Raw genomic sequence first — 54,272 nt, forward strand, 5'->3', positions numbered from 1 at the left:
GCCGACCTCGCGCTCCTGCGCGGTGTGGAGGCGGTGGACGAGCCGGAGCCGGCCTCCGGCGTCCGGCTGCCCGAGCCGCTCGCCGCGCTCGGTCGGCGGTCGGCGGAGGTCGGCGTCGAGGTGCGCTGGCACGGCGGTGCCCAGCCGCGGATCCGTGCGGAGGTGCTCGACGCCCTGGTGCGCGCGACCGGGGAGTGCCTCGAGAACGTGCGCCGTCACTCCGGGGCAGCGCTGGCGCACGTGAGCGTCGCGGAGGAGGCGGGCTCGCTCCGCGTCGTCGTCACGGACGAGGGGCGCGGCTTCGATTCGGCCGCGGTGCCGCCGGGGCGCCTGGGCCTCGCGGAGTCCGTCGTCGGCCGCGTCGAGGCGGTGGGCGGCACGGTCCGGGTCTTCTCGGCGCCGGGATCCGGCGCGACCGTGCTGCTGAGCGTGCCGCTGCTGAGCGTGCCGCTGTGAGCGGGACGCGGCAGGAGGAGGGGCCGGAGGACGGGACGCTCCTCGAGCTGGTCCGCGCGGCGGATCGGAGCCCCGGAGCGCTGTGGAGCATCCGCGAGCGCCTGACGCGGCCGAACCGCCTGAGCGGGAGCTACCTCGGGCTGGGCTTCCTCACCATGGCGGTGATGCTCGACATCCGCGGACTGATCTCGTACCTCTGGTCCCTCGACGCCCGGTCCGCGACCTGGGTGAGCGGTCTCTCCTGGCTGCTCGTGATCGCCGCGAGCGCGGCGGGGGCCGCGATCGCCCTGCGCCGCCACGGCGAGCTGCCGCGCTGGGCCTTCGCGGGCGTCCTCGGCGTCGACGTGATCGCGCTGCTGCTCGAGTTCGCCGACCACGCGCTGCCCACTCCGGCACCGATGTACTACCCGTCGGTCTGCGTGGGAGTGGGCGCGGGCGTGATCGCGCTGATCACCTTCCAGCCGCTCTCGCGCTCGTTCCTCGCCCTCGTGGTCCTGGTCGCGCTCGCGGCGCTCGGACTCGTCGGCCAGGCGCTGCTCGGCGACGGAGGCGCCGCCCTCGCGGTGGGCAACGTCCTCCTCGCCACCGCGCCGGCGGCCGTGTGCGTCGTCGTGCTGACCGCGCTCGACCAGTACGTGCGGCGCACGCTCGACCGGAGCCTGGCCGACAGCACCGTCCACGCCGCGGACGACGAGTTCTCGCAGGTGGACGCCCGCATCGAGGAGCTCCTCGAACGGGTCCGGACGCCGGTGCCGCTGGACGAGGAGCTGGGCGAGCGGGCGCGGGTGCTCGGAGACGAGCTCCGCGAGGCGCTCGCCCGCAGCCACGACCGCACCTGGCTGAGGATCGCGGTGGAGGAGTCGGCGCTGCTGTCCTCCGCTGTCGCGATCGACGATCCGAGCGGGGCCGCGGCGCTGCTGGCCCCGCTCGACCGCTCGCGGCTGCTCTCGGTGCTCTGGCTGCTCACCGCCCCCGCGGGGAGGGCTCCGCTCGCCGTCCGTCTGGAGCCGGGCCAGGGCGGCGGGGTGGAGCTCGCCCTGGTCGCCGCGGGCATCCGCACCCGCGACCTCGACCGCTCGGTCTGGGGCATCCTCAGCGAGCTCGGCGAGTACCGCACGACGACCGACCACGGCGCGACGAGGATCCTCGTCGCCCACCGGCCCCGGAGGAGGACGACGACATGAGCGACGAGCCCGCGATCACGCTGGCCATCCTCGACGACCACCCGATCCTGCTGGCGGCGCTGGCGGAGTGGATCCGCCGCTCGGGCACGGACATCCGCGTGGCGGCGACGGCCGGCACCTGGACGGACCTGCTCGCGCACCCGGCCTTCCCGACCGACGTGGTGCTGCTCGACATCGACCTCGGCGACGAGCTCGACCTCGCCATGAAGATCCGGATCATCGCGGCCGCCGGCGCCGCCACGATCATCATCAGCACGCACTCCGAGCCGGGGACGATCAACCGGGCGCTCGAGGCCGGGGCGCACGGCTACGTGGTCAAGAGCGAGCGGACCGAGACGATCCTCGCGGCGATCCGAGCGGCGGCGCGCGACGAGCGCTTCCTGACGGCGCAGACGCGGGAGCTGCTCGGGGCCGACCGCCCGGGCACCCTGACGCACCGCGAGCGGGAGATCGTCCGCCTCTTCGTCGACGGGATGCCGCTGAAGCAGGTCGCCACGCTCCTCGGCATCACCCAGGACGCCGCACGGAGCTCGCTGCGCAGCGCCCGGGGCAAGTACCGGGCGGAGGGGCTGGCCGTCGGCACGAAGATCTCGCTCCGCCGGCAGGCGCTGCGCGACGGGATCGTCGAGCGCTAGGCGCGCGCTCGACGATCCCGGGGGCCTAGACCGTCTCGGCGCGCTTCTGCCGCGCGGGCTCGGCGGGGTCGGAGGGTCCGTTCCAGATCGAGACGATGCCCCAGACGACGGCCGCGATCGGCACGGCCAGCACGGCGCCGACGATGCCGGCGAGGACGGTGCCCACGGTCAGGGCGATCAGGACGATCAGCGGGTGCAGCTTCAGCGAGCGCGCCATCACGACCGGCTGGAGGAAGTTGCCCTCGAGCTGGTTGACCCCGATGACGACCAGGATCACGATCAGCGCGGCGACCGGGCCGTTGGCGACCAGGGCGACGAGAGCGGCGAGGATGCCGGCGGCCGTGGCTCCGACGATCGGGATGAACGCGGTGAGGAAGACGATGACGGCCAGCGGGATCGCCAGCGGCACCTGGATGATCGCCAGTGCGACTCCGATGCCGATCGCGTCGACCGCGGCGACGGTCGCCGTTCCGCGGACGTAGCCGCCCAGCACGTCGACCGTCTTGTGCCCGACGCGCTTGGCGCGCTCGTAGCCCGAGCCGGTGAAGGGGCGCAGGAGGAACTCCCAGATCTTCGGGCCGTCCTTCATGAAGAAGAAGAGCACCACGATCATCAGCACGAGGCCGGTGATGAAGTTCGCCGCTGCGGAGACGCCCGCGAGCGCGCCGTTGCCGAACGAGCTGGAGGTGAGGAAGTCGACGACCGACTGGCGGGCGGACTCGATCTGCTCGTCGGTGATCTGGAAAGGCAGGTGCTGCACGTAGTCCTGCAGCGAGGTGATGCCGTCGGAGGCGCTGCTGACCAGCTCGTCCCACTGGTTGCGGACCGCGACCGTGATCAGCCAGCCGACCGCGCCGAGGATCGCGAGCAGCCCGATCAGCGCCAGCCAGGTCGCGAGGATCGACGGCACGCCCTTGCGCCGCATCCACGCCAGGACCGGGTGGATCGCCGCGGCGAGGATGAGCGCGATCATCACGGGGATGAGCACCAGCGTGAGCTGCGTCATCGCGAAGACGAGCACCGAGGCCAGCAGGAGGACGATGACCACCTGGAGGCAGCGGGTGGCGAACCGGCCGAGGCCGTCGCTCCAGACCCGCCGCTGCGGATCGGGTGCGCTCGGCTGCGGCGCGGCGGCGCTGGTCGAGGAGTCGTTGCGGTCGAAGAAGCCCATGGAGGGACGGTATCGGCTCGGGCCGACCTGCCGTCCCTCCTTGACACCCCGCCCGCGCCGCGGCGATCCGGGGTTCAGAGACCGGCGGGCTTCTCCGGCGTGCGCAGCCAGGTGTCGAAGAAGTCCGCCAGGTCGGAGCCGGAGACGTTCTCGGCCAGGGCCTGGAAGTCGGCGGTCGTCGCGTTCGAGTAGCGGTTCTCGGAGGCCCAGCGCTTCAGCAGCACGCCGAACGCGTCCGCGCCGATCCGGTCGCGGAGGGCGACGAGGGTCAGGCCGCCGCGGGCGTAGACGGGCGCGTCGAAGAGGCCCCCAGCTCCGGGGTCGGCGACGGCGGTCGACCAGAACGGGTCGTCGGCGGGAGCGGCGGCGACCCGGGCGGCGGACTCGGTGACGCTCGCGCCGCCGGTGTGCTCCTCCCAGAGCCACTCGGCGTAGGTCGCGAAGCCCTCGTTCAGCCAGATGTCGGACCAGGTCTCCGGCGTGACGCTGTCGCCGTACCACTGGTGCGCGGTCTCGTGCGCGACGGTCGACTCGTCCGCGCCGCCGGAGTAGAACGAGCGGCCCTGGGTCTCGAGGGCGTAGCCGATCCGCTCGTCGTCGACCACGGCTCCGGCCGAGCGGAACGGGTACGGGCCGAAGACGGAGGAGAAGTAGTCGATGATCGCGCCCTGCTTCGCGAGGGCCGCCTCGGTGCGGGCGCGGGTGTCGCCGGTGATGTCCCGGTCGATCGCGTCGATGGTCGTCACGCCGCCCTGGGTGGAGCGGACCAGGTCGTAGTCGCCGATGTTCACCATGGCGAGGTAGCTCGCCATCGGGCTGGTCTCGACCCAGCGGGAGGTCGTCCACCCCTTCGACGTGGTGGGGGAGCCGACCGGCAGGCCGTTCGCGACCACCGTCCGGCCCTCCGGGACCGTGATGCTGAAGGTGTAGCGCGCCTTGTCGGCGGGCGAGTCGTTGACGGGGTACCAGGTCGAGGCGCCGTCCGGCTCGCTGGCGACCAGGGCGCCGTCGTCCGTCGACCACCAGCCGAAGGGGGCCCCGGTGCCGTCGACGGGGTTCCCGGTGGTCCCGGCGTAGTCGATGCTCACCAGCGCGGGCAGGCCCTTCCGGAGGGTCCGGGCGGGCGTGACGGTCAGCTCGTCCCCCGACTGCGAGAACCGGGCGCCCCCGGCGTTGACGGTGACCTTCGAGACGGTGAGGCCGGTCAGGTCGAAGGAGAGCGAGCGCAGGTCCTTCTGGGGCGCGAGGGTGACCACGGCCCTGCCGCCGAGGGCCCGGGTCGCCGGATCGTACTTCAGGACGAGGCTGTAGGTGAGGGCGTCGAAGCCGCTGCTGCCGAGGCCGGGGAAGTACGGATCGCCGGCGCTGGTGCCCCCGTCGACGGCGCCCGCGCGGGCGGCGGGGGAGGCGATGGCGGCGGGTGCGAGGAGGAGGGAGGAGGCCACGAGCGCGCTGAGCGCGGCTGACGCACGGAATGTCATGTCCGCACGCTAGCGGGCGGGCGTTTCGTGCGCGTGTCGGCACCGTGCCGAGGAGAAGCCTCGTCGATCGACGGACGGGCGATGACGCTCCTGCCGGGGCGAGTCAGCTGCGGAATCCGTCGCTGCCACGGAGCATCGCACGGTGGAATTACCCATTCGAGCCGCCGGAGCCCCGCGGATCGTTGCGGCGGCGACGGATTCCGCACTACAGTCGCCGTGTTCATGCAGGTGCATGGGGTGCGGTACCCGAAGCCGCACTGCGCCGCCCTGCTCGGAGCAGTCGCCTCCGCCGGGAGGGATGACGATCCTCTCTCCCGGCGGGAGGCGGACCGGGCGGATCCGCCCGGCCGCCGCCGGCGCTACGCCGGGACGCGCACCGTCAGCCCGCCGGGCTCGATCCAGGTGCGGAACGCCGAGGTCGAGCCGAACGGATCGCCGTCGAGCTCGATCTCCTGCGCGTGCTCGAGGCGGACCGTGAGGTCGCGGCCCTTCACGTACCGCAGGGCCGACACCTCCTTGGTCAGGCCCATCAGCTTCTTGCCGACGACGCCGCTGCGGCGGAGCACGCCGTTCTCCCACACCACCTTGAAGATGATCTGCACCCAGCCGAAGAAGCCCTCGGGGCGCAGCAGGACGATGTCGAACTCGCCGTCGTCGACGGCCGCGTCCGGCAGCAGGAGGATGTTCGCCGGCAGGGCGCCGCAGTTGCCCACGATGATCGTGTGCGCGCGCACCTTGCGGGTCTTGGAGCCGTCGAGGCGGTAGCGGAACTCGAGCTGGTTCTTGTCGAGCAGGGCCTTCCGCAGCGCGTCCACGTAGGCGAGCCAGCCGGCGCGCTTCTTGAGGTCGTCGTCGGTGTTGGCGAGCATCTTCGCGTCGATCCCGAGGCCCGCCATCACGACGTAGGCGTGGCGGTCGCGGCCCGTGGAGGTCTCGATGTCGATCATCCCGACGTCGATCGCGCGATCCTGTCCGGAGAACGCGACGGTCAGGGAGTTGTCGATGTCGTCGAGCGTGAGGTTCAGGTTGCGGGCGAGCAGGTTGCCGGTGCCGGAGGGCAGCAGCGCGAGCGAGGCGTCGGAGCCGCGGAGGGCCTCCGCCACGACGCGGACCGTCCCGTCGCCGCCGGCCGCGATCACGACGTCGGCGCCCGCGGCGAGGGCCTCCTTCGTCTGACCGGCTCCGGGGTCCTCGACGGAGGTCTCGTACCAGAGCGTCTCCTCCCAGCCGGCGGCCTCCTCGGCGCGCTTCACAGCGGCCTTCACGGACTCCAGGTCGACCTTGACGGGGTTGTAGACGAGGGCGGCACGGCGGCGCTCAGGCATCGTCGCGGCTCTCGTCGAGCTCGTCGCCGTTCTCGTCGACACGGCCCGGACGCACGGCGGCGTCCTCGCGGATGTCGATGCGGGTGTCGCCGGCCTCGGTGGTGGAGACCTCGATGCGCGGGGCCGCGTCGGCCTCCGTCGCCTTCGGGGCGCTGGTCAGCTGGTCGTGGCGGTCGTCCGCGCTCTGGTCGGTCATGCCTGGACGGTAGCAGCGGGCGATCCGCGCACGCGCGGGCTTGCGTCAGCGGCTGCGTGCCGCCTGAAGACCCCAGAGCACGAGCGGGATCTGGAGCGGGAGGCGCAGCAGCGTGATCACCCGGGTCCGAGGCCGACGGGCGTCCCGCGCCATCTGCACGTTGCCGGGGAGGACGGCGGCCATCAGGGCGGCGGAGGCGAGACCGCCGGCCGCGCGGGTCCGCGGGTGCAGCGTCGCGGCCGCGCAGACCAGCTCCGCCGCTCCCGAGACGAGGACCCATCCGCGCGCCGAGCCGGGCATCCCTCGCGGGACGACCGCGTCGAAGGTCCGCGGGTGCACCAGGTGCACGACTCCCGAGACCGCCATCGCCGACACGAGCACGAGCGGGCCCGCGCCCAGCCGGCTCATCGGCCCTCCGCCCCGCGCTCGAGCGGAGCGACGTGGTCGAGGATCCGGCGCCACTCGCGCACCAGCGCCAGCCGGCCGGCCCCGTCGACCGTCACGGTGCGGGCACGGGCGAGGCGGCCGCGGTACCAGCGGCCGTCCTCGGCGCTCGCCACCGGGTCCGCATCGCCGTGGACCAGGAGCGTCTCGGCGGTCACCCGGTCGAGGTCGTCGGCCCAGGAGCCGTCGCGGAGCGCCGCGAGATCGGTCGCGGCGCCGCTCGGGCCCTGCCGCCAGCCCTCGGCGAGCATCCGCTCCAGCCGGTTGCGCAGTCCGCCGTGGGTGGCGAGCACCGGGTCGTCGGAGTCGATCCCGAGCGCGTCCAGGCCCGGCTGCGTCTGCGGGAGGGCGGCGGCGATCGCGTCGGCGTCCTCCCCGCGGAGGGTCTCGCGCCGCTCCCACGCGCTGGTGGGGTGCACGATCACGCCGGCCTGCGGGGGCGCGGGGGTGCCGACCAGCGCGAGGCGGTCCACGAGGTCGGGGTGCCGGGCCGCGAGCGAGAGCGCGAACGCGCCGCCGGAGCCCCAGCCGACCACGCCGACGCTGCCGAAGCGGGCGCCCTCGACCATGCGGGCTGTGCGCTCGGAGCGGCGCAGGTACTCGGCGAGGTCGTCCGCGCGGTCCTCGACGCGGCCGTGAGCGGCGTCGACCGGGTCCGAGGCGCCGTAGCCGGGGCGGTCGAGGATCAGCAGGTGCAGACCCCACGGACCGGTGACGGTCGGGTCGGGGTCGAAGCCGCCCGCTCCGGGAGTGGGGTGGCAGAACACCACCAGCCGGTCGGCGACGGGATCGCCCGCCGCCGAGACGCCCATCCCGCGGCCGGACCGCAGCTCGAAACGGTGGTTCGCCATGTCGCCTCCCGGGTGCGCCGAGGGTCGGCGCGTCGCCCCCAGTCAAGCGGAGACGGCGGCCCGCGCGCTGGGCCTTGTGCCGGAGCGGGAGCAGTCGGACGCGTCCGGAGCGGGCGTGCTCGATGCGGGTGGTGCGACCGTCGTCAACCCCGGTGACGCGCCCTCCGCCGTCCGGTGGACTGGACGGTCCCTCGAGGAAGGACCACCCGTGATCCGCACAGCACTGCCCGCGACCGTCGACGACGTGGAGCTCGACCCGGTCGGCGACGACGGCTGGCGGGTCCGCGCCCGCACCGAGGACCCGCGGGAGCCGGAGGCCGTGCTCGGCTTCATCACGCCGGTCGACGGCGGCTTCGAGGCGCACCGCCTCGGGCTGCCGCAGGAGGACGTGACCTGCCCGTCGCTCGAGGACGCGCTCTCGAGGTACGTCGCCGAGGAGCCGCTGCCCGCGTGGATCCGCACCGCCCGGAGGGAACCGCGCACCGGCTTCCTCGGCGAGCGGGAGGTCGTGGTAGGCACCCCCGAGGCCGAGGGGGCGGGCCTCCTGGTCGTGCACGTCGACGGCGAGCTCGCCGGGCACGTCGTCGCGACCACCCCGATCGCCTTCGTCGCCGAGCGCGGCGACCTCCCGCCCCTCGTCGTCGAGTCGATGGACGGGCTCCTCGCGCTCGTCTCGGGACTGCGCCGGTAACCCCTGACCCCCGCGGAGGTCGACCCCCGTGGCAGGCGGCCGGCGGCCGCCCAGCGTGCTGGGAGCGGGTCGGCACCGGCTCCGTTCCGTGCTGCCGCGGATGATCGAGCAGGGGCGGGGCAGCGTGATCACCACTTCCTCCGTCGCCGGGCTCGACGGCGCCCCGGGCCTCAGCCCCTCCGTCGCCTCGAAGCGCGGGGTCGCCGGGCTCACCAGGAGCGCGGCCCTCGAGGTCGCGGGCACCGGCGTCCGGGTCGACTCGGTCCACCCGTCGCCCGTGAACACCCGGATGATGCGCTCGATCGAGGCGGGAGCCGGCGTCGCCGACGCACCGTCCGTTCACCCGATGTCCACGTGACGCCGCGGAGGAGGGGAGCGAGGATGGGGGCGTGTCCCGTCGCCTCCTCCTCCCCGTCGCCGGCGTCCTCGCCGCGGCCCTCGCCGCCGGCGGGCTGACGCTCCTCGTCTGGACGATCGACGAGACGCCGTTCGCACGGCCCGACGCCGGCTTCGACCGTCTGACGAGCGAGGTCGCCGCGGTGCCCGGAGTCTCCCTCGATGGCGCCGAGCGCTGGGTCGAGGCGCCGGCGTTCGGCCCGCCGACCTCCTGGGTCGGGGTCGCGGTCGAGGAGCCGGCGCTCGCCGACGCCCTCGCGACGGCCTGCGCGACCGAGTACGCGGATCCGGTGCTGTGGTCGTTCCGGGCGACGTCCGCAGGCGGGAACACCCTCTCCTTCGCGGGCGCGGAGGAGCCGACCGCCGCGTGCCCCGCTCCCGCTGTCGACGCGTCGGCCCTGCTCGAGCGGATCGACGGCCTCGGCCGCGGCCTGGAGCTGCACGCGTCGCTCCGCGAGGGGGCCTTCGCCCTCGACTCCTTCGAGGACGTCTCCGGCGGGCTGCCCGCGCTGCTCCCGATCGTCCGGGCGGCGGAGGACCTGCGGGACGCTGCGGGCGCGGAGCGGGGCGCCCCGGTCGAGATCTCCGGTCCCTGGGCCGCGATCACCGTCGGTCCCGGCGAGCAGGAGCGGACCGCCGCGCTGCTCACGACCCTCGTCGAGGAGCACGGCGTCACCGCCTACTGGGCGACCGAGGACGGCCTGCGGATCGTCGCGCCCGACGGCGGGCACGCCGCGATCGAGGCCGCCGTGCGCGACTCCGGGCTGCCGGTGGCCGACCGGTCCCTGCGCTTCGAGGCCGACGAGTCCTGACGCCGGGCGGCCGTGAACGGGTGCGGCCTGGCTCAGACCTCGGTGGCGGGTGCTCGACGGGCTCCCCGGCTCACGACGGGAGGCACCTCCAAGACGGGGACTGCACGCTTCATGAACCGGTCGAAGTCCGGAACAGTGAACGCGGCGTACCCGTGCTCGGGAGTGAACAGGAGCCATATCCCGATCAGCTCCGCGCGGACCGATCCGAGCTGAGTGGACGCGCGCTCCAGAAGCGCCGCGACGTCGCCCGCTTTCTGGGGCTCTGGTCCGAGCTCCGCCATGGCTCGCATGTACGCGGTCTGAAGTGGACTCGCCCGATCGAGTCGCACGCGGAAGAAGGAGCTGTCCAGCTTCGCCTCGTAGGCCTCCCTCGCCAGTTCGACGTCCTCCCGGTGGATGCGATCGTTCTCAGCCACCGTCCAGACGTGGTAGCCCAGTTCCTGGATGAAAGAGGGGTATCCGGTCGTGATCTCGACTGCGAGTTCAACAGCGTCGTCGTCGTAGACCGCGCCCTCGGCCGCTGCCGGCTCTCGGAGAGCCGCTACCGCTTCGTCGTGATCGAGCGAGTCGATCCGCGGAAAGGTGAAGAGCCGCTCGGCGTACGATCTCGCATCGCCCACCAGCTCGGCGATCTGCGGAAGACCGGCACCGACGAACGTGACGGGGAGGCTCCGCTGCACGGTCTTGTGGATGGCTTGGATGAGCGCTTCGAGCTGCGGTGAGTCGAGGAACTGGACCTCGTCGATGAGCAGGACGATCCCCTCGCCCTGCTCGGCCGCCGCTTCACCCACGGCGACGAGGACGTCCGTCAGGTCCAGTCCGAGATCCCGATGATCGGCCACTCCTTCTGCCGGCGGTACATCCCATTCGATGGACCACACGCCGTCCGCTCCGACAGACACCGCGAAGGCGCTCAAGACCGCGGCGGCGTGCCTCCCGCGGTCGGTCCATCTCGCGCGGGGAGACAGGCGGAGGAGTGCCGCCTTGAGCTGGGATGCCAGCACCTGGCGGAACCGGCCCTCGTCGTGCTTGACCGCCTCGAACTCGATCACTTCCCCGTTCTCCTCCTGGGCGATCGTCCGGAAGCTGTTGAGAAGGAATGTCTTTCCGACGCCCCGCAGCCCCGTGATGATCATCGACTGGTTCGTGCGGCCCCGTCACAGGCGCGTCAGCAGGGTGCGGAACGCCTGGGTCTGCTCGTCTCTGCCGATGAGGATCTCCGGTCGCGCTCCCGCGTTCGGCGTGTAGGGATTGTCGACGGCATCCATACGGGCCGGTTCAGGAGTCTTACTGTGCTTTATCCAGATCGAGTGAAGCGCAGTAAAGCCATCGAACGGCGCCCGTCACGCGCGCCAGGCCGCCAGCTCCTCCGCAGCCGCCAGGACGCGGTGGGTCGGCGAGAGGTCGAGGACGCACGCGCCTGAGCGCCTGCGAGGCCCGGATCCCGCCTCCTGGACCCGCGACCCAGGGAACGCTGGCAGGATGTACGGGACGGTCGGTGCGCGAGAGCGCGCCGCACGGACGGCACCGCCCGCTGAGAGCGGCCCCGCCCGGACCCGTCCCGCACACCTCCACCCGCTCCCGACAGCGCTCACAGCGCCGGAGCGACACATCACCGCGGCCCGACCGGGCGCGCGGTCGGACCCTGCGCCGCGCGCCCGCGTCCAGCCACTCCCTCCCGGAAGAACCGCATGAGAAACGCCAGAACCGCCAAGCCCGCCCGCCACCACCTCGAGCTCCCCAAGCCCAAGCCCCTCGAGAAGGGCGCCATGCGGATCACTCCGCTCGGCGGCCTCGGCGAGATCGGCCGCAACATGACCGTCTTCGAGCACAAGGGCAAGCTGCTCATCGTCGACTGCGGCGTCCTCTTCCCCGAGGAGAACCAGCCCGGCATCGACGTGATCCTCCCCGACTTCGCCGCGATCCGCTCGCGCCTGAAGGACATCGAGGCCATCGTCCTCACCCACGGCCACGAGGACCACATCGGCGGCGTGCCCTACCTCCTCAAGGAGCGCGGCGACATCCCGATCATCGCCTCGACCTTCACCCTCGCGCTGATCAGCGCGAAGCTGCAGGAGCACCGCATCACGCCGCGCACGCGCCCGGTGAAGGAGGGCGACCGGATCGACGCCGGCGTCTTCGACCTCGAGTTCCTCGCCGTGAACCACTCCATCCCGGACGGGCTCGCCGTCGCGATCCGCACCGAGGCCGGCCTCGTGCTGCACACGGGCGACTTCAAGATGGACCAGTTCCCGCTCGACGGGCGCACCACCGACCTCCCCGGCTTCGCGCGCCTCGGCGACGAGGGAGTCGACCTGTTCCTGGTCGACTCCACGAACGCCGACGTCCCCGGCTTCGCGATCTCGGAGGGCGACCTCGCCCCCGCGATCGACCAGGTGTTCCGCACCGCGCCGCGCCGCATCGTCGTGTCCAGCTTCGCGAGCCACGTGCACCGCATCCAGCAGGTCCTCGACGCCGCGCAGCGCCACGGCCGCAAGGTCGCCTTCGTCGGCCGCTCGATGGTCCGCAACATGGGCATCGCCGCCGACCTGGGCTACCTCAAGATCCCGGCCGGCCTCGTCGTCGACATGAAGGTGCTCGAGAAGCTCCCCGCGACCGAGATCGTGATGATCTGCACCGGTTCGCAGGGCGAGCCGATGGCGGCGCTCTCGCGCATGGCCAACAAGGACCACATCATCGACATCGGCCCCGGCGACACCGTGCTGCTGGCCAGCTCGCTGATCCCCGGCAACGAGAACGCGATCTACCGGATCATCAACGCCTTCACCCGCTGGGGCGCCACGGTCGTGCACAAGGGCAACGCCAAGGTGCACGTCTCGGGTCACGCCAGCGCGGGCGAGCTCGCCTACTGCTACAACATCCTGCGCCCCACCGCGGTGCTCCCCGTGCACGGCGAGTGGCGCCACCTCACCGCGAACGCGGCGATCGCGACGCGCACCGGGATCGACGAGAAGGACGTCTTCGTCATCGAGGACGGCGTCTCGATCGACCTGGTGAAGGGCCGCTCGCGCATCAGCGGGCGCATCCCGGCCGACCAGATCCTGGTCGACGGCACCACGATGGGCGTCGCCACCGAGGACGCGATGAACGACCGCATCGTCCTCGCCGAGGAGGGGGCCATCACGGTCCTCGCCATCGCCGACCTCGACCGCGGCACGCTCGGCGAGCCGGTCGAGTTCTTCACCCGCGGCTTCGTCGAGGAGCCGGGCTGGAAGGCCAACGCGAGCAAGGCGATCGACGACGCCGTCCTGCAGGCCGCGGGCAAGCCGGTCGAGCTCGAGGCCATGGAGGCGCTGATCACGCGCACCCTCGGCCGCTGGCTGACCCGCCGCCACCGCCGGAACCCGGTCATCACCACGATCGTCGTCGAGGAGTAGGCGCCTTCCACGCCGGCCTCCGCCTCCGCTACCCCCTGCCCCGCGAGGCGCGGGCGGAGCAGAGTGGGAGGGTCGGCAGGTCGCCGACGCGAAGGGAGAGCGCCATGAGCACCGACCGCACCACGGGTGAGGACACCGAGAAGACCGAGGACCTCCCCGACGGCACCGGGACGGACACCTCCTCCGGTGGCGGCGACACCGACACCGTCTCCGGCGGCGAGCCGGACGAGCCCGCCGAGTAGGGCCGTGAACGACGAAGGGCGGGACCGCGAGGTCCCGCCCTTCGTCGTTCCGCCGATCAGATCAGCGGGCCGTCGCTCTCGCTCGAGCGGCGGGTGACCTGCTCGCCGCTGGCCGGGTCGACGGCCGAGCGCGTGGTCGAGACGGCCTGGCGGCGGCGCGTCAGCAGGACCAGCCCGAGGATCAGGCCGACCGCTCCGGCCGCCATGAGGATGTAGCCGACCAGCTTCAGGTCGATTCCGGACACCTGCACGTCCACCGCGAAGGCGAGGACCGCGCCGACGACGAGGAGGAAGATCCCTGCTCCGATGCTCATTGCGTGCTCCTTCTGACTGCCGCCGGAGCGCACGCGGGAAGCGCGCAGGGGCACCGGCGATCGCCCCACGGTAGACCCCGGGTCCGGCGGCCCCCAGGCCTTCCGGCGGGAGCCTCCGGGGGTGTAGGGCGGTGCGGGTCAGCGGTCGGAGACGCGGAGCATCACGCGGGTGCGGTCGGCGCGGGTGACCAGGCCCTCGATCAGGAGGAACACGCGGTACTCGAGCCGGTACTTCGCCAGGAACACGCGGCCCAGGCGCTCGACCTCGCCGGGGTCGGCGTCGATCTCCGCGGCGGCCTCGACCGGCACCGCGTAGTCGGAGACGCGGCCGCGGCGGTCGCACGGGACGAGGGTCACCCGCGCGTCGTTGCGGAGGCGCTTCACCTTGCCGCTGCGGCGGGGAGTGGTGACGATCAGCTCGTGGCCGTCGCGGGCGATCCAGACCGGGGTCGAGACGGCGTCCCCGGACTTCCGGAACGTGGTGAGCGAGACGAAGCGCTCGTCGGCGAGGGCGGTGAGGTCCTGGGAGAGGGGCATGTCCGAAGTAGAGCGGCCGGGAGCGGTCACCGCAAGCCTCCGTGGCACCTCGATCCGCCCCCGTAGGGTGGAGTGATGACCGACGCGACGCCTCTGATCGGCCCGACCGAGGCGCCCGATCTGCACGTGATGACCTACAACATCCGCCGGCGGATGCCGCGCCTCACCTCCCGCGCCGTCGACCAGTGGGACCGGCGCCGCCCGCTCGTCCAGCGGGTGCTGGAGCAGGAGCGCCCCTCGATCCTCGCCGTGCAGGAGGCGCTGCCGGACCAGTCGGCCGCCGTGCACGAGGCGCTGGGCTCCTCCTTCGAGGCGATGGGCTTCGGCCGGGACGCGGACCGCGGCGGCGAGCGCGTGATGCTCTTCGTCGACCGCAGCCGCTACGCCGTCCGGCACTGGACCCAGATCGCCCTCTCGGACACCCCGGACGTCGCCGGCTCGCGCAGCTGGGGCAACCGCATCCCGCGCACCGCCGTGATCGCGGAGCTGACCGATCACGCGACCAGCCGCGAGCTCACCGTGGTCTCGACCCACTTCGACCACATCTCGCGGCGCTCGCGCCAGCGCTCCGCCGAGCTGATCGCCCGCCGCGTCCTCGAGCTCGGACGCCCCGCGATCGTGATGGGCGACACCAACACCGACGTCGACACCGTCCCCTACCGGACGATCCTCGAGGAGGGCCGCCTCGCGGACGCATGGGAGACGGCGGAGAAGCACCTCACCCACTCGTGGAGCACCTTCTCGAACTACCGCGCGCCGGCGCCGGGCAAGCGGATCGACTGGCTGCTCGTCAGCGAGGGCGCCTTCGAGGTCGTCTCCGCGGGGATCAACGCCGTCCGCTACGGGGGAGCGGCGCCCTCCGACCACGAGCCGGTCCAGGCCGTGCTGCGCTTCACGAAGCCGTGAGCGGCTCCGCCCTCGTCGAGACCTTCCTCGAGCCCCCGCGCACCCGCGGGGAGTGGACGGCCGACGGCATCCGCGCGATCGGAGCGGCGAGCATCGTGGCGGCCGCGATCGGCTGGGACCTGGTCGACGTGGCGGTGCTCGCGCTCGCGGCGATCGGGCTGGTGCTGCCGCGCTTCCTCGGCATCCGTCCGGCGCTCGACGCCCTCTTCGGGCTCGCGCTGCTCGTGGCGTCCTGGAGCAGCGTCCTCGGCCTCTACGAGGCCTGGCCGCAGTGGGACCTGGTCGTGCACTGCGTGCTCAACGGGCTGATCGCCGCGGTGGCCTACATCGTCGCCGCGCGGGCCGGAGTCGTGCCGGCGGTCGCGGGCGATCGCGGGCCGCTGCTCCCGGCGGTCGTGCTCTGCGCCTGCTTCGGGACGACGGCGGGCGTCCTGTGGGAGTGGGGCGAGTGGGCGGGGCACCGCTTCATCGACTCCTCGATCTTCGTCGGCTACGAGGACACGCTCGGCGACCTCGCCGCCGGCGCGCTGGGCTCGATCCTCGCCGGCGCGCTGATGCGCTTCTGGTCCGCGAAGTCCCGGGTGGTCGGACCGGGCGCCTCGCGCGGCGTCGGAGGTGCGGCGTAGCCTGTCCCGCATGTGCGGCCGCTTCGCGATGGACTCCGAGACCGATGAGCTGATCCGCGAGTTCGTCGCCGCGGGCGGGCGCGCCGAGGACTGGGCGCCCGACTACAGCGTCGCTCCCACCGACGTCGCGCCGATCGTCCGCGAGCGGCTCCACGACGGCGAGCGGGAGCGCGAGCTCGAGCTCGCGTCCTGGGGCTTCACCCCGTCCTGGTCGAAGGGCAGGGGGCCCTCGCCGATCAACGCGCGCCTCGAGTCGGTCGCGACGAACGGCCTGTTCCGCGGGGCGTTCGCCAAGCAGCGCGCGATCGTGCCGATGCGCGGGTACTACGAGTGGGAGACCCGCGCCGACGGCAAGCAGCCCTGGTTCCTGCAGGGCGAGGAGCCGATCCTCGCCGCGGCCGGCCTCTACACGGCCCGCAAGGAGGGCGACGACTGGCGCGTCTCCTTCACGATCATCACCCGCGAGGCGCGCGACGCCTCCGGCGAGGTGCACGACCGGATGCCCGTGTTCCTCACGCCCGACGTGCGCGACGCCTGGCTCGACCCGGCTCCGCTCGCCTCCGCCGAGGAGATGCTCGCCACCCTCGACCGGGCGTCCGTCGCGATGGCCTCGACCGTCACGGCCCACCCGGTCGACCGCCGCGTGAACAACTCCCGCACCGTCGACCGCCGCGACCCGGGCCTGCTGACGCCGGTCGCCTGACGCCGCTCGCCTGACAGGCGCGGGACGATCCGCGCGGTCCGCGGAACCTCCGGGCGAGGGCGGACGACCGGTGGTGGGTGGACCGGAGAGCACGGGAGGGGCGGAGCCGCGGCCCCGCCCCTCCCGGGCGTCCTACTTCGTGCCGGCGTGACCCGGGAACGGCTTGCCGTTCAGCGAGACCTCGTCGGGGTCGACCTCGACGTCGCCCACGTCGTCCGGGCCGCCCGTGCCGGGCACGGCCTTCACCTCGGCCGAGCCGGAGACCTCGGTGCGGCTCTCCGCCGGGTCCGAATCCTGCTTGGCCTCGGTCTCGCGCTCGCTGCCGGGCGACTCCGAGATGTCCTTCTCGATGGTCTCGCTCTCGGAGGAGGTAGCGGGCGCCGCCCCGTCCGGCTTGCCGATGGTCGAGCCCTGGTCGTCCTGCTCCGTGCGGTCCTGGTCCATGTCGTCGCCTTTCGTCGGGACCTCCGACGCTACGTCGGGGCGCGCGCGGGGGCACCCGCTTGACAGCCCGGCCGGGGGAGGGCGGCGTGCAGGGTCGACGTACTACCCTGGGTCGACGGTCGCACCGGGGGGCGCGGCACACCCGCCGCCGACCGCGAGGAGGACCCGTGGCATCCCACCGGACAGGCGACACCCGCATCGTCGGGACGACGGTCGACGGCCGGTACACGATCGAGGAGCTCATCGGCCGCGGCGGCATGGCCACGGTCTACCGGGCGCGAGACGGCGTCCTCGGCCGCTCCGTCGCGCTGAAGATGTTCGCCCCCGGCATCGACGACGCGCAGGACCTGCAGCGCAAGGCGTCCGAGATCCGGCTGCTCGCGGCGCTCAACCACCCCGCCCTCGTCACCCTCTACGACGCGCACGACGGCGGCGACGACACCAACGGCCAGGCCTACATGGTGATGGAGCTCGCCGAGGGCCCGAGCCTGTCCGAGCGGCTCGCCGAGGGCCCGGTCGCGCCGAACGACGTCGCCTCGATGGCGGGCGACCTCGGCGAGGCCCTGCACACGGTCCACGCGGCCGGAGTCGTGCACCGCGACGTGAAGCCGTCGAACGTGCTGCTCGTCCCGAGCCCGCTGACCAGCCGCGAGTTCCGCCCGAAGCTGGCCGACTTCGGCATCGCCTCCCTCATCGACGCGACGCGGATCACCGCGCCGGGCACCCTCATCGGCACCGCCGCCTACCTCAGCCCCGAGCAGGCGCACGGAGACCCGGTCACCTCGGCGAGCGACATCTACTCCCTCGGCCTGGTGCTCCTGGAGTCGCTGACCGGCCGCCGCCCGTTCACGGGCTCGGCGATCGAGGTCACGCTCGCCCGCCTGCTCCGCGACCCCGAGGTCTCGGAGTCGCTCGGCAGCGGCTGGACCTCGCTCCTGACCTCGATGACGCGGCGCGAGCCCGGCGAGCGTCCCGCCGCGCTCCAGGTGGCGGAGTCGGCACGCCGCCTGATCGATCCGCGGCGCGACTCCCCGCCGGCGGCCATCATCGTCCCCGACGTCCCCGCCACCCGGGTGATGTCGACGGAGCCGCTCGCCGAGACCGAGCCGATCACGCGGACGGAGGCGCTCGACCCGACCCGCCGGCTCGCGGCTGATGCCTACCCGGCCACGGAGGCGATCGCTCCGACGCAGCGCTTCACCGCGACCGAGCGGATCGCACCGGCACCGCGGACCGCTCCGGCGCCGCAGACCGCTCCGTCGCCGCGCACGGCTCCGCTCCGCCCCGCGGCCGCCCCTCCGCAGCGCCGCGGCCCGAGCCCGTGGCTGATCGTGCTGGTGCTCGCGCTGGTCGCGGTCGCCGTCGGGCTCGCGATCATCCTGATCGACGGTCCCCAGTCGCCTCTGCCGCAGGTGGACGGCGAGCTGGGCGACCACCTCCGTCAGCTGCGCGAGAGCATCCGCTCGTGAGGGGCCTCCGACTGCGCGCCGCCGGCGCCGTGCTCGCCTCGGTCCTGCTGCTGAGCGGATGCTCCTCCGCGCCGCAGGGCATCGACGAGGGCACCGCCCAGACCCTCGACGACGCGGTGGTGGCCGTCGCCGAGAAGGCCTCGGCCGACGACTACCAGGGCGCTCTCACCGAGCTCGCCTCGCTGCAGTCGGCGCTCGACGCCGCGCTCGCCGAGGGATCCGTCAGCTCCGACCGCGCAGCGACGGTGCAGGCGCAGGTCGACGTCGTCCGCGGCGACCTCGAGGCCCTGATCGCGGGAGCCCCGGAGCCGGCGCCGGCCGAGACGACCGCCCCGGCTCCCGAGGAGACGACCCCGGTCGAGGAGGAGCCGGAGGACACGCCGGCCCCCGTCGAGACCGAGGACGACCCCGCCCCCTCGCCCGAGGAGTCGGAGCCGGAGGAGACGCCGACCGAGCCGGAGGAGCCCGCGGAGGAGACCCCGGCCGCTCCCGGCGAGGACGCTCCGGGGAACAGCGGGGACGCTCCGGGGAACAGCGGCGACGCACCCGGGAACAGCGGGAACGCTCCCGGCAACGGCAACGGCAACGGCAACGGCAACGGCAACGGCAACGGCAACGGCAACGGCCCCGGCGCTCGCGGTGCGGCGACCGGCGTCGGCGCCCCCGCGGGCAGCGGTGCCGCACCCGGGGCCGCGAAGGGCCCCGGCGGCCGCTAGAGCGCTATTCCTGGGTCGAGAGCACGGCGAACGCGGCGTCGAGCTCGACGTCCACGTCCGTGCCGTCCTCGCGGGTGACCTCCACCTCGAAGGCGTGGTCGGCGTCGTCGCTGCGCTCGGCCTCGGTGACGGTCCCGGAGCCGACGGCGCCCAGCGCCGCCTCGCTCGCGCGGGCGAGGTCGTCGCCGGTGAGGTCGTCCGGGTCCACGGCGGCCGCCGTCGGGTCGCCGGCAGGCACGCCGTCGTCGCCCGAGCCGGCCTGGAGGGCGCGGTCGTCGGGGTCGACGGACACGACGGCGAAGGAGTCGTCGAGGCGCACCTCGTACTCGAGGCCGTCGCGGTCGGTCAGGTCCAGCTCGTAGCCGGTGGCGCCGTCGTCGTCGCGCTCGGCCGAGGTGACGGTCCCGCCGCCGATCTCGGCGAGCGCGGCCTCGCTCGCGCGGTCCAGGTCGCTGCCGGTGAGGGAGTCGGATCCCTCGAAGCCGTCGATCGCGGCGTAGGCGATGCCCGTCCCGGCTCCGATCAGCACGACCGCTCCGGCGATCCCGGCGATGATCTTCGTCTTCTTCTGCACGATGGCTCCGTCCCGGCACCGCTCGTCGACGCCTCCAGCACTCTCGCGGTCGGGCGCTGAAGCGAGCCTGAAGCGCCCGCTCAGCGGACGAGCGGCACCCGTACCTCGACCCGGGCGCCGCCCAGCGCCGAGTCGCCGACGACGACCCGTCCGCCGTGGGCCCGGGCGATCCCGGCGACGATCGCCAGGCCGAGGCCCGACCCTCCGGCGTCGCGCGCCCGGCCCTCGTCGAGGCGGACGAAGCGCTCGAGCACCCGCTCGCGCTCCGCCGCCGGGATCCCCGGCCCGTCGTCGTCCACCGCGAGCACCGCCTCCGCTCCGTCGATCCGGGTCGAGAGCGCCAGCTGCGAGGAGCGGTGCCGCACCGCGTTGTCGACCAGGTTCCGCAGCGCCCGCGAGAGCAGGGCCTCGTCGGCCACCGCCTGCACGGGCGAGATCCCGCTCGCGTCGACCCGGGCTCCGGAGTCGCGCAGGCGCCGCACCTCGCCGAGGGCGAGATCGTCGAGGTCCACGGGAGCCGCCGCCACGGCCAGGCGCGCCTCGTCCGCCCGGGCGAGCAGCAGCAGGCCCTCGATCAGCCCGCCGAGCCGCACCGACTCCTCCGCGACCGTCCTCGCCAGCCGGGCGGAGTCGAGCCGGTCCGGGTGCGCGAGCGCCACCTCCGCGGTCTGACGCAGCGCCGCGACGGGGGAGCGCAGCTCGTGCGAGGCGTCCGAGACGAAGCGCCGCTGCCGCTCCTGCCCGCTCTGCAGCCGATCGAGCATCCGGTTGAGGGTGTGCGCCAGCCGGTCGACCTCGTCGCCGGAGCCGGGAGCGGCGATCCGGCGGTCCAGGGCGGAGGAGGTGACCGCCTCGGCCTCCTCGCGCATCCGCTCCACGGGGCGCAGCGCCCGGCCGACGACGACGGCGCACACCACCGCCACCAGCGCGATCAGCAGCGGGACGGCGACCGCGAGCAGCCCGATCGTCGTGGACACCGCCTCCTCGCGGCCCTCGTCGGGCACGCCGACCACGACGAGGGAGTCGTCGTCGAGCTCGCGGGCGGCGACCACCACCGCCCCCTCGTCGTCCACGTCGACCGTGACCGGGTCGTCGCTCTCGGCCAGCGCGAGCGGAGGGAGGTCCTCCGCGTCCTCGCCCGCGGCGGCGACCCGCCCGTCGACCACGAGCTGGACCAGTCCCTCCGAGCCGCGGACGGCCTCCGGGCCGCCCTGCTCGACCAGCGCAGCGACCCGCTCCGCCTCGGCGTCGGCGGCGGAGGCGGCGCTCGAGGCGAGCACGGAGGAGAGGACCAGGACGAAGAGCACGCTCCCGAGGAGCGCGGCGGCGGCCACCACGGCGGTCGCGGCCGCGGTGATGCGGGTGCGCAGGCTCCGGCGGCTCACCCGGCCACCAGCGTGTAGCCCGCCCCGCGCCGGGTGCGGAGGGTGTCGCGGCCGAAGGGCCGGTCGATCTTGTTGCGCAGGGTGCGGACGTAGACCTCGACGATGTTCGGGTCGCCGTCGTAGTCGAAGTCCCAGACGGCTCCGAGGACGTCGCGTTTCGAGACGACCTCGCCCGCCCGCGAGACGAAGTACTCGAGGACGCTGAACTCGCGCGCGGTCAGCGGCACGGCGACTCCGCCCCGCTCGACGGTGCGGGAGGCCGGATCCAGCACGAGATCGCCGACGACGCGCACCGTGGGCCGCTCGGCGGCTCCGCGGCGGATGAGGGCGCGCAGCCGCGCGACGAGCACCGGGAACGAGAACGGCTTGGTGAGGTAGTCATCGGCGCCGGTGTCGAGGGCCTCGACCTGGTCGAGGTCGCCGTCCTTCGCGGTGAGCATCAGGATCGGGGTCCAGTCCTCGGCGGCGCGCAGCCGCTCGCAGACGCGGAAGCCGCTGACGTCCGGGAGCATCAGGTCGAGGACGATGGCGGCGTAGTCGGCCTCCTGCGCGTACCAGAGGGCGTCGGTGCCGGTGGTGGCGGTGTCCACGGCGAAGCCCTCGGCCTCCAGGCCCGTCTCGAGGGCGCGGAGCAGGTTGATCTCGTCGTCGACGACCAGGATGCGGATGGCGGCCTCCCCGGGCTCGGCGCGCGGGGGCCCGCGCGAGCCCAGGCTAGCCGCGGCCCCGCTGAAGCCCGCCTGAAGCGCCGGCGGACCACCGCGTCCCGCCGAGGCGCCGGCTCCCCGCCGGGACACCGGCCGGAGCGCGGTGTCCCGGCGGGACGCGCGGCGCCCGGGCGCGGGTCACTCGTCGCGGTCGGTGTACTCGCCCTCGCCCTCGGCGGAGGTGCCCGCGGCGCTGGTGTCGACGTAGCTGCCCTTGTCGGCGGTGCTCTGCTCGTTGACCGAGGTGTCGACGTAGCTGCCCTCGGCCTCGCCGGCGGTGTGCGAGACGCCCTCCGTCGAGGTGTACTCGCCGCCTTCGGTGTTCTCGGTGTTCGTGCCCTCGGCGACGTGACGGCCGTGGCCGGCGGCGTGCTCGTCGTGACCCTCGTGGTGGTCGTGGTGCTCGTGACCCTCGTGGTGCTCGTTGTCGTGGTCGTGGTGGGCCATGGCGGCCTCCTCGCTTCGTCGCGTCGGTGCGCGGTCGGATCGGCCGCGCTCGCTCCGAGACTTCTGCATCGGGGGCGGGGGTGCAAGACGTGGCGGCTGCACATCCGTGCCGCGCAACTCCTACCGGCGCCGGATCCGTCCGCCTAGCCTCCGAGGATGAGCAGACCCCCTCGCACCCGCTGGAGCGTCATCGGCCAGCTCGGCCCTGCCTTCGACGACGGCGGTCCGATGCTGCTGGTCGAGGCCCGATCGGCGTTCGGGCGCCGCCCGATGCACCGCGCCAAGGCGCAGCTGCTGCTGTCGGCGCTCCGCCACCGCGCCCGCGAGCTCGGGGACCGCGCCGAGTACGTCCGCTCCGAGACCTTCGGCGAGGCCCTCGCCGGGCGCGACGACCTCGAGGTGATCGACCCGCCCACCCGCGGCGGCCGCCGCCTCGCCCGCAGGCTCGGCATGAGCGTTCTGCCCAGCCGCGGCTTCATCACGGCCGAGGAGGACTTCCGCGAGTGGGCGCTCTCCCGCTCGGGCAAGCGCCTGCTGCTGGAGGACTTCTACCGGTGGAGCCGCGAGCGCACCGGCGTGCTGATGCGCGGCGACCAGCCCGAGGGCGGCCGCTGGAACTACGACCACGACAACCGCCAGCCTCCGCCCAAGGGCGCCTCCCGGCTCGGCCTGCCCGACCCGTGGTGGCCGGAGGAGGACGACATCGACGAGGAGGTGCGCGCCGACCTCGCGCGCTGGGAGGCCGAGGGGGCGGTCCGCCTGGTCGGCGCCGACGGTCCGCGCCGCTTCGCCGCGACGCCCGCCGAGGCAGAGGCGGCGCTCGCCGACTTCGTGTCGTCGCGGCTGGGCGACTTCGGGACCTACGAGGACGCGATGCTCTCGGGCGACTGGACGATGGCGCACTCGCTGCTCAGCGCCCCGATGAACCTCGGCGTGCTCGATCCGCGGACGGTCGTCGAGGCGGCCGAGGCGGAGTACGCCGCCGGGGGTGCGCCGATCGCGGCGACGGAGGGGTTCATCCGCCAGATCCTCGGCTGGCGCGACTACGTCTGGAACCTGTTCTGGCACCTCGGGCCGGAGTACCGGAACCGCAGCCGCGCGCTCGGCGCCTCCACGCCGCTGCCCGCCGGGCTGCTCGCGCTCGACCCGAGCGGCATCGAGGCGAACTGCCTGCACGAGACGCTCGACGACGTGCACCGGCACGGCTGGGCGCACCACATCCAGCGCCTGATGGTGCTCGGCAACTGGGGACTGCAGCGGGGGTGGGATCCGGCGGAGCTCAACGACTGGTTCGTGGACGTCTTCGTCGACGGCACGGAGTGGGTGATGCCCGCGAACGTGATCGGGATGTCCCAGCACGCCGACGGCGGCGTCGTCGCGACGAAGCCGTACGCCTCGGGCGGCGCCTACATCAACCGGATGTCCGACTACTGCGGCGGCTGCCGCTTCGACCCGAAGGTGCGCCTGGGCGAGAACGCCTGCCCGGTGACCGCCGGGTACTGGGCCTTCCTCGACCGGGCCGAGCCGGTCCTCCGCGGCAACCACCGGATGGCCCAGCCCCTCGCGGGCCTGCGCCGCCTCGCGGACCGCGAAGCGGTGGTCGACCAGGAGCGCCTGCGCGAGACGTACTGACGCGGGGTCGGCGGCACGCCCGCCGCTACTCCGCGCGCACGAAGCGCGACACGGTGACCGCGACCGTCACCGCGGTCGTCCCCTCCACCGCCGCGAGCCGAGCGTCCAGCGCCTCGGGATCCACGTGGTGGGCACTCGGCCCCATCAGCACCTCGGCGCGCAGCTCGTCGACGCTCATCAGCACCGTCGTGTCGAGCTCGATGCGCTCCCCGAGCGCGAACCCCGCCAGCTGCTCGTCGAGCCGCTCCGCCTTGCCGGCGTCGATGCCCAGCATCCCGAACCGCTCGCGGATCTCGTGCAGGTGCCTCTCGCGCGGAGTGACGACGACGGCGACGCCGCCCGGACGGAGCACCCGCCGCATCTCCGGGGCGTTCCGCGGCGCGAAGACGGTGAGCAGCGCGTCGGCGGAGGCGTCGGCCAGCGGGAGGGGCTGCCAGAGGTCCGCGGTCGCGATCGCCGCCCGGGGGTGCGCGCGGGCGGCGCGGCGGGCGGCCGGGGCCGAGAGGTCCAGGCCCAGCCCGTCCGCCGCCGGATGCGCCTCGAGCACGGCCGCGAGGTACGCCCCGGTGCCGCAGCCGAGGTCGACCACGAGCCGCGCGTCGGCGGGGACGGCCGCGGCGACCGCGTCCTGGATCACGCGGTAGTGGCCGGAGCCGAGCAGGTCGGCGCGGGCCTGCACCATCGCCGCGGTGTCGCCCGAGGTCGCGTGCCTCCCGCGCAGCAGCGAGGCGTAGCCCTGACGCGCGAGGTCGGCGCTGTGCCCGAGGGGGCAGCGGAGCGAGGAGGGGCGGGGCAGCGCATCGGGGGCGAGCGCGCCGCCGCAGACCGGGCAGGCGAGGGCGGGCAGCACCGTCGATCCGGGTCGGGCGGCCGGATCGAACGCGCTCACTCCGCTCCGGGCGCGCGAGCCCGCATGGCGGTGACCGCCGCGTTCAGCGTCGCGATGGTCGGCACCGCGAACAGCGCCCCGGCGAGCCCGGCCACCTCGAGCCCGGTCGCGACTCCGAGCACCACGGCGAGCGGATGCACCTTCACGGCGGTCCCGAGGATGAGCGGCTGCAGCACGTGCCCCTCGAGCAGGTGCACCAGGATCACGACGCCGACCATCACCAGCGCGGCGACGGGCCCGCTGAACAGCAGAGCGACCAGCGCGGCGAGCGCACCGGTCACGATCGCGCCGAGGATCGGGACGAACGAGCCGAGGAACACCACGATCGCGATCGGCACGACGAGCGGCAGCTGCAGCGCGAGCGCGCCGATGCCGATGCCGACGGCGTTGATCCCGGCGACGCCGAGCTGCGCGATCACGAACTGGCTGAGGGTCCGCCAGCCGGCGGCGCCGCCGCGCTCCATCGCGGGGCGCGCGCGGCGGGGGAGGAGGCGGAGGAACCAGTGCCAGATCCGGCGGCCGTCGAGGAGCAGGAAGATCAGCGAGAACAGGGTGAGGAGGGTTCCGGCGAAGACCTCGGCCAGCTGGGAGCCGACGGCGAGGGCCCCGGACGCGATCGTCGACGCCTGCGCGTCGGCCCAGTCGACCGCGCGCTGCGCCCAGTCCGAGAGCTGGACGTCCGAGAACGACAGCGGCGGGCTCCGCAGCCACGCCTCGACGCCGTCGACCGCGTCGAGAGCGCGCTGCCCCACTCCGCTGAAGCCGGAGCGCGACTGCACGATCACCAGCCCGACGAGGCCGGTCAGCAGGAGGAGCATCAGGACGATCGAGACCAGGACCGCGAGCGGGCGGGGGAGCCGCAGGCGCTCGAGCCGGTTCCGCAGCGGGGTGAGGAGCGCGGTGAGCAGCAGCGCGATCAGCACCGGCACGACGATCACGGGCAGCAGCGAGACGAGGCGCACGAGGAGGTAGAGGAGCCCGGCGACGGCGAGGAAGCGCCACGACCAGGCGGCGGCGATCCGCATCCCGGTCGAGACGTCGCCCGAGGCGTCGTCCGGCGAGTCCGAGGGGGCCGGAGCCGTGACCGCAGCCGGGGGAGCGGCGGCCGCAGGCGGACTCGCCGCCGTGCCGTGCCGCTCGTCGCGCGCTCGCCGTCCCCGCATGACCCCTCCGATCCTCTCGCAGTGTACGGCGGAGCGGCCGTCCGGGACCGGGAGGGAGCCCGGGGGCGCCCCGCCTGGAGGGATCCGGGCGCCGGATGTGCCGGCAGCGGCTCGTCCGGAGGGCGGAACGCGCCGGATCGCGCCGTCTCCGCCCCGTTCCCCGTCTCGGCCGCGGGAGGCCGGTCCGCGCCGGTAGCGTTGTGCGGGTCGATGCCGAGCGAGGAGGGCGACGGATGCTGGAGGCGGTTCTCGCGATCGCCGCGTGGTGCGCGGGCGCGGTGCTCGTCGTCAGCGGCGCCCTGAAGCTCGGCCGCACGGAGCGGTTCCGGGCGAGCCTCGAGGCGCTCGGGGTCCCCCTCCTCCTCCGGCGCCGCGGCTGGTTCGCGGCCGCCTTCCCCGTCGTCGAGATCGCGCTGGGCGCCGCGGTGGTTCTGGCGCCCGCTCCGGCGCACCGTGCCGCCCTCGTGCCGGTGGCGCTCCTCGACGCCGTGTTCCTCGTCGTCGCCGTCCGCGCGGTCCGCGCGACGGAGGACGTCGACTGCGAGTGCTTCGGCGGGCTGGGCTCGGCACGGATGACCGGACGCACCGTCGCGAGGAACGCGGTGCTGCTCGCGCTCGCGGTCGCCGGGGCCCTCGGCGGGCTCGCTCCGGCCGCGCTGCTCGGCGGCGGCGGTGCCTCGGCGGCGGCGTCCGGGCTCGCCGCCGCTCTCGCCGCGGTCTCGCTCGTGCTGGTGCGCGACCGCCGTGCGGCGTCGACGGCCGCTCGCGTCCGGGCGGCCGCCCGCCTGTCCGCAGCCGACAGGGAGTCCGCGCCGGGGCGCGCGCCCGAGGGCGACCTCTCGGCCGCCGACCTCGCGTTCGTCACGGTGGCCGGCGAGCTCCTGACGCTCGAGGAGCTGTCCCGCCCGGCGACGCACCTCGTCTTCTTCTCGCCCTCGTGCGCCGCCTGCCACGCGCTCGTCGAGCGCTTCCGCTGGTGGCCCCACGGCCTGCGCCCGGGCGAGGAGCTGCTGCCCGTCCTCCTCGGCAGCCGCGAGGACTTCGCGGTGCACGCCGTCTACGGGCCGCTCGTCGACCACGCCCTCTACGATCCGGAGGGCCGCGTCGCCGCCGCCCTCGGCCGAGCGGGGACGCCGGGCCACGTGCTGCTCACTCCCGAGCGTCCGCTCGGCGACGGCTGGACCTCGGGAGCCGCGTCGATCGAGGCACGCGTGCTCCGGCCCGGATTCCTCGCCGAGCTGCAGGCGGCCGGCCCGGACCCGGCTCCGGCGGCCGGCGGCGCGGTACCGGCGGGGTGACGACGGCCGGCGGGCGGAGCGGTGCCGCCGGGCTGTCGACGACCGACCGACGGCGGCCGGGCTCAGCGGCGCTCGAACTCGCCGGACATCGAGCCGTGCACGGGCTGGGCGGGATCGTCACCCACGGCGCGGGCGGGATCGTCGATCTCCACGGCGCGGGACGGGGGCTCCTCGTCGCTCGCGTCGAGGCCGAAGCCGTCCTCGAGCAGCTCCTGGGCGATGCGGCTCGACAGGCCGCTCCTCTCGCCCGGTCCGGGGTCGCTCTCCGGGTCGACGGGGGCGGCGAACGCCTGCTCGAGTCCAGACGCCGGCATCCCGGCGTCGTCGATCGAGTCGGCTCGCCCGTCGAAGGGTCCTCGTGCAGGTCTCGGCATGCGCCCGAGCGTAGAGGACGGGCCCCCGGAGGTCGACGCTCCGTCGCGCACTGCCGGGCCGCCCGCGCGCCGGGTCAGTCGTGCAGCGACCAGGAGTGGGGAGCGACCTGGACGCCGCCGACGGTCGCCGTCTCGTCGCCGATGTTCAGCGCGAGCCGCGCGGTGCGTCCCTCCGGGCCCTCCGCCACGAGCATCACGGCGGTGTTGGAGAGGTCGACCGTGCGGGTGCTCGCGCCGACCAGCCACGGGTTCCGTCGGCGGAACGCGACGACCTCCTGGTGGGCCCGGTAGGCCTCCCCGCCCGGCCACTCGGCGGGCTCGGCCGGGAACTCCGGGCGGATCGCGTCGTCGCCGCCGATCCGCTCCTCCTTGACGCCGCGCAGGCCCCGCTCGTCGCCGGAGTAGATGCTCGGCACGCCGGCGACGAAGCCGAGGATCGCCGTGGCGTGGCCGTGGTGGCGCTCGTCGCTGACGGCGCTGGCGATCCGGGTCACGTCGTGGTTGCCGACGAAGGTGAGGGGCAGGAACTCGCGGACGAAGTCGTCGTGGCGCTTCAGGGACCAGGCCAGCTCGAAGAGGTTCGCCTCCTCGAGGGAGTTGCGGACGGCCTTCCAGAGCTCGTACTGAGTGACCGAGTCGAGCCCCGACTTTCGCACGTAGCCGGTGTAGTCGCCGTGGATGACCTCGCCGACGAACCACGCGTCGGGGAAGCGCTGCCGCACCGGGTCGATCGCCGCGCGCCAGGCCGCCGGCGCGACCGCGTACGCCGCGTCGAGCCGCCAGCCGTCGATGCCCCGCTCGAGCCAGTGCGCGAGCACGGAGGACACGTGCTCCGCGACCTCGGGGTTCCCGTTGTCGAGCTCGACCAGAGCGTCGTGCCCCTCGAACACGTCGACGCGGAGGCCGTCGACCTCCTGCGACCGCTCGCTGCGGGAGAAGCGCGCCGCCTCGGGGGAGCCCTCGCCGGCCGCGACCGCGGCACGCCACCAGGGGTGCTCCCGTCCCACGTGGTTGAAGACCCCGTCGAGCAGCACCCGGATCCCGCGCTCGCGGCACGCGGCGATCAGCGCGTCGAGGTCTGCCTCGTCGCCGAGGCGGGGATCGACCCGGAAGTGGTCGACCGTGTCGTAGCCGTGGGTGGAGGAGGCGAAGACCGGCCCCAGCAGCAGCCCGTTGCAGCCCAGCGCCAGCAGGTCGTCGAGCCAGGGGAGCAGGGCGCGGAGGCGGTGCTGCGGCTCGTCGTCCGGGCCCGGACCCTCCGAGGCGCTCGCCTCGGCGCCCGTGAAGCCGAGCGGGTAGACGTGCCACCAGATCGCCGTCGAGATCCAACCGTCCGTCTGAGCCATCGTGGCCGTCCTCCCGGCCCGCTCGGGCGCGGGCCGCTGTCACTGTAGCGAGGCGGGCTGGACCGGAGCCGCGCCCGCTCACGGGCCGGGCCGCAGGGCGGTGATCCAGGCCAGCAGGCCGAGGCCCGCCCGCACGGAGGCGGGTGCCGTGACGGAGCAGACGAGCAGCGCGAGAGCCGCGCAGGCGAGCCCGGCCACCGCGCTCCTCCGCTCGCCCGCCCACCGCAGCGCCCGCACGGACGCGATCACCGCGGCGACCGCCACGGCGACGGCGGGGAGGGCCCAGAGCGGATGCACGGAGGACGCGAGCGCGAGCAGGCCCAGCGCGAGCGCCGCGAGCCCGGGCTCGTACGGCCTGCGGGCGGGAGGGTGCAGCCGAGGAGGGCGGAGGAGGGCCGCGTCGGCCGGAGCGGGTGGAGGGAGGAGTGCCGTCGTCGTCATGAGCCGATCCTCGTCAGGCGGCGGACTCTGCGGAGAGGCGATCGGCGGATCGGTGGACGAGAGGCGCCGAGCGCCTCCTGTGGAGGGACCGACCGGCGCGATCGGCGTCGTTCCGGGCGTCTCGAGGCCGGAATCGCCGGAGATCCGGGGCGGGGCTGGTAGGTTACCGACGGTCCGACCGGTTGAGGACGTCCGTCCCCGGCCGAGGACGATCCATCGAAACCAGCTGTTCCGACAGCGAGAACGTCCTGGGAGGACACTCCATGGCTGACAAGTCGCTCAACCGCACCGAGCTCGTCGCGAAGATCGCCGCCGACTCCGGCCAGAGCCAGGCCGCCGTCAACGGCGTCCTCGACTCGCTCTTCACCACCCTCGCCGACTCCGTGTCGAACGACGTGAAGGTCACCATCCCCGGCTGGATCGCCGTCGAGCGCACCTCCCGCGCCGCACGCACCGGCCGCAACCCGCAGACCGGCGAGACCATCCAGATCGCCGCCGGCCACTCGGTCAAGGTCTCCGCGGGCACCAAGCTCAAGGCCGCCGCGAAGTAGTCGCGCCCTCCGACACGGCCCCGGCACTGCGCCGGGGCCGTCGTCGTCCGCGGACGCGGCCGCCGATCGTCCGCGGACGCGGCTGCCGATCGTCCGCGGACGCGGCTGCCGATCAGCCGCGGAACGTAGGCTGGACCGGTGAATCGAACCGTCCGGATCGTCGGCCCTGCGCTCGTGCTCGTCGCCGCAGCGCTCGTCGCCCTCCTCGCGGCCCTGGCCTTCGGCGGGGGAGCCGCGGCTCCGCTGCTGAACGATCCCGGCCCCGTGGTCCGCTACGGCCTCCCGATCGCCAAGCTGGCCGTCAATCTCGGCGCCGCGGGGATGATCGGCTCGCTCGTGCTGACGCTGTTCGCGCTGAGCCCCCGCGCCGCTGCCGCCCGCGACGCCCGATCCTCGTCCCGATCTTCGACCGCTCACGCCTCCGCGCGGGGCGGCCAGTCCTCGCGCGGCGGCCAGTCCTCGCGCGGCGGCCAGTCCTCCTCCCGCGCCGGATCGACGCGCACCGCGGTCGCCCCCGCGCGCCCCGCGCCCGCCGAGGCCGCGCCCGAGCCGCGCACCGAGTTCTCGATCGCCCTCGACGTCGCCGCCGCCAGCGCCGCCTTCTTCGCGGCGGCCAGCGCGGTGACCGGGTTCCTCACCTTCCTCAACGTCACGCAGACGCCCCTGAGCCTCGACCGCGACTTCGGCACCAAGCTCAGCTACTTCATCGGCAGCATCGAGGTCGGCCAGGCCTGGCTCATCACGACGCTGCTCGCGGCCGTCGTCACCGTCCTCTGCTTCGCCGTCCGCAACCAGACCGCGCTCGTCTTCGTCACGGGCCTGGCCCTGCTCACGCTGCTGCCGATGGCGCAGCAGGGGCACGCGGCGGGAGCGAGCGGGCACGACGCCGCCGTCACGGCGCTGGGCCTGCACCTCGTCTTCGCGGCGATCTGGCTGGGCGGCCTCATCACCGTCATCGCCCTGCGGCCCCTGCTCGGCGGCTCCCGCCTGCTGCCCGTGATCGAGCGCTACTCCAGCCTCGCGCTCGTGAGCTTCGTCGTGGTCGCGGCGTCCGGCTACGTCAGCGCCGAGCTCCGGCTCGCCACCCTCGACAACCTGCTCACCGGCTACGGGATCCTCGTGCTGGTCAAGGTCGCGGCGCTGGTCGCGCTGGGCCTGTTCGGCGTGCTGCAGCGCCGCTACCTCATCGAGCGGATGCGGAAGGCCGGCGGTGTCGGCGGCCGCAGCTTCTGGTGGCTCGTCGGCGCCGAGATCGCCTTCATGGGGATCGCCTCCGGAGTCGCTGCGGCGCTCGCGCGCACCGCGACCCCGGTCGACCAGATCGCCGCCAGCCAGCTCACGGATCCGACCCCGGCCCAGCTGCTGACGGGCGAGCCCCTGCCGCCGCCCGCGAGCGCGATGAACTTCCTCACGCTCTGGAACATCGACCTGGTCTGGCTCCTGGTCTGCTCCTTCGCCATCGCGTTCTACGTCGCCGGAGTGGTGCGCCTGCACCGCCGCGGCGACCGCTGGCCCCTGCACCGCACGATCCTCTGGATCGCGGGCATGCTCCTCCTGGCCTACATCACGAACGGCGGGGTGAACGCGTACGAGAAGTACCTGTTCAGCGCCCACATGCTCTCGCACATGGTCCTCACCATGGCGGTGCCGCTGCTGCTCGTCCCGGCGGCACCGGTCACGCTCATCGCCCGCGCCGCCGCCCGCCGCACCGACGGCTCCCGCGGTGCCCGCGAGTGGGTGCTGCTCGCCGTGCACTCGCGCTTCGCCACCGCGATCTCGCACCCGATCGTCGCCGCGCTGCTGTTCGTCGGGTCGCTCTGGGGCTTCTACTACTCCCCGCTGTTCCGCTGGGCCACCACGGACCACATCGGCCACGAGTGGATGATCGTCCACTTCCTGATCACCGGGTACCTCTTCGTCAGCGTCCTGATCGGAGTGGACCCGAGCGTGCACCGCGTGCCCTTCGCGATGCGCCTCCTGCTGCTGCTGGGCACCATGGCGTTCCACGCCTTCTTCGGCCTCGCGCTGATGACGGGGGAGGGGCTGCTCCTCGCCGACTGGTACGGAGCGATGGGCTGGGGCACCTCCGCGCTCGCCGATCAGCAGGCGGCCGGCGGCATCGCGTGGAGCATCGGCGAGATCCCCACCCTCGCGCTCGCGATCGTCGTCGCGATGATGTGGAGCCGCTCCGACGCCCGCGAGACCAAGCGCCGCGACCGCCAGGCCGACCGCACCGGAGAGGCCGAGCTCACGGCCTACAACGACCGCCTGGCCGCCCTCCAGAAGCGCGGCTGATCCGCGCCCGGGCCCCGGGGGTCCCTGCGGCCCGCGGGTACAGTGGAGCGGTGACTCAGCCGACCCTCTCCGACGAGCAGCAGCGGGTCTTCGACCTCATCGAGAACACGCGCGAGCACCTGTTCGTCACGGGTCGCGCGGGCACGGGCAAGTCCACCCTGCTCAACCACCTGAGCTGGAACACCGACAAGCAGATCGTCATCTGCGCCCCCACCGGCGTCGCGGCGCTGAACGTCGGCGGCCAGACCATCCACTCGCTCTTCCGACTGCCGATCGGCGTCATCGCCGACTCCGACCTCGACCAGCCGCCCGAGCTGCGCAAGCTCCTCAACACCATCGACACGCTCGTCATCGACGAGATCTCCATGGTCAACGCCGACCTGCTCGACGGGATCGACCGCAGCCTCCGGCAGGCGCGGCAGCGGCGCTCCGAGCCGTTCGGGGGCGTGCAGGTCGTCCTCTTCGGCGACCCGTTCCAGCTCGCACCCGTGCCCGGCGATCCGGAGGAGCGCGCCTACTTCGCCGACCGCTACCGCTCGCTGTGGTTCTTCGACGCCCTCGTCTGGCAGGAGGCGCCGCTGCGGATCGTCGAGCTCGGCCGGATCCACCGGCAGAGCGACGAGCGCTTCAAGTGGATGCTCAACGCGGTCCGCTTCGGCATGGTGACGAAGGAGATCGCCGACGTGCTGAACGCCGCGGGCGCGCGGACGCCTCCGGCGGACGACGCGATCACGCTCGCGACCCGCAACGACACGGTCAACCGCATCAACCAGGCGGCGCTCGCGCGGCTGAAGGGCCCCCTGAAGACCGCCTCGGCCGAGATCAGCGGCGACTTCGGCGGGCGCGCCTATCCGGCGGACCAGAACCTCGAGCTCAAGATCGGCGCGCACGTGATGTTCCTGCGCAACGACTCCGAGCAGCGCTGGGTGAACGGCACGATCGGCCGGGTGACGAAGGTCGCGGGGACGGTGTGGGTCGAGGTGGACGGCGAGGTCCACGAGGTCGAGCCCGCGACCTGGGAGCGCTACCGCTACTCCTACTCCGCCGCGACGAAGAAGCTCACCCGCGAGATCGTCGCCGAGTTCGCGCAGTTCCCGCTCCGCCTGGCGTGGGCGGTCACGATCCACAAGTCGCAGGGCAAGACCTACGACTCCGCCGTGGTCGACCTCGGGCAGCGCGCCTTCGCCCCCGGGCAGACCTACGTGGCGCTCAGCCGCATCACGAGCCTCGAGGGGCTCTACCTGACGCGGCCGCTCCGGCCGAGCGACATCATCGTCGACAAGGACGTGCTGCGCTTCATGTCCGAACGGCGAGCCGAGCCGGCCGCCGTCGCGGAGGCGTCCGCGGACTGACGCCCCGCGGAGGACGTGGGAGCAGGGGCCTCAGGCCGCCGCGCAGGTCCGGGCGAGATCGCGGAACAGCTCCGTCGTCAGCCGGTACGCCTCCGCGACCTCCGCGATGACCCGCTCGCGCTCCTCCTCGTCCCAGCCCGCGGCGTCGAGCTGCTCGCGATAGGTGGCGCGGAAGGCCGACGGTGCGGCGATCTCGCCGAAGAGGAAGAAGCCGACGCCGTTGGTCTCGAAGCCGAACCGCCGCTGCAGCAGCCCGCGGACGATCGCGCAGCCGGAGAGGTCACCGAGGTAGCGCGTGTAGTGGTGGGCGACGAAGCCGCCGCTCCAGCCCGAGGCCACGGTGCGGATCCGGTCGACGTAGGCGCTGGTCGAGGGCAGCGGGCGGATGCGCTCGCGCCAGTCCTCGCCGACGAGGAAGCGCAGGTCCTCCGCGATCGCGGGGAGCCGGGTGAGTTTGGCCGAGAGGAAGGGCTCCGCGACCGGATCGCCGGCCATGTCCTCCGCCACGGCCTCGAGGGCCTCGTAGACGAAGTAGTGCTGCGAGATGAGCGCGATGTAGTCGTCGCGGCTGCCGGAGCCGGTCATCAGCGAGGTCATGAAGGCGGCGCCCTCGTCGTCCGCGCCGGACTGCCCGATGCGCAGGCGCAGGGCCTCGGAGAACGGGATGACGTTCGACACGGTGGCCTCCCTCGGCGACTGAGGACTGCCTTACCTTAGCCGAGCGGAGCCGCTGGGACCAGAGGCGTCAGTGCCCGTGTCCGCCGTCGACGACGGAGTGCATCATCCCGCCCATGTCGCCCGAGCCGCCCGAGGAGGCGGCCATGGCGGGGGTGGCGAGGGCGGAGACGGTGAGCGCGCCGGCCAGGAGTCCGACGAGAGCTCGCGACGGCGAGACGGCCTTCTCCTCGACGCGCGGAGAGCGGAGCGAGACGGCCACCACGGCGACCGCGATCAGCTGGAGGACCGCGGCGGCCAGCGCGGGGAGGGGCTCGGCGAGTGCGCCGAGGGCCAGAGCGAGGGCGAACGCCGCCAGGGAGGCGACCGCGACGACCAGCGCGGAGCGCGGCACGACGATCCGGCCGCGTGCCAGGACGAGGACCGCCCAGAGGATTTCGACAGCACCGAGCGCTCCGATCACCGGAGCCTGCACGCCCTCGCCGCCGGCGGCGAGCGAGAGGTGGACGAGCCCGGCGCCGAGTCCGGCGAAAGCGGCGTTGCAGCGGGCCACGGTGGTCATAGCGGCTCCTTCGCTGAATCGAGGAAGAAGAGGAGGCCCCGGATCGACACACCGCATCGTGTCGTCCGGGGCCGTTCAGTCCGTCCGCCGCGGAAAACGGCGGGCCCACGGCGGACGGAGTAGAGGGGGGCGGCGGGTGCCGCCCGGGTCAGGCGGTCGCGGTGGTGCGCGTCCTCGCCGTCTTCTCGGTGCCGAGTCCGACTCCCAGGAGCACCAGCGCGCTGGCCAGGTGCAGGAAGTGGTCGGCGGTGTTCAGCGCCAGCACGTTCAGAGCGGTGTCGACCAGGAAGAAGCCGACGATGCCGAGCAGCAGGTACACCGCTCCGACGGTCACGTTGACGGTCTTCGCCGCGGCGACGGTCGACAGGCCCGCGATCAGCAGCGCGCCTCCGATGAGCAGGTGGGCGATGTTGTGCAGCGGGTTCACCTCGAAGATGCCGAGCAGGAGCCCGCCTTCGGTCGAGAGGAACTGCACGCCTCCGGTCACGACGAAGCCGAGCAGCCCGACGACGACGTAGACGGCTCCGAAGAGAGTCGCCAGCAGTCGATTGGGGGATCTGCGCATGGTCTCTTACCTCCTTCGAGCAGCGCCTCTGCGCTGTACTCCCTCTCTTCGTAACCGGGCGCCTGCCGGTTTGGGAACGGGGTGGACTCCGCCGGTCACGGTCAGGACACGAATCGCGATCGGGCGCTCAGCGGCCCTCTCCGGCCCGACGGAGCCCCCGTACAGTGGTGCCGTTCGCAGACGACGGGGGAGTCGCACGGCATGGGATCTCGCAGACGGACGCGGACGGGGCTGCTCGTCGTCCCGGTCCTCGTGCTCGCACTGGCCGGCTGCACGCCCGCCGCCGCCTCGCGCGTGGCGGAGGCGCCCGCGCAGGCGGCGTCGGAGGAGCTCGCCTCCGCCCTGTCGGGGTTCCTCGACGAGACGGTCGGCGTCGCCGGCGCGACCGGAGCGGTCGCCGGCGTCTGGTCGCCATGGGGCGGCAGCTGGGAGGGCGCGGTCGGCTGGGAGTCGGACGAGCGCACCACCGCCCTCACCACCGACGCGCACCTGCGGCTCGGCACCGGCGGCACCGAGGCGATGACCTGCGACGTGGTCCTCGCCCTCGCCGACTCCGGCCGGGTCGACCTCGACGCCGACGTCGGCGAGACGCTTCGCTCCCTGCCCGGCATCGACGGCCTCACGCTGCGCGAGCTCTGCGCGCACACCTCCGGCCTGGCCGACTTCCGCTCGGCGCTCTGGCCGACCGTGCTCCAGAACCCCCCGCGGCAGTGGCCGACGCTCGAGCTGCTCGCCGCGGCCCAGGTGCGCGGCGCCTCGGCCGAGCCCGGAGCGGCGTGGTCCGACTCCGCCACCGGTCCGCTGCTCGCCGGCATCGTCGCCGCGCAGGTGACCGGTCGGAGCATCGGGGAGCTCTACGACCAGTACGTGGTGCCGCGGTACGGGCTGCGCAGCACGGAGCTGCCCGGCGCCTCCGAGGTCGACCTGCCCGCTCCGTCCCCCCGCGGCTACGCGGTCGCGCTGGACCCGGCGACCGGGGAGAAGCGCTGCGACGTGCGGCTCGACGTCACCGCCGCGTCCCCGTCCGCGCTCGGCGCCGCGGGCGGAGCGCTGACCGATCTGGAGGACCTCCGGCGGCTGGCGACGGGGCTCGCGGCCGATCCCGCGGGCGACGCCATGTGGCAGGACCCGGTCGTCCAGGGCCAGGGCCGCGCCGACTACCTCCGCGCCGGGCTCGGCGGGCACGAGGCGGGACCCCTCCGCGGCTTCTCGGGTCTCGCGCCCGGCTTCGTCACCGCCGCCTACTCCGACCCGGTCTCGGGCCTGACCGTGGCCGTCTCGATCAACAGCTCGACGCCTGGCGGCGACTTCGCTGCGACGGTCGCCCGCACCCTGGCCGCCATCGCGGTCGAGCAGGGAGCCGCGACGGGAGCCGAGGGCCTGCCCCGGCTCCCGTGGACGGCCGACGGCGAGCGCGGCGCCGTGCAGGGGACCCCGACGCGCTGCTGATCCGGCGGCGCCCTACTCTGGTGCCATGCCGATCACTCCCGACACCAAGGACTGGACCTGGGTCCTCGAGCGCCCCTGCCTCGAGTGCGGTTTCGACGCCTCGCTCGTCGACGCCGACGAGGTCGCCGAGCTCATCCGCGAGAACGCCGCCGCCTGGCCCTACGTGCTCGACCGCGACGATGCGGCGGGCCGGCCCGACGACGAGACCTGGTCGCCGCTCGAGTACGCCGCGCACGTGCGCGACGTGCACCGCATCTACCGCACCCGCGTGCAGCTGATGCTCGCCGGCGACGACCCGCTCTACCCCAACTGGGACCAGGACGTCACCGCCGTGGAGGAGCGCTACGACCAGCAGGACCCCGCGACGGTCGGCCGCGAGCTGGTCGAGGCGGCCGAGCGCATCGCCGAGGTGTTCGACTCCGTCGCCGGCGCCCAGTGGCAGCGCCGAGGCCGCCGCAGCGACGGCGCGGCGTTCACGGTCGACACGATCGCCCGCTACTACCTGCACGACGTCCAGCACCACCTGCACGACGTGCAGGGCTGAGCTCAGGTGTCGATGAGCTGTGGATTGAGGAACGAGAGCGTCCGCGCGTAGGCGAGCGCCGCGGAGGCGGGGCTGACCGCGTCGCGCAGGTTGCCGTTCGCGAAGTGCCGTTGCGTGTCCGGGTAGGTGTGCGCCGTGACCGGCGTCCCCGACTCCTTCAGCCGCCCGACGAACGACTCCGGGTCGTCGCCCGCGGGCCACTCGTCGCTCTGCGCGTAGTGCAGGAGGGTGGGGCACGGGACCAGAACGTGCTCCTCCGCACCGAGGGTGGCGTAGTACGCGACCACCGCGTCCACGAGCCCGGTGCCCGCGGCGAGCAGCCCGAGGCGGCCGCCGAAGCCGAAGCCGATGACGGCGCTGCGCGGTGCCCCGGCCGCGACTCCGGTGCCGACCGCCTCGGCGACGGCGGCGAGGGTGCGGTCCTGCGCGGCCATCGCGGCGAGGTCGCGCGCGTCCTCCGGGGCGAGCGTGGCCCAGCCGTCGTAGAGGTCGGGCACGAGCACGTGGTAGCCGTGCTTCGCCACGGCCTCGGCGAACGGCTCCAGCCACGGCAGGCGCCCGAAGACGTCGTGCAGCACGACCACCACGGGCCGGCCGGGGTGCCCGTACTCGAGGGCGACGCCCGGCGACGGGATCTGGACGAGCTCTGTCACCCCTCCACCCTGCCCTCTGCGTCCCGCGATCCCGCGCGCTGCCACTGATCCGCCCGGCGTGTCGCGTCGGAACGCCGCTCGGGCGCCTCACCGCTCCGCGCGGCCGTGCGGCTCCAGCGGCAGGACGACCTGCTCGCGCAGGTGCTCGTAGACGACCGAGGTGCGCACGTCGGCGACCTCGCGGCGCTGCGTCAGCTCGTCGATGACGAAGGCGTAGAGGTCCTGGTTGTCGCGGACGGCGACGTGGATGATGAAGTCCTCCGAGCCGGAGGTGACGAACACGCCGACCGTCTCGTCGAGGCCGGCGACCCAGTCGCGGAAGGCCTCGATGATCTCGCGCGACGGCGGACGGATGCGGACCGCGATCAGCGCCTGCACGCCGCGCCCGAGGGCCGCGAAGTCGAGAGTGAGCGTCGCGCCGGTGATGACGCCGCGGCGCCGGAGGCTCCTCGTTCGGTCGAGGGCGGTGGTGGGCGAGACGTGCACGGCGGCTGCGAGGTCCCGGTTCGTGATCCGTGCATCCGACTGCAGGACCTGCAGGATCCGGACGTCGAGTTCGTCGAGTGCCGCTCCTGGGCCGTTCTGCTGGTCGTTCATACGGAGATCCTGCCGCAGGGGAGCCCTCCTGCCTACTCTTCGTGACGTCACTTCGCACGAACCGAGGAGCAGCATGACCATCCCCGCCCCCGACGCCGTCGGCTTCCACCCCGACGAGATCGACACCGCCGCGCCCACCCGCTCGGCCCGCCTCAAGTGGGTGGTCGTCGTCGACGAGTCCCTCCCCGCCGGTCGCGCCGTGAACGCCGCGATCTGCGTGGGCGCCGCGACGGCCGCGCACGTCGCGGGACTGCTCGGACCGAGCCCCGCCGACGCGTCCGGATCGCTGCATCCCGGTCTGCCGTGGGCCGGCTGCACGGTCCTCGCCGCCGACGCGGCCACCCTGCTCGCGATCCGCGCGAAGGCCGAGGCGCACGAGGGGACGTTCGTCGCCGACATGCCCGCGTCGGCGCAGGCCACCCGGGTGTACGACGAGTACCGGGAGGCGGTGGCGGCGAGCGGCTCCGACGAGCTGCAGTACCTCGCGGTCAGCCTGGTGGGGCCGAGGAACCGGATCGACAGGATCGTCGGGCGGCTGCCGCTGCTGGGCTGACGGACACCGCGGGGCTGCCGGACGCCGCTGCGCTGACGGACGCCGCTGCAGCGCCGGAGGAGGAGCCGCTCGCATCGTGCCGGAGGACCGGCCGCAGACGAGGGGAGAGGAGAGCGAGTGACGGGAATCGAACCCGCGCCATCTGCTTGGGAAGCAGAAGTTCTACCATTGAACTACACTCGCGCGGCGCCGCTCGGGCGCACCAGGACATCGTAGCAAGGCCCGGAGCCGGCCCACTCCCCGGGGTCGCGCCACGCCCTAGGATCGCAGCGTGCTCCTCTCCGACCGCGACATCTCGCTCGAACTCGCCTCCGGCCGCGTGGGGCTCGCCCCGCACGATCCGTCGATGCTGCAGCCGTCGTCCGTCGATGTGCGCCTCGACCGCTTCTTCCGGCTGTTCGACAACCACCGCTACCCGTACATCGATCCGGCCGAGGACCAGCCCGAGCTGACCCGCCTGGTCGAGACGCCGCAGGGCGAGCCGTTCATCCTCCACCCGGGAGAGTTCGTGCTCGGCTCGACCTACGAGGAGGTGTCGCTGCCGGACGACATCGCGGCGCGCCTCGAGGGCAAGAGCTCTCTCGGACGGCTCGGGCTGCTGACCCACTCGACCGCCGGGTTCATCGATCCGGGCTTCACCGGCCACGTCACCCTCGAGCTCAGCAACGTCGCGACGCTCCCCATCACGCTCTGGCCGGGGATGAAGATCGGCCAGATGTGCTTCTTCCGCCTCAGCTCGCCCGCCGAGAAGCCCTACGGCTCGGCGGAGTACAGCTCGCGGTACCAGGGCCAGCGCGGTCCGACCGCGTCGCGGTCGGCGCTCAACTTCCACCGCACGGACGTCTACACCGACTGACTCCGGCGCAGGGATCAGGGCGCGGGGGTCAGCCCAGCAGGCGGGGGAGCTGCAGCACGAGCCAGGGGGAGAACGCCCAGGGGGTCGAGCGGACGGCGGCGAGCGTCGCCTCGGCGTCGACCCACTCGTAGTCCATGACCTCGTCGAGGCGCGGATCGAGGGCGTCGCGGCTCGACAGCGTCGCCGTGTAGACGGGGCAGATCTCGTTCTCGACGACGCCGGACGCGTCGACCGCGCGGTAGCGGAAGTCCGGCAGGGCGACCTCCAGCGTGGCCAGCCGGGCGCCGAGCTCGCGCTCGGCCCGGCGGACGACGGCGTCCTCGATCCGCTCGCCCGGGGCGGGGTGCCCGCAGAAGGAGTTGGTCCAGACGCCCGGCCAGGTGCGCTTCTCGAGTGCGCGGCGGGTCACCAGAAGCGCGCCGTCCGGGGAGAAGACGTGGCAGGAGAACGCGAGGTGCAGGGGAGTGGCCGTGTCGTGCACGGTCGCCTTGTCGGCGACCCCCACAGCGTTCCCGGCCTCGTCGAGGAGGACCACCTGCTCGATCCGGTCCGTCTGCACAGTGGCGGCTGGCGAAGTCATACCCGCAAGTCAAGCACGCCGCAACACATCAGCCGGCTTATCGTCCTGGTTCTCCCCTTTGTTAGCCTTCCCACGTGGATACGCGCGACCCCGTGGTTCTGTCCCGGTTGAGGCAGGAGCACGTCGATGCCGTCCTGGACAGGTTCTTCTCGTTGGCGAGGTCCCGGGCGGTGCGTCTCGGACCCCGCTACCTGACCCTCTGGCAGACGCTGGAGGCCAACACCCGCGGCGGTAAGCGCTTCCGCCCGCTGATGGTGATCTCCGCGTACGAGGCCCACGGCGGCCAGGATCCGGAGGCCGCCGCCCACCTCGGCGCGGCGTTCGAGCTGCTGCACACCGCGCTGATCGTGCACGACGACGTGATCGACCGCGACTTCGTGCGCCGCGGCGGCCCGAACGTCTCGGGCAGCTACCGCGACGAGGCGACGACCGCGGGCCTCTCCATCCCGATCGCCGAGCACCGGGGCACCTCGGTGGCCGTGATCGCCGGGGACCTCGCCCTCACCGGCGCCCACCGCCTCGTCGAGGGCGTCGGCGCCTCCGACGGCGTGCGGGCCCGCCTGCTCACCCTGCTCGACGAGGCCGTCTTCGCCTCCGCCGCGGGTGAGCTGGCCGATGTGGACTTCTCCCTCATGCCGGGCATGCCCTCGGTCGACGAGGTGCTCGAGATGGAGCGCCTCAAGACGGCCGTCTACTCGTTCGAGGCGCCGCTGCAGGCCGGAGCGATCCTCGCCGGGGCCTCGGACGCCGCGGTGGACGCCCTCGGCGAGTTCGGCCGCTGGATCGGCATCGCCTATCAGATCGTCGACGACCTGCTCGGGGTCTTCGGCTCGGAGGGGCAGACCGGCAAGACCACGCTGGGCGACCTCCGCGAGGGCAAGCGCACCGTCCTCATCGCCCACGCGGCCGGCACGGACTGCTGGCCCGACATCGAGGCGCTGATCGGCGACGAGCACCTCGCGCCCGAGACCGCGGAGAAGGTGCGCGGCATCCTCGAGGAGTGCGGCGCCCGCAGCTACGCCGAGGGGCTCGCGAACCAGTTCGCCGATCGCGCCTGGGCGGCTCTGGAGACGCCCGCGGTGTCGGAGGCGTTCCGCAACGAGGTCCGCCCGCTGGTGGCCAGCGTGGTCGGGCGCACCCGATGAGCGCTGTCCGCCACGCGCGGATGCGCGCGACGATGCGCTCCGCCCGGCCGAGCCCCCGTACGGTGGCACGATGAGCCGCCAGAGCGAACTGTACGACCGCGTCGCGCACGAGTCGTCCGCGCAGGTGATCCGCCGCTACTCCACCTCCTTCGGGCTGGCCACGCGTCTGCTAGCCCCGGGTGTCCGCGAGCGGGTGGAGGACGTCTACGCCCTCGTGCGCGTCGCCGACGAGATCGTCGACGGCGTCGCCGAGGAGGCCCGTCTCGATCGGGCCGCGGTGGAGGAGTCTCTCGACGCCTTCGAGGCCGAGACCGAGCGCGCGCTCGCCTCCGGCTACAGCTCCAACCTCGTGATCCACGCCTTCGCTCGGACCGCGCGGGCGACCGGATTCGGCACCGAGCTCACCCGGCCGTTCTTCGCGTCGATGCGCGCCGACCTCCGCGAGACCGAGCACACCCCCGAGTCCTTCGAGGCCTACGTCTACGGCTCCGCCGAGGTCGTCGGGCTGATGTGCCTGCACGTGTTCCTCGCGGCGCCGGACGCGGGGCTCGTCTCCGAGGCCGCCCGCGAGCGGCTCGTGGCCGGAGCGCGCCGCCTGGGCGCCGCGTTCCAGAAGGTCAACTTCCTCCGCGATCTCGCCGCCGACGTCGACGGCCTCGGCCGCAGCTACTTCCCCGGAGTCGACCCGCGGGCGTTCTCCGAGCGCGACAAGGCCTCGCTGCTCGCCGACCTCGACGACGACCTCGCCGAGGCCGCAGCCATCGTGGCCGAGCTCCCGCGCTCGAGTCGGCGCGCGGTCCTGCTGGCCCACTCCCTCTTCGCCGCCCTGGCCGACCGGATCCGCGCGACGCCCGCCGAGGAGCTCCTCCGCGCCCGCGTCAGCGTGCCCACGGCCGCCAAGGCGGCGCTCGCGGCCAAGGCGGCCGTGTCGACGCTCGGCCCGCGCCTGGGCCCCGGCCCCGTCCGCGCGACCCGCTCGAGGACCGGCCCGCACCGCGCCGTCGTCATCGGCGGGGGGATCGGCGGACTCGCCTCCGCCGCGCTGCTCGCGCGCGACGGCTACGACGTGACCCTCCTGGAGGCGCGCGAGGCCGTCGGCGGCCGCGCCGGCTCGTGGGAGCACGAGGGCTTCCGCTTCGATACCGGTCCCTCCTGGTACCTGATGCCCGAGGTGTTCGACCACTTCTTCCGCCTCATGGGCACCAGCGCCGAGGAGCGCCTCGACCTCGTCACGCTCGACCCCGGCTACCGGGTCTACAGCGAGGGCGTCGACGAGCCGATCGACGTGCTCGCCGACCTCGAATCGAACCTCGCGCTCTTCGAGAGCATCGAGCCCGGAGCGGGCGAGCGGATGCGCGCATACCTCGACTCCGCGCGCGACACCTACGAGATGGCCAAGCGCCGCTTCCTCTACACGAGCTTCTCGTCCTTCCTCCCGCTGCTGCGCCGCGACGTGCTCAGCCGGACCGGGAGGCTCGGCCGCCTGCTGCTCACTCCGCTCGACACGTTCGCGGCGACGGCGGTCACCGACAACCGGCTGCGCCAGATCCTCGGCTACCCGGCCGTCTTCCTCGGCTCCTCGCCGTTCGCCGCGCCGAGCATGTACCACCTGATGAGCCACCTCGACCTCGCCGACGGCGTGCTCTACCCGATGGGCGGATTCACGAAGCTGATCGAGGCGGTCGCCGACGTCGCCGAGGAGGCCGGCGTCACCGTCCGCACGTCCTCGCCCGCGACGCGGATCCTCACCGCCCGCTCGCCCCGCGGCCGACGCCGCGGCGCCGAGGTCGTCGGAGTCGAGTTCACGGGTCCCAACGGCACGGAGCGGATCCCGGCCGACCTGGTCGTCAACGCCTCCGACCTCTTCACCACCGAGCAGTCGCTCCTCCCCGAGGAGCTGCGGACCTACCCGCCCGCCTACTGGGAGAAGCGCGAGCCCGGCCCGAGCGCCGTCCTCGTCCTCCTGGGCATGCGCGGGGAGCTGCCCGAGCTCGAGCACCACACCCTGCTCTTCACGAAGGACTGGCGCGACAACTTCGACAAGATCTTCGGCGAGCACCCGACCGTCCCCGATCCCGCGTCGATCTACGTCTGCCGCCCGAGCGCGACCGACGCGAGCACGGCTCCGGAGGGGCACGAGAATCTGTTCGTGCTCGTGCCGATCCCCGCCGACACCTCGATCGGCCACGGCGGAGTCGACGGCGCGGGCGACGCGCGCGTCGAGGCCATCGCCGACCAGGCCATCGCGCAGATCGCGTCCTGGACCGGCGCGACCGACCTGGCCGAGCGGATCGTCGTCCGCCGCACCATCGGCCCGGCCGACTTCGAGAGCGACCTCGGCGCCTGGCGCGGCTCGATGCTCGGACCGGCCCACGTCCTCTCGCAGAGCGCCTTCTTCCGCGCCGGGAACGTCAGCCGGCACGTCGACGGCCTGCTCTTCGCCGGCAGCTCCACGATCCCCGGCATCGGCCTGCCGATGTGCATCATCAGCGCCGAGGTCATGCTCAAGCGCGTGCGCGGCGACGTGTCGACCGAGCCGCTGCCCGTGCGGGAGGCGCCGTCCGCTCCGGTCGCGCCCGTCGCCGTGGGGGAGTAGGCGTGGGGATCCTCTACCTGCTCGCGCTCCTCGTCTCGATCACCGGGATGATCGTGCTCGACCGCCGCTTCCGGCTGTTCTTCTGGGCGGACGCGCGACGCGCGGCGATCGTGCTGCCCGCGGGAGTCGCGTTCTTCCTGGTCTGGGACCTCGTGGGGATCGGCCTGGGCGTCTTCTTCCGCGGTGAGACCTCCTACATGACCGGCCTGCAGATCGCGCCGGAGCTCCCGGTCGAGGAGGTCCTCTTCCTCACCCTGCTCTGCTACCTGACGATGGACGTGCACGGCTTCCTCTCGCAGCGGGTCGCCCGGCGGGCGGAGGCGCGCGCGTGACCTACCTCCTCCTCAACGCCGTGTTCCTCGCGGTGGTGCTGGTGCTGCTGCTGCTCGCGCTGCGCCGACGCGTCCTGCGCCTGCCCGCCGTCCTCGGCACGCTCGCCGTGCTGCTGGTGATGACCGCCGTCTTCGACAACATCATGATCGGAGTGGGCCTGCTGGTCGCCTACGACGACGACCTGATCTCGGGCATCCGGATCGGCGTCGCTCCGATCGAGGACTTCGCCTACGCGATCGCCGCGGCCCTCGCCCTCCCGGCGCTCTGGGTGCTCCTGCCCTCGCGTCGTCGGAGCGAGCCGTGAACCGGCTGCGCGCGCTGTTCGTCTCGAGCCGCCCGCTGAGCTGGGTCAACACCGCCTACCCGTTCGCGGCGGCGTACCTGCTGACCACCCGCGAGATCGACCTCGCCTTCGTGCTCGGCACGATCTACTTCCTCATCCCCTACAACCTCGCGATGTACGGGATCAACGACGTCTTCGACTACGAGTCCGACCTGCGGAACCCCCGCAAGGGCGGCGTCGAGGGCGCCGTGCTCGACCGGAGCGAGCACCGCGCGACGCTCATCGCGGCGGTGGCCACGAACGTGCCGTTCCTGGTGGCGCTCGTGCTGCTCGGGTCACCGATCTCGTGGCTGGTCCTCGCGATCAGCGTCTTCGCCGTGATCGCCTACAGTGCGCCGGGGCTCCGCTTCAAGGAGCGCCCGTTCGTCGACTCGCTGACCTCGGCGACCCACTTCGTCAGCCCGGCCGTCTACGGGATCGCCCTCGCGGGCACCGTGGTCACCGGACCTCTCGTGGCGCTGCTCGTGGCGTTCTTCCTCTGGGGGATCGCGAGCCACGCCTTCGGCGCGGTGCAGGACATCCTGGCCGACCGCGCGGGCGGCATCGGCTCGATCGCGACCGTGATCGGAGCGAAGGCGACCACGCGCTTCGCCATCGCCGCCTACGTCGCGAGCGGCCTGCTCCTGCTCCTGCTGCCCTGGCCGGGGACCCTCGCGGCAATCCTCGCGGTGCCGTACGCGGTGAGCATCTGGCCGTACCGGTCGCTCGAGGACGCCGAGGCGGAGCGGGCGAACGCGGGCTGGAAGCGCTTCCTCGCGCTGAACTTCCTGACCGGCTTCCTCGTCACGCTCCTGCTGATCGTGTTCTGGATCGCCACGGTCTGATCCTCGGCCATGGCGCGCGGGGAGGGGCCTCGCCCGCGTCTCCGCGGGCCGGGCCTCGTCAGTCCCGGCGGGCGGGCGGAGCGAGCCGCGGCTCCGGCACGACGGGGGCGGTGGCCGGCGGGCGCCGCACCGGCAGGAGCAGCACCAGCCCCACGGCGAGGACGAGGACGAGCCCGAGGATGCCCCAGTACTGCACGTTCGCCTCGCCGCTGCCCGAGAGGGCCGCGGCGATCGAGACGGCGGCTGCGAAGGCGGCGGGCGCGAGGAACGAGGCCGCCCGCCCGGTGGTCGCGTAGAGGCCGAAGATCTCGCCCTCGCGTCCCTCCGGGATGAGGCGGGCCAGGTAGCTGCGGCTCGCCGACTGCGCCGGGCCGACGAACAGGCACAGCAGCAGGCCGAAGATCCAGAACACCGTGCTCCCCCCGTCGTGCAGGACGAAGACGGCGGTGCCGCAGACGACCAGGCCGATGAGCGAGGCGACGATCACGGCCTTGGGGCCGATGCGGTCGTCGAGCGCGCCGACCGAGATGGTCGCCACTCCGGCCACGACGTTCGCGGCGATGGCGAACAGGATCACCTCGCCGGCGTCGAAGCCGAAGGTGCCCTGCGCCAGCACGCCGCCGAAGGTGAAGACCCCGGTGAGCCCGTCGCGGAACACCGCGCTGGCGATGAGGAAGGCCACGGTGCTGCGGCTCTCGCGCCAGAGGGCGGCGACCTGCGCGAAGAGCGCGCGGTAGGAGGCGATCACGCCGACGCGCTCCGCCCGGCTCGCCTGTGCCGGCGTCTCCGGCACCGCGACCAGCACCGGAAGGGCGAAGACGGCGAACCACACGCCGGCGACCAGGATCGAGACGCGCACGTCGAGGCCGTCGTCCCCCGTCACTCCGAAGAGCCCGACCTCGGGCGAGATGAAGCCGAAGTACACGATCAGCAGTAGAACGATCCCGCCGACGTAGCCCATGCCCCACCCGAAGCCGGAGACGCGGCCGATGGTCGCCCGGGTCGAGACCTGGAGGAGCATCGCGTTGTAGTTGACGCTCGCGAACTCGAAGAAGACCGTGCCGACCGCGAGCAGTCCGAGTCCCAGCCAGAGGAGGGCCGGGTCGGGGCGCACGAGGAACATCAGCAGGATGCAGAGGACGACGACGGCGGAGTGGATCCCCAGCCAGAGCCGGCGGCGCCCGCCGAGGTCGGCCCGGCGGCCTGTGATCGGCGCGATCACGGCGACGACCACGCCGGCGGCGGCGAGGGACCAGCCGAGCGCGGCCGAGACTCCGCTCGAGGTGCCGAAGAGCCCGTCGGTGGTCAGGTAGACGGTGAAGACGAAGGTGGTCACCACCGCGTTGAAGGCCGATCCGCCCCAGTCCCACAGGCCCCAGGCGAGGACGGGCCAGCGGCCGGTGCGCGTCGTCATGGGCCCACCGTAGGGGGAGGAGGTGAACGGCCGGAAGCGGCGGGACCCGCGAGTCTGAGAGTTGAGCCGATGCGACTCAACTTCTCGCCTCCGGACTTGACGCGAGACGACGGATGCGTAAACTTGAGCGTGCGGGGCTCAACTCCCGCAGAGGATTCCGCACCACCCGTCAACTGACCGGCAGCCGCCCGCGCGACGCCGATCGCGAAGGAGAACAACGCATATGTCCCGTGCCGTAGGCATCGACCTGGGAACCACCAACTCTGTCGTGGCCGTCCTCGAGGGAGGCGAGCCCACCGTCATCGCCAACGCCGAGGGCTTCCGCACCACGCCGTCCGTCGTGGCGTTCACCAAGGACGGGGAGGTGCTCGTCGGCGAGACCGCGAAGCGCCAGGCCGTCACCAACGTCGACCGCACCATCGCGTCGGTCAAGCGCCACATGGGCACCGACTGGACCTTCGGCGTGGAGGACAAGAAGTACACCCCGCAGGAGATCTCGGCCCGCATCCTGGGCAAGCTCAAGCGCGACGCGGAGCAGTACCTGGGCGACAAGGTGACCGACGCGGTCATCACCGTCCCGGCCTACTTCAACGACGCCGAGCGCCAGGCGACCAAGGACGCCGGCGAGATCGCCGGACTCAACGTCCTGCGCATCATCAACGAGCCCACCGCGGCCGCGCTGGCCTACGGCCTCGACAAGGGCAAGGAGGACGAGCTCATCCTCGTCTTCGACCTCGGCGGCGGAACGTTCGACGTCTCCCTCCTCGAGGTGGGCAAGGACGACGACTTCTCGACCATCCAGGTCCGTGCGACCTCGGGCGACAACCGCCTCGGCGGCGACGACTGGGACCAGCGCGTCGTCGACCACCTGGTCAAGCGCTTCAAGGACTCGACCGGAGTCGACGTCTCGAAGGACAAGATCGCTCGCCAGCGCCTCAAGGAGGCCGCGGAGCAGGCGAAGAAGGAGCTCTCCTCGAGCACCTCGACCAGCATCCAGCTGCCCTACCTCTCGCTCACCGAGAACGGTCCGGCGAACCTCGACGAGACGCTCACCCGCGCCAAGTTCGAGGAGCTCACCAGCGACCTGATCGAGCGCACCCGCAAGCCCTTCACCGACGTCATCGCCGAGGCGGGCGTCAAGGTCGAGGACATCGCTCACGTGGTCCTCGTCGGCGGCTCGACCCGCATGCCGGCCGTCGCCGAGCTCGTCAAGAAGCTCACCGGGGGCAAGGAGCCCAACAAGGGCGTCAACCCGGACGAGGTCGTCGCCGTCGGCGCCGCGCTGCAGGCCGGCGTCCTCAAGGGCGAGCGCAAGGACGTCCTCCTGATCGACGTGACCCCGCTCTCGCTGGGCATCGAGACCAAGGGCGGGATCATGACGAAGCTCATCGAGCGCAACACCGCGATCCCGACCAAGAGGTCCGAGACCTTCACCACGGCCGACGACAACCAGCCGTCCGTCGCGATCCAGGTCTTCCAGGGCGAGCGCGAGTTCACCCGCGACAACAAGAACCTGGGCACGTTCGAGCTGACCGGCATCGCGCCGGCCCCGCGCGGCATCCCGCAGGTCGAGGTCACCTTCGACATCGACGCCAACGGCATCGTCCACGTGTCCGCGAAGGACAAGGGCACCGGCAAGGAGCAGTCGATGACGATCACGGGCGGCTCGTCGCTGCCCAAGGACGACATCGACCGCATGGTCCGCGAGGCCGAGGAGCACGCCGCCGAGGACAAGGCCCGCCGCGAGGCCGCCGAGATCCGCAACAACGCCGAGACCCTGGCGTACTCGATCGACAAGCTGATCAAGGACAACGAGGACAAGCTGCCCGAGGACGTCAAGTCCGAGGTGCAGGGAGACGTCGACGCGCTGAAGACCGCGCTCGCCGGCGACGACGACGCGGCCGTCAAGACCGCGTTCGACGCCCTCAACGCCTCGCAGACCAAGATCGGCCAGGCGATCTACTCCCAGGACCAGGCCGCGCAGAGCGCCCCCGCGGACGCTCCGGCCGACGGTGACAAGAAGGACGACGAGGACATCGTCGACGCCGAGGTCATCGACGAGGACGAGCCGAAGGACACGAAGTAGCCATGGCAGCCGAGAACGAGCCCCAGGACCTCCCCGAGGAGCAGCCGGCCACCGGCGGCGAGGCGGGAGCCGAGGCGGCGCAGGACGCCCAGGACCAGGAGGGCCTCATCGAGGCCGAGGGGCCCGACGTCGAGACCAGCCTCTCGGACGCCGACCTCTCGTTCCTCTCGGGACAGTCCAGCGCCGAGACGCTCGCAGCCGAGCACCTCGCCGACCTCCAGCGGGTGACCGCGGAGTACGCGAACTACCGCAAGCGCACCGAGGCGAACCGCCAGGTCGACAAGGAGCGGGCGATCGGCGACGCGGTGAAGGTCATCCTCCCCGTGCTCGACGACCTCGACCGCGCCGAGAAGCACGGCGACCTCGCCGAGGGCGGGCCCTTCACGGCCATCGCGCAGAAGCTGCGCGGCGGAGTGGAGAAGCTCGGCCTGGTGAAGACCGGCGCCGTGGGCGACCTGTTCGACCCGAACATCCACGAGGCGATCTTCCAGCAGCCCACCCCCGGCGCCGAGACCTCCACGGTCGCGGACGTCGTCGAGGCGGGCTACTACCTCGGAGGCTCGCTGCTGCGGGCCGCCAAGGTGGTGGTGGCAGTCCCCGCCGACTGACCCCGCCACCGGCACCACCACCGCGGAGGACCCCGCCCCGCTCGGCAGCACGCTGCCGGACCGGGGCGGGGTCCCTCGCCGCATTCGACACAGGAAGAGGCACATGGCCAGCCAGGATTGGTTCGACAAGGACTTCTACAAGGTCCTCGGCGTGTCCAAGGACGTCTCCGCCGCGGACCTGAAGAAGACCTACCGCAAGCTCGCCCGCCAGTTCCACCCCGACTCCAACCCGGGGGACGCGAAGGCCGAGGCGCGCTTCAAGGAGATCAGCGAGGCGTACACCGTGCTCTCGGACGCCGAGCAGCGCAAGGAGTACGACCAGATCCGCGCCATGGGCGGCGGAGCGCGCTTCACCGCGGGAGGCCAGCCCGGAGGGTTCGACGACGTCTTCGGCGGCATGTTCGGCCAGGGCGGGCGCACCTCCTACAGCACCCAGCAGGGCCCGCCGCCCGGCTTCGAGGACATCCTCGGCGGCATGTTCGGCGGCGGAGGCAGCCGCTTCGGCCAGCCCAGCGGCGGCTACCGCGGCTTCGGCGGCCCGCAGAAGGGCGCCGACGTCACCGCCAGCACCACCATCGACTTCCGCACCGCGACCCGGGGCGACACCGTCCAGCTGCAGACCGGCGACGGGCGCACCCTCTCGGTGCGCATCCCGGCCGGCGTGGCCGACGACCAGAAGATCCGCGTCCGCGGCAAGGGCCGCCCCAGCCCGGACGGCGGTGATCCCGGCGACCTGGTGCTCACCGTCTCGGTCCGCAAGCATCCGGTGTTCGAGCGCGACGGGCTGAACCTGCGCGTGACGGTCCCCGTGACCTTCGTCGAGGCGGTCTTCGGCGCGACGATCGAGGTGCCGACCCTCGGCGGCGAGCCCGTCAAGCTCCGGGTCGCCGCAGGCACCCCGAGCGGCCGCGTCCTGCGCGTCAAGGGCCGCGGCGTCACGACTCCCAAGGGCACGGGCGACCTGCTCGCCGTCCTGCAGGTCGCCGTCCCGAGCCACCTGTCCGCCGCCGCCCGTGAGGCCCTCGAGGCCTACGCCGCCGCCGAGCCGGACGAGGACCCGCGCGAGGACATCCTGGAGAAGGCCCGCTACTAGCACCGGATCGGCGCGACCGGTCGGAGGAGGAGACATGGACGAGAACACGCCCGTCTTCGCGATCGCCGTCGCCGCCGAGCTGGCGGGGATGCACCCGCAGACGCTCCGGCAGTACGACCGGCTCGGGCTCGTGAGCCCGACCCGCACCGCGGGCAAGTCGCGCCGCTACTCGATGCGCGACGTGGTGCAGCTGCGCGAGGTCGCCCGGCTCTCCTCCGAGGGCGTCTCGCTCGAGGGCATCGCGCGCATCCTGCAGCTCGAGAACCAGGTGCAGTCGCTCTCGCAGCGGGTGCGCGAGCTGGAGTCGGCCCTCGCCGACGAGCTCCTGAACCGGCCGGGCCGCCGCGTGTTCGCCGCCGGACTCGAGGGGGACGTGGTCACTCTGCGCCACGGCACGCGCGCGCAGCGCCGGACCGAGCTGGTCGTCTGGCGCCCCGCGCCACGATCAGAGGCCGACGACGACGCCACGCCCTGAACGAGGGGTAGCCTGACCGGGCGCCGCCCCGTCATCGCGGCGCCCGTCCCTCCGCTCGGGGCGGAGAGCAGGAGGACCGCCGTGGACCACGACAGCAGTACCCCGCGCGACGAGCGCGACGCCCGCCGGGAGCAGGCCGCCCAGGAGCAGGCCCCCCAGGAGCAGGCCCCCCAGGAGCAGGCCCCCCAGGAGCAGGCGTCGGACGCCTCGCGACAGGGGCAGGCCCCGGACGCCACGCGCGCGTCCCGCAGGACGCCCGTCGTCCCCGACAACGGGTTCTCCCGCGAGTCCTACGCGATCCACGCCACCCGCAGCGACCTCCCCCTCTTCTCGGATGCGGTGAAGGGCGGCAGCGACGACTCCGGCTGGCTGTCGTCGCTCTCGAGCACCCTCGCCGGACCCACCGGGCCGGTCGGCTCCCCGGACTCGGCCGCCGAGACGGCGCAGGCCGCGCTCGACCGCCGCACCCGCCGTCGGAGAGACGAGTCCGACTCCTGAGCCGCGGCTCCGGCTAGTCGCGCAGGCGCGTGGCGGCCATCCGGGCGTCTACCAGGCGGCCGCCGCTGAGGCGGGCGAGGATCACGGAGCCGAACGGCAGCGCGCGCACGAGGGGCAGACCCTCGACCCGCTCCTCGTCCGTGTAGCCGAGGAGGACGTACATCCCGACCACGGCGATCGCGGCGATCGTCGCGACCCGCGCCGGGATCTGGTCCATCGTGCCGCCTCCGCCGTCGATCGGCTCGGCGAGCGTGACGCACATGAGGAAGATCGACGCGTAGACCGCCAGGTGCACGTGGGAGCGGCTCCACGGGCGCGCGAGCGCGGCGATCGGCAGGATCCAGAGGGCGTACCAGGGGTGGATGGCGGTCGACGCCGTCACGAACGCGAGCAGCGCACCGGACAGGCGGGCGAGCGGATCGATGGAGCGCCGCGACAGCATGAGGCGCGCAGCGATCAGGCCGGCGAGCCCGAGCGCGAGGATCTTGACCACGGCGATCGCCGCGGCGGGGTCGTGACCGGTGAACTCGACGGCGCGGGAGACCGAGACCGTGACGAACGACATCGGCGCGTACCAGTGCAGGATCGAGCCGGGCACGACCATCGCCGCGACCCAGCCGACCCCGACGCCCGCGAGCAGCCCGACGGCGACCACGAGGCCGAGCGCTCCGGCGCCCGTCCAGAGCCAGCCGCGGGTGCGCTCACGCCACGTCGCGTCGTGGCGCAGCCACAGGAGCGCGAGCACGGGGAGCGCGATCACGGCGATCGGCTTGATCGCGATCGCTCCGGCCATCAGCACGACGGCGGCGATGCGCCGGTCGGTCTGGGCGTAGTAGAGCGACGCGAGGATGAGCGCCAGCATCACGGAGTCGTTGTGGCCGGCGACGACGAAGAGCACGAGGGTCAGCGGGTTGGCGACGATCGTCCAGGCGGTGAGCGGGACCGAGAGGCCGCGCAGGCGCGCCAGGCGGAGCGCGTAGACGGCCATGACGGCCACGCCCGCGACCGACACGGCGCGGAGCATCGCGATCGAGAGCTCCGGTGCGCCGTAGCCCGCGAACTGCACGGCGGTGCGCTCGATCAGGAGGTAGAGGGGCCCGTAGGGCGTGGGCGTGTCGGCCCAGAGCGGGTCGACGCCGAGGTCGAACCAGCCCGGGAGCGTCGCGACGCCGTGGGTGTAGGGGTCGATGCCCTGGGTCATCAGGCGACCCTGCGCCACGTAGGAGAACATGTCGTGGCTGAACAGCGGCACCGTCACGAGGAGCGGAGCGGTCCAGGCGAGGGCCGCCACCACGATGGTGCGGACGGAGCCGGGGCCCGCCGCGAGCGCGACCGTGCGCAGGCGGAGCCACGCGATCAGCAGCAGCATCCCGCCGCCCACGACGAGGGCGCCGCTGGACTCGGTGAGCCAGCCCGTGGCGCGGATCGAGGCGACGAGAGGCCAGTCGCGGATGGGTGAGCCGGCGGGCAGGTAGCCCACGCCGAGCGAGCCGAGGAGGATCGCGATCGAGCCCAGCAGGCCCGTCGCCAGCGGTGCGGCCTCCATGAAGCGGAGCCGCGGTCGGCGCTGCCGTCCCGTTGCCCGGGCCGTGTCCGGCCGCTCGATCGTCCCCCGTGAAGCCATCGGAGCCACGCTAAAGGATGGGACTCCGAAGTGCATGGACGGCCGGTGAACGGTTGATCAGTCGGCGCTCAGGTTGTACAAGCACCCTCACGTGCACCGATCAGGGCAGGCGCGGCACCGGGGCCGGCTCCGCGAAGCGCAGCTGGTTGCCGAACGGATCGATCACGTCGAGCGCGAAGCCGAACGGCGTGCGGGTGATCCGCGGGTTGAGGTAGGGGTACGCCTTCGCGTCGAGCTCGGCGTGCAGCTCGCGGACACCGCGGAGGGCGACGTGCACCGCGGCGCCGGGACTGCCGTCGCGGTGGTGCTCGCTGAGGTGCAGGCGGAGCCCCGAGCGCGACACCTGCAGGTAGAGGGGGGCGTCGAGCGCGGCGCGGTGCTCCCAGTCCACCTCGAAGCCGAGGTAGTCGACGTAGAACTCGCCCGCCTTGGCGACCGAGAAGATCCGCAGGATCGGCACGGCCGCCTCCAGTCGTACCGGCTCGAGCCGGTCCGGCTCCTCCGCGCTCGACCGGTCCCGTGCACGCCGTCTCGTCTCCACGCCACGAGGCTAGCCGCCCCGCGGTCGGCCCGGAGCCGGAGGGTCAGTCGACGAGATCGAGACCGCGCAGCAGCCGGAGGGTCTCGACCCCGGCGGGCGGGCAGCGGCCCGCATCGGAGCCGTCGACCCAGTGCAGCGAACCGATCTCGCCGCTCGGGCGCGCCTCCCGGTCGAGCTGGGCGGCGAAGACGCTCATGTGGACCTCCC

At 73.3% G+C, this 54,272-nt stretch carries 60 protein-coding genes, 1 tRNA gene and 1 pseudogene (1 of these 62 running past the window's edge); 32 read left to right on the top strand and 30 right to left on the bottom strand.

Translation table 11 applies throughout. The annotated features are described in order from the left end of the window. The 3 genes from C5C74_RS17325 to C5C74_RS06545 all read left to right on the top strand — a co-directional run. Positions 1-456, top strand: a 456-nt coding sequence (locus tag C5C74_RS17325) for a sensor histidine kinase (RefSeq protein ID WP_374953501.1), incomplete at its 5' end; no start/stop codon positions are given. Further along, positions 453-1,640 carry a hypothetical protein gene (locus C5C74_RS06540; protein WP_104351195.1) on the top strand — a complete coding sequence of 396 codons (1,188 nt, stop codon included), beginning with the start codon at positions 453-455 and terminating at the stop codon, positions 1,638-1,640. The genes C5C74_RS17325 and C5C74_RS06540, both read left to right, overlap by 4 nt. Further along, positions 1,637-2,275 carry a response regulator gene (locus tag C5C74_RS06545; protein ID WP_104287829.1) on the top strand — a complete coding sequence of 213 codons (639 nt, stop codon included), beginning with the start codon at positions 1,637-1,639 and terminating at the stop codon, positions 2,273-2,275. Before C5C74_RS06540 ends, C5C74_RS06545 begins: the two co-directional genes overlap by 4 nt. A gap of 25 nt (positions 2,276-2,300) precedes the next feature. Here C5C74_RS06545 and C5C74_RS06550 read toward each other — a convergent pair whose 3' ends face one another. The 6 genes from C5C74_RS06550 to C5C74_RS06575 form a co-directional block, all read right to left on the bottom strand. Continuing rightward, entirely contained in the window at positions 2,301-3,446 is a 1,146-nt protein-coding gene (locus tag C5C74_RS06550; protein ID WP_104226105.1) for an AI-2E family transporter, read from the bottom strand. Between the two features lie 74 nt (positions 3,447-3,520). Then, entirely contained in the window at positions 3,521-4,927 is a 1,407-nt protein-coding gene (locus C5C74_RS06555; protein ID WP_104351196.1) for a M1 family metallopeptidase, read from the bottom strand. Positions 4,928-5,286: 359 nt separating this feature from the next. Continuing rightward, the gene (locus tag C5C74_RS06560; protein WP_104222931.1) at positions 5,287-6,252 is read right to left on the bottom strand and encodes a diacylglycerol kinase family protein; all 966 of its coding nucleotides are present in this window, start codon (positions 6,250-6,252) and stop codon (positions 5,287-5,289) included. Continuing rightward, a complete protein-coding gene (locus tag C5C74_RS06565) occupies positions 6,245-6,448 on the bottom strand; it encodes a multidrug transporter (RefSeq protein ID WP_104222930.1) in 204 nt (67 codons plus the stop codon). The genes C5C74_RS06560 and C5C74_RS06565 overlap by 8 nt, the downstream gene beginning before the upstream one ends. 45 nt (positions 6,449-6,493) lie before the next feature. Beyond that, positions 6,494-6,856, bottom strand: coding sequence for a hypothetical protein (locus tag C5C74_RS06570; RefSeq protein ID WP_104222929.1), 363 nt, complete (start codon positions 6,854-6,856; stop codon positions 6,494-6,496). Continuing rightward, positions 6,853-7,743: an alpha/beta fold hydrolase gene (locus C5C74_RS06575; protein ID WP_104222928.1), complete on the bottom strand. Its 891-nt coding sequence runs from the start codon at positions 7,741-7,743 to the stop codon at positions 6,853-6,855. Before C5C74_RS06575 ends, C5C74_RS06570 begins: the two co-directional genes overlap by 4 nt. Before the next feature lie 208 nt (positions 7,744-7,951). Here C5C74_RS06575 and C5C74_RS06580 point away from each other — a divergent pair, with 208 nt between their 5' ends. The 3 genes from C5C74_RS06580 (at position 7,952) to C5C74_RS06590 (ending at position 9,642) form a co-directional block, all read left to right on the top strand. Continuing rightward, entirely contained in the window at positions 7,952-8,434 is a 483-nt protein-coding gene (locus C5C74_RS06580) for a hypothetical protein (RefSeq protein ID WP_104351197.1), read from the top strand. Between the two features lie 88 nt (positions 8,435-8,522). Then, a complete protein-coding gene (locus C5C74_RS06585) occupies positions 8,523-8,792 on the top strand; it encodes an SDR family NAD(P)-dependent oxidoreductase (protein WP_258064113.1) in 270 nt (89 codons plus the stop codon). 31 nt (positions 8,793-8,823) lie between these two features. Then, the gene (locus C5C74_RS06590; RefSeq protein ID WP_104323656.1) at positions 8,824-9,642 is read left to right on the top strand and encodes a hypothetical protein; all 819 of its coding nucleotides are present in this window, start codon (positions 8,824-8,826) and stop codon (positions 9,640-9,642) included. A 32-nt stretch (positions 9,643-9,674) separates the two neighbouring features. Here the strand turns inward: C5C74_RS06590 and C5C74_RS06595 are convergent. Continuing rightward, positions 9,675-10,784 (bottom strand): annotated as a pseudogene (locus tag C5C74_RS06595) (ATP-binding protein); the annotation flags it as partial. Positions 10,785-11,333: 549 nt separating this feature from the next. Between C5C74_RS06595 and C5C74_RS06600 the strand changes: the two are divergent. Then, the gene (locus C5C74_RS06600; RefSeq protein WP_104222925.1) at positions 11,334-13,040 is read left to right on the top strand and encodes a ribonuclease J; all 1,707 of its coding nucleotides are present in this window, start codon (positions 11,334-11,336) and stop codon (positions 13,038-13,040) included. Positions 13,041-13,144: 104 nt separating this feature from the next. Next, positions 13,145-13,282: a hypothetical protein gene (locus C5C74_RS17330; protein WP_159940924.1), complete on the top strand. Its 138-nt coding sequence runs from the start codon at positions 13,145-13,147 to the stop codon at positions 13,280-13,282. Between the two features lie 56 nt (positions 13,283-13,338). Here the strand turns inward: C5C74_RS17330 and C5C74_RS06605 are convergent, their stop codons facing one another. Both C5C74_RS06605 and C5C74_RS06610 read right to left on the bottom strand, forming a co-directional pair. Continuing rightward, a complete protein-coding gene (locus C5C74_RS06605; RefSeq protein ID WP_104222924.1) occupies positions 13,339-13,596 on the bottom strand; it encodes a DUF6458 family protein in 258 nt (85 codons plus the stop codon). Positions 13,597-13,734: 138 nt separating this feature from the next. Then, on the bottom strand, positions 13,735-14,133 hold the full coding sequence (locus tag C5C74_RS06610; protein ID WP_104246944.1) for a PPOX class F420-dependent oxidoreductase: 399 nt from the start codon (positions 14,131-14,133) through the stop codon (positions 13,735-13,737). 75 nt (positions 14,134-14,208) lie between these two features. On the opposite strand from C5C74_RS06610, the gene C5C74_RS06615 reads away from it, so the two are divergent. Genes C5C74_RS06615 through C5C74_RS06625 form a run of 3 tightly spaced genes read left to right on the top strand, consistent with a single transcriptional unit; the run spans position 14,209 to position 16,368 of the window. Continuing rightward, complete coding sequence (locus C5C74_RS06615) at positions 14,209-15,039, top strand: endonuclease/exonuclease/phosphatase family protein (RefSeq protein WP_104249931.1); 831 nt, start codon at positions 14,209-14,211, stop codon at positions 15,037-15,039. After that, the gene (locus C5C74_RS06620) at positions 15,036-15,665 is read left to right on the top strand and encodes a hypothetical protein (protein WP_104226114.1); all 630 of its coding nucleotides are present in this window, start codon (positions 15,036-15,038) and stop codon (positions 15,663-15,665) included. The genes C5C74_RS06615 and C5C74_RS06620 overlap by 4 nt, the downstream gene beginning before the upstream one ends. 10 nt (positions 15,666-15,675) lie before the next feature. Beyond that, positions 15,676-16,368: an SOS response-associated peptidase gene (locus C5C74_RS06625; RefSeq protein WP_104226115.1), complete on the top strand. Its 693-nt coding sequence runs from the start codon at positions 15,676-15,678 to the stop codon at positions 16,366-16,368. A 132-nt stretch (positions 16,369-16,500) separates the two neighbouring features. On the opposite strand, the gene C5C74_RS06630 is transcribed toward C5C74_RS06625, so the two are convergent. Further along, positions 16,501-16,812 carry a hypothetical protein gene (locus tag C5C74_RS06630; protein WP_104222919.1) on the bottom strand — a complete coding sequence of 104 codons (312 nt, stop codon included), beginning with the start codon at positions 16,810-16,812 and terminating at the stop codon, positions 16,501-16,503. 167 nt (positions 16,813-16,979) lie between these two features. Between C5C74_RS06630 and C5C74_RS06635 the strand changes: the two genes are divergently transcribed. Both C5C74_RS06635 and C5C74_RS17335 read left to right on the top strand, forming a co-directional pair. Then, a complete protein-coding gene (locus C5C74_RS06635) occupies positions 16,980-18,281 on the top strand; it encodes a serine/threonine-protein kinase (RefSeq protein ID WP_104246942.1) in 1,302 nt (433 codons plus the stop codon). Then, positions 18,278-18,997 (top strand): hypothetical protein, encoded by a 720-nt coding sequence (locus tag C5C74_RS17335; RefSeq protein WP_181134660.1) that lies wholly within the window; start codon positions 18,278-18,280, stop codon positions 18,995-18,997. The genes C5C74_RS06635 and C5C74_RS17335 overlap by 4 nt, the downstream gene beginning before the upstream one ends. Before the next feature lie 4 nt (positions 18,998-19,001). Here C5C74_RS17335 and C5C74_RS06645 read toward each other — a convergent pair whose 3' ends face one another. The 4 genes from C5C74_RS06645 to C5C74_RS17685 form a co-directional block, all read right to left on the bottom strand. After that, entirely contained in the window at positions 19,002-19,571 is a 570-nt protein-coding gene (locus C5C74_RS06645) for a PepSY domain-containing protein (RefSeq protein WP_104351198.1), read from the bottom strand. An 80-nt stretch (positions 19,572-19,651) separates the two neighbouring features. Continuing rightward, positions 19,652-20,956 (bottom strand): cell wall metabolism sensor histidine kinase WalK, encoded by a 1,305-nt coding sequence (locus tag C5C74_RS06650; protein WP_258064109.1) that lies wholly within the window; start codon positions 20,954-20,956, stop codon positions 19,652-19,654. Then, positions 20,953-21,624 (bottom strand): response regulator transcription factor, encoded by a 672-nt coding sequence (locus C5C74_RS06655; protein ID WP_104249963.1) that lies wholly within the window; start codon positions 21,622-21,624, stop codon positions 20,953-20,955. The genes C5C74_RS06650 and C5C74_RS06655 overlap by 4 nt, the downstream gene beginning before the upstream one ends. A 177-nt stretch (positions 21,625-21,801) precedes the next feature. Next, complete coding sequence (locus tag C5C74_RS17685) at positions 21,802-22,110, bottom strand: hypothetical protein (RefSeq protein WP_219813446.1); 309 nt, start codon at positions 22,108-22,110, stop codon at positions 21,802-21,804. A gap of 156 nt (positions 22,111-22,266) precedes the next feature. On the opposite strand from C5C74_RS17685, the gene C5C74_RS06665 reads away from it, so the two are divergent. Beyond that, on the top strand, positions 22,267-23,742 hold the full coding sequence (locus tag C5C74_RS06665; protein ID WP_104258008.1) for a cryptochrome/photolyase family protein: 1,476 nt from the start codon (positions 22,267-22,269) through the stop codon (positions 23,740-23,742). Between the two features lie 25 nt (positions 23,743-23,767). On the opposite strand, the gene C5C74_RS06670 is transcribed toward C5C74_RS06665, so the two are convergent. After that, positions 23,768-24,631 (bottom strand): methyltransferase domain-containing protein, encoded by an 864-nt coding sequence (locus C5C74_RS06670; protein WP_104351199.1) that lies wholly within the window; start codon positions 24,629-24,631, stop codon positions 23,768-23,770. Continuing rightward, complete coding sequence (locus tag C5C74_RS06675; RefSeq protein WP_104226121.1) at positions 24,628-25,794, bottom strand: AI-2E family transporter; 1,167 nt, start codon at positions 25,792-25,794, stop codon at positions 24,628-24,630. Before C5C74_RS06675 ends, C5C74_RS06670 begins: the two co-directional genes overlap by 4 nt. Before the next feature lie 233 nt (positions 25,795-26,027). Here C5C74_RS06675 and C5C74_RS17795 point away from each other — a divergent pair, with 233 nt between their 5' ends. Beyond that, on the top strand, positions 26,028-27,092 hold the full coding sequence (locus C5C74_RS17795; protein WP_104226122.1) for a MauE/DoxX family redox-associated membrane protein: 1,065 nt from the start codon (positions 26,028-26,030) through the stop codon (positions 27,090-27,092). A 62-nt stretch (positions 27,093-27,154) separates the two neighbouring features. Here the strand turns inward: C5C74_RS17795 and C5C74_RS17800 are convergent, their stop codons facing one another. From C5C74_RS17800 to C5C74_RS06695, 3 genes are all read right to left on the bottom strand, one after another. Next, positions 27,155-27,466: a hypothetical protein gene (locus C5C74_RS17800; protein WP_146083016.1), complete on the bottom strand. Its 312-nt coding sequence runs from the start codon at positions 27,464-27,466 to the stop codon at positions 27,155-27,157. A gap of 74 nt (positions 27,467-27,540) precedes the next feature. Further along, positions 27,541-28,812, bottom strand: coding sequence for an alpha-amylase family glycosyl hydrolase (locus tag C5C74_RS06690; protein ID WP_104351201.1), 1,272 nt, complete (start codon positions 28,810-28,812; stop codon positions 27,541-27,543). A 78-nt stretch (positions 28,813-28,890) separates the two neighbouring features. Continuing rightward, entirely contained in the window at positions 28,891-29,253 is a 363-nt protein-coding gene (locus C5C74_RS06695; protein ID WP_104351202.1) for a hypothetical protein, read from the bottom strand. A 263-nt stretch (positions 29,254-29,516) separates the two neighbouring features. On the opposite strand from C5C74_RS06695, the gene C5C74_RS06700 reads away from it, so the two are divergent. The 3 genes from C5C74_RS06700 (at position 29,517) to C5C74_RS06710 (ending at position 33,451) form a co-directional block, all read left to right on the top strand. Beyond that, entirely contained in the window at positions 29,517-29,804 is a 288-nt protein-coding gene (locus C5C74_RS06700) for an HU family DNA-binding protein (RefSeq protein ID WP_056037903.1), read from the top strand. A 138-nt stretch (positions 29,805-29,942) separates the two neighbouring features. Further along, on the top strand, positions 29,943-32,099 hold the full coding sequence (locus tag C5C74_RS06705) for a bifunctional copper resistance protein CopD/cytochrome c oxidase assembly protein (RefSeq protein ID WP_258064110.1): 2,157 nt from the start codon (positions 29,943-29,945) through the stop codon (positions 32,097-32,099). A 50-nt stretch (positions 32,100-32,149) separates the two neighbouring features. Beyond that, the gene (locus C5C74_RS06710) at positions 32,150-33,451 is read left to right on the top strand and encodes an ATP-dependent RecD-like DNA helicase (protein ID WP_104222908.1); all 1,302 of its coding nucleotides are present in this window, start codon (positions 32,150-32,152) and stop codon (positions 33,449-33,451) included. A 30-nt stretch (positions 33,452-33,481) separates the two neighbouring features. On the opposite strand, the gene C5C74_RS06715 is transcribed toward C5C74_RS06710, so the two are convergent. The 3 genes from C5C74_RS06715 to C5C74_RS06725 all read right to left on the bottom strand — a co-directional run bounded on the left by C5C74_RS06715 (position 33,482) and on the right by C5C74_RS06725 (position 35,253). Beyond that, positions 33,482-34,129 (bottom strand): heme oxygenase (biliverdin-producing), encoded by a 648-nt coding sequence (locus tag C5C74_RS06715; protein ID WP_104226125.1) that lies wholly within the window; start codon positions 34,127-34,129, stop codon positions 33,482-33,484. A gap of 67 nt (positions 34,130-34,196) precedes the next feature. After that, the gene (locus C5C74_RS06720; protein ID WP_104267179.1) at positions 34,197-34,688 is read right to left on the bottom strand and encodes a hypothetical protein; all 492 of its coding nucleotides are present in this window, start codon (positions 34,686-34,688) and stop codon (positions 34,197-34,199) included. 148 nt (positions 34,689-34,836) lie between these two features. Continuing rightward, the gene (locus C5C74_RS06725) at positions 34,837-35,253 is read right to left on the bottom strand and encodes a DUF4383 domain-containing protein (RefSeq protein ID WP_104262763.1); all 417 of its coding nucleotides are present in this window, start codon (positions 35,251-35,253) and stop codon (positions 34,837-34,839) included. A 201-nt stretch (positions 35,254-35,454) separates the two neighbouring features. On the opposite strand from C5C74_RS06725, the gene C5C74_RS06730 reads away from it, so the two are divergent. Next, positions 35,455-36,702 carry a serine hydrolase gene (locus C5C74_RS06730; RefSeq protein WP_104267178.1) on the top strand — a complete coding sequence of 416 codons (1,248 nt, stop codon included), beginning with the start codon at positions 35,455-35,457 and terminating at the stop codon, positions 36,700-36,702. Positions 36,703-36,727: 25 nt separating this feature from the next. Further along, a complete protein-coding gene (locus C5C74_RS06735) occupies positions 36,728-37,246 on the top strand; it encodes a DinB family protein (protein ID WP_104222903.1) in 519 nt (172 codons plus the stop codon). A gap of 2 nt (positions 37,247-37,248) precedes the next feature. On the opposite strand, the gene C5C74_RS06740 is transcribed toward C5C74_RS06735, so the two are convergent. Next, entirely contained in the window at positions 37,249-37,899 is a 651-nt protein-coding gene (locus C5C74_RS06740) for a dienelactone hydrolase family protein (RefSeq protein ID WP_104237610.1), read from the bottom strand. Positions 37,900-37,986: 87 nt separating this feature from the next. Beyond that, a complete protein-coding gene (locus C5C74_RS06745; protein WP_104255349.1) occupies positions 37,987-38,496 on the bottom strand; it encodes an Lrp/AsnC family transcriptional regulator in 510 nt (169 codons plus the stop codon). Between the two features lie 73 nt (positions 38,497-38,569). Between C5C74_RS06745 and C5C74_RS06750 the strand changes: the two genes are divergently transcribed. Then, a complete protein-coding gene (locus C5C74_RS06750; protein ID WP_104249914.1) occupies positions 38,570-39,049 on the top strand; it encodes a DUF2000 domain-containing protein in 480 nt (159 codons plus the stop codon). Positions 39,050-39,161: 112 nt separating this feature from the next. Here the strand turns inward: C5C74_RS06750 and C5C74_RS06755 are convergent. Continuing rightward, positions 39,162-39,232 (bottom strand) — tRNA-Gly (locus C5C74_RS06755). Between the two features lie 88 nt (positions 39,233-39,320). On the opposite strand from C5C74_RS06755, the gene dcd reads away from it, so the two are divergent. Next, on the top strand, positions 39,321-39,905 hold the full coding sequence (gene dcd / locus C5C74_RS06760) for a dCTP deaminase (protein ID WP_104222898.1): 585 nt from the start codon (positions 39,321-39,323) through the stop codon (positions 39,903-39,905). 28 nt (positions 39,906-39,933) lie between these two features. On the opposite strand, the gene idi is transcribed toward dcd, so the two are convergent. Next, complete coding sequence (gene idi / locus C5C74_RS06765; RefSeq protein ID WP_104222897.1) at positions 39,934-40,485, bottom strand: isopentenyl-diphosphate Delta-isomerase; 552 nt, start codon at positions 40,483-40,485, stop codon at positions 39,934-39,936. 170 nt (positions 40,486-40,655) lie between these two features. Here idi and C5C74_RS06770 point away from each other — a divergent pair, with 170 nt between their 5' ends. The 5 genes from C5C74_RS06770 (at position 40,656) to C5C74_RS06790 (ending at position 45,726) form a co-directional block, all read left to right on the top strand. Next, positions 40,656-41,630, top strand: coding sequence for a polyprenyl synthetase family protein (locus C5C74_RS06770; RefSeq protein WP_244229492.1), 975 nt, complete (start codon positions 40,656-40,658; stop codon positions 41,628-41,630). Between the two features lie 70 nt (positions 41,631-41,700). After that, complete coding sequence (gene crtI / locus C5C74_RS06775) at positions 41,701-44,226, top strand: phytoene desaturase family protein (RefSeq protein ID WP_104351203.1); 2,526 nt, start codon at positions 41,701-41,703, stop codon at positions 44,224-44,226. Positions 44,227-44,228: 2 nt separating this feature from the next. Continuing rightward, the gene (locus C5C74_RS06780; RefSeq protein WP_104349398.1) at positions 44,229-44,558 is read left to right on the top strand and encodes a lycopene cyclase domain-containing protein; all 330 of its coding nucleotides are present in this window, start codon (positions 44,229-44,231) and stop codon (positions 44,556-44,558) included. Beyond that, positions 44,555-44,863, top strand: a complete 309-nt coding sequence (locus tag C5C74_RS06785) for a lycopene cyclase domain-containing protein (RefSeq protein WP_104222893.1) — start codon at positions 44,555-44,557, stop codon at positions 44,861-44,863. Before C5C74_RS06780 ends, C5C74_RS06785 begins: the two co-directional genes overlap by 4 nt. After that, entirely contained in the window at positions 44,860-45,726 is an 867-nt protein-coding gene (locus C5C74_RS06790; protein WP_104351204.1) for a prenyltransferase, read from the top strand. The genes C5C74_RS06785 and C5C74_RS06790 overlap by 4 nt, the downstream gene beginning before the upstream one ends. Before the next feature lie 58 nt (positions 45,727-45,784). Here the strand turns inward: C5C74_RS06790 and C5C74_RS06795 are convergent, their stop codons facing one another. After that, complete coding sequence (locus C5C74_RS06795; RefSeq protein ID WP_104351205.1) at positions 45,785-47,140, bottom strand: MFS transporter; 1,356 nt, start codon at positions 47,138-47,140, stop codon at positions 45,785-45,787. A gap of 223 nt (positions 47,141-47,363) precedes the next feature. On the opposite strand from C5C74_RS06795, the gene dnaK reads away from it, so the two are divergent. From dnaK to C5C74_RS06820, 5 genes are all read left to right on the top strand, one after another. Next, the gene (gene dnaK, locus C5C74_RS06800) at positions 47,364-49,226 is read left to right on the top strand and encodes a molecular chaperone DnaK (RefSeq protein WP_104222890.1); all 1,863 of its coding nucleotides are present in this window, start codon (positions 47,364-47,366) and stop codon (positions 49,224-49,226) included. 2 nt (positions 49,227-49,228) lie between these two features. Beyond that, positions 49,229-49,834: a nucleotide exchange factor GrpE gene (locus C5C74_RS06805; protein ID WP_104222889.1), complete on the top strand. Its 606-nt coding sequence runs from the start codon at positions 49,229-49,231 to the stop codon at positions 49,832-49,834. A gap of 103 nt (positions 49,835-49,937) precedes the next feature. Then, complete coding sequence (locus C5C74_RS06810; RefSeq protein WP_104222888.1) at positions 49,938-50,927, top strand: DnaJ C-terminal domain-containing protein; 990 nt, start codon at positions 49,938-49,940, stop codon at positions 50,925-50,927. Positions 50,928-50,961: 34 nt separating this feature from the next. Next, entirely contained in the window at positions 50,962-51,402 is a 441-nt protein-coding gene (locus C5C74_RS06815; RefSeq protein ID WP_104222887.1) for a heat shock protein transcriptional repressor HspR, read from the top strand. 81 nt (positions 51,403-51,483) lie between these two features. Beyond that, positions 51,484-51,900, top strand: a complete 417-nt coding sequence (locus tag C5C74_RS06820) for a hypothetical protein (protein WP_104351206.1) — start codon at positions 51,484-51,486, stop codon at positions 51,898-51,900. Between the two features lie 13 nt (positions 51,901-51,913). Here C5C74_RS06820 and mptB read toward each other — a convergent pair whose 3' ends face one another. The 3 genes from mptB to C5C74_RS06835 form a co-directional block, all read right to left on the bottom strand. Continuing rightward, positions 51,914-53,524, bottom strand: a complete 1,611-nt coding sequence (mptB, locus tag C5C74_RS06825) for a polyprenol phosphomannose-dependent alpha 1,6 mannosyltransferase MptB (RefSeq protein WP_146078786.1) — start codon at positions 53,522-53,524, stop codon at positions 51,914-51,916. 100 nt (positions 53,525-53,624) lie between these two features. Further along, positions 53,625-54,065 carry a glyoxalase superfamily protein gene (locus C5C74_RS06830; protein ID WP_208543318.1) on the bottom strand — a complete coding sequence of 147 codons (441 nt, stop codon included), beginning with the start codon at positions 54,063-54,065 and terminating at the stop codon, positions 53,625-53,627. Positions 54,066-54,108: 43 nt separating this feature from the next. Further along, positions 54,109-54,272, bottom strand: partial view of an NUDIX domain-containing protein gene (locus tag C5C74_RS06835; protein ID WP_104351207.1) — the end only. Its footprint extends 238 nt past the window's final position; 164 of the gene's 402 nt are visible here — the last part of the coding sequence; the start codon falls outside the window, past its right edge; it ends in the stop codon at positions 54,109-54,111.

The organism is Rathayibacter sp. AY1E8 (assembly GCF_002931415.1).
Lineage (GTDB): Bacteria > Actinomycetota > Actinomycetes > Actinomycetales > Microbacteriaceae > Rathayibacter.

Coding starts and splice junctions, on each gene's coding strand:
- C5C74_RS06695 (WP_104351202.1), bottom strand. CDS start 29,253: ATGACGACGACGGCACTCCTCCCTCCACCCGCTCCGGCCGACGCGGCC.
- C5C74_RS06615 (WP_104249931.1), top strand. CDS start 14,209: ATGACCGACGCGACGCCTCTGATCGGCCCGACCGAGGCGCCCGATCTG.
- C5C74_RS06730 (WP_104267178.1), top strand. CDS start 35,455: ATGGGATCTCGCAGACGGACGCGGACGGGGCTGCTCGTCGTCCCGGTC.
- C5C74_RS17685 (WP_219813446.1), bottom strand. CDS start 22,110: ATGGCCCACCACGACCACGACAACGAGCACCACGAGGGTCACGAGCAC.
- C5C74_RS06550 (WP_104226105.1), bottom strand. CDS start 3,446: ATGGGCTTCTTCGACCGCAACGACTCCTCGACCAGCGCCGCCGCGCCG.
- C5C74_RS06630 (WP_104222919.1), bottom strand. CDS start 16,812: ATGGACCAGGACCGCACGGAGCAGGACGACCAGGGCTCGACCATCGGC.
- C5C74_RS06805 (WP_104222889.1), top strand. CDS start 49,229: ATGGCAGCCGAGAACGAGCCCCAGGACCTCCCCGAGGAGCAGCCGGCC.
- C5C74_RS06665 (WP_104258008.1), top strand. CDS start 22,267: ATGAGCAGACCCCCTCGCACCCGCTGGAGCGTCATCGGCCAGCTCGGC.
- C5C74_RS06690 (WP_104351201.1), bottom strand. CDS start 28,812: ATGGCTCAGACGGACGGTTGGATCTCGACGGCGATCTGGTGGCACGTC.
- C5C74_RS06555 (WP_104351196.1), bottom strand. CDS start 4,927: ATGACATTCCGTGCGTCAGCCGCGCTCAGCGCGCTCGTGGCCTCCTCC.
- C5C74_RS06810 (WP_104222888.1), top strand. CDS start 49,938: ATGGCCAGCCAGGATTGGTTCGACAAGGACTTCTACAAGGTCCTCGGC.
- C5C74_RS06700 (WP_056037903.1), top strand. CDS start 29,517: ATGGCTGACAAGTCGCTCAACCGCACCGAGCTCGTCGCGAAGATCGCC.
- mptB (WP_146078786.1), bottom strand. CDS start 53,524: ATGGCTTCACGGGGGACGATCGAGCGGCCGGACACGGCCCGGGCAACG.
- crtI (WP_104351203.1), top strand. CDS start 41,701: ATGAGCCGCCAGAGCGAACTGTACGACCGCGTCGCGCACGAGTCGTCC.
- C5C74_RS17330 (WP_159940924.1), top strand. CDS start 13,145: ATGAGCACCGACCGCACCACGGGTGAGGACACCGAGAAGACCGAGGAC.
- C5C74_RS06675 (WP_104226121.1), bottom strand. CDS start 25,794: ATGCGGGGACGGCGAGCGCGCGACGAGCGGCACGGCACGGCGGCGAGT.
- C5C74_RS06625 (WP_104226115.1), top strand. CDS start 15,676: ATGTGCGGCCGCTTCGCGATGGACTCCGAGACCGATGAGCTGATCCGC.
- C5C74_RS06600 (WP_104222925.1), top strand. CDS start 11,334: ATGAGAAACGCCAGAACCGCCAAGCCCGCCCGCCACCACCTCGAGCTC.
- idi (WP_104222897.1), bottom strand. CDS start 40,485: ATGACTTCGCCAGCCGCCACTGTGCAGACGGACCGGATCGAGCAGGTG.
- C5C74_RS06575 (WP_104222928.1), bottom strand. CDS start 7,743: ATGGCGAACCACCGTTTCGAGCTGCGGTCCGGCCGCGGGATGGGCGTC.
- C5C74_RS06545 (WP_104287829.1), top strand. CDS start 1,637: ATGAGCGACGAGCCCGCGATCACGCTGGCCATCCTCGACGACCACCCG.
- C5C74_RS17795 (WP_104226122.1), top strand. CDS start 26,028: ATGCTGGAGGCGGTTCTCGCGATCGCCGCGTGGTGCGCGGGCGCGGTG.
- C5C74_RS06735 (WP_104222903.1), top strand. CDS start 36,728: ATGCCGATCACTCCCGACACCAAGGACTGGACCTGGGTCCTCGAGCGC.
- C5C74_RS17800 (WP_146083016.1), bottom strand. CDS start 27,466: ATGCCGAGACCTGCACGAGGACCCTTCGACGGGCGAGCCGACTCGATC.
- C5C74_RS06605 (WP_104222924.1), bottom strand. CDS start 13,596: ATGAGCATCGGAGCAGGGATCTTCCTCCTCGTCGTCGGCGCGGTCCTC.
- C5C74_RS06610 (WP_104246944.1), bottom strand. CDS start 14,133: ATGCCCCTCTCCCAGGACCTCACCGCCCTCGCCGACGAGCGCTTCGTC.
- C5C74_RS06725 (WP_104262763.1), bottom strand. CDS start 35,253: ATGCGCAGATCCCCCAATCGACTGCTGGCGACTCTCTTCGGAGCCGTC.
- C5C74_RS06795 (WP_104351205.1), bottom strand. CDS start 47,140: ATGACGACGCGCACCGGCCGCTGGCCCGTCCTCGCCTGGGGCCTGTGG.
- C5C74_RS06815 (WP_104222887.1), top strand. CDS start 50,962: ATGGACGAGAACACGCCCGTCTTCGCGATCGCCGTCGCCGCCGAGCTG.
- C5C74_RS06745 (WP_104255349.1), bottom strand. CDS start 38,496: ATGAACGACCAGCAGAACGGCCCAGGAGCGGCACTCGACGAACTCGAC.
- C5C74_RS06570 (WP_104222929.1), bottom strand. CDS start 6,856: ATGAGCCGGCTGGGCGCGGGCCCGCTCGTGCTCGTGTCGGCGATGGCG.
- dnaK (WP_104222890.1), top strand. CDS start 47,364: ATGTCCCGTGCCGTAGGCATCGACCTGGGAACCACCAACTCTGTCGTG.
- C5C74_RS06560 (WP_104222931.1), bottom strand. CDS start 6,252: ATGCCTGAGCGCCGCCGTGCCGCCCTCGTCTACAACCCCGTCAAGGTC.
- C5C74_RS06720 (WP_104267179.1), bottom strand. CDS start 34,688: ATGACCACCGTGGCCCGCTGCAACGCCGCTTTCGCCGGACTCGGCGCC.
- C5C74_RS06565 (WP_104222930.1), bottom strand. CDS start 6,448: ATGACCGACCAGAGCGCGGACGACCGCCACGACCAGCTGACCAGCGCC.
- C5C74_RS06750 (WP_104249914.1), top strand. CDS start 38,570: ATGACCATCCCCGCCCCCGACGCCGTCGGCTTCCACCCCGACGAGATC.